A 55983-nucleotide genomic window follows, 5' to 3' on the forward strand; every position below is an offset into this window, starting at 1 on the left:
GACGGGCGTGAACGGCACCGCCAGTTGCAGCTTGGGGTAATACCGCCCCCCCGCCCGCTCATAGGCATTGGCCCAGTTGTGATCGAAAATATATTCGCCCTGACTGTTCCCCTTGGCATAAAGCGGCGCCACAGCGATCACCTGACCGTCCAGATACGCCGCCATATATCGCGGTTGCCACCCCGTGCCCGGCCCGACCGAGCCGCTCTGCTCAAGCGCGCGCAAGAAACGATAGGTGGTGAACGGGTCATCGGCGCGTCCGCCGTCCGTGGCCTCGGGGCAGGCGCAGGCATCCCAATCGCGCGCGCTGATTTGCGTCAGCGAGGTAAGCACCTGAATTTCTATGGTTTCATCGGTCATTTATCGGCCCCGCATCCCAAGCCCAGTATCTGGGGCGCGGGGCCTTGGGATCAAGACGGGATTTCCGCGCCGTAACCCTCAAAGGTGATATTCTGCGCGATCTGTCGCGCCTGTGCCTCCTGAGCAGCGGATCGGATCGTCCAGCACAGCACCGCCGCGCCGCGCCGTTTCAGGTCGCCAACGCGGGGGCGCGGCAGGTCTTCGGCCTCGTGGCTGATGAAACACGCGCGGGTCGCGTCGTAATCGCGGATCTCGCGCAGACGGTCACACAGGCGTGCGGGCAGCGGCGCCCAGTCTTCCGGGCGATAGGCCGACGTGGTCAGCCCGCGCGGCACATCGGGCCGCAGCGCCGCCATTTTCTGCACCGAATTCGGGTTGAACGACATCACCGCCACCGGCCCGCCATAGCCCTGCAAAGCATCGGCGGTGGCCTGTTCCAGACGGCCAACATTGGCCCCCATTGCGCCGTCCTGATCCTTGATCTCGATCAGCAGCGGCACGCGCCCTGCAACCTGCGCCAAAACGCGGTTCAGCGTCGGTATCGTATCGATGCCGCCCAGCAGTGCGATTTGCCCCAACTCGGCCGCGCTGCGGCGTTGCACCGGGCCGGTTTGCCCGGTCAGCCGCTTCAGATCATAGTCGTGAAACACCATCGCCTCCCCGTCCGAGGAAAGCTGCAGATCAATCTCGATCCCATATCCGGCGTCGATCGCCGCCTGAATGGCGGCGTGCGAGTTTTCGGGCCGACCCGCGGCGATGTCATGCAGCGCGCGGTGCGCCAAAGGGATCTTCAGAAAGGCCGGAGGAAGCGTGGTCATTTGATCTGAAAAATCGCTTCGATTTCCACCGCGACGCCCAGCGGCAGTGACGGCGCCGACACGGCCGAGCGCGAATGGCGGCCAATGTCGCCCAGTGCCTCGACCAGAAAATCCGAGGCGCCGTTGATCACCTTGGGCTGTTCGGTGAAATCCGGTGTCGAATTGACGAACCCGGTCAGCTTGACCACCCGCACCAGCCGGTCAATCTCGCCGCCGCAGGCCGCTTTCAGCTGCGCCAGCAGGCTGATCGCACAGGTTCTTGCCGCCGCTGCACCATCTTCGGTGGTCATGTCCGCGCCCAGCTTGCCGGTGATAAACCCACCCGGCCCATTCGAGATTTGCCCCGAAACGAATACCAGATCACCAACCTGCACGAAGGGCACGTAATTGGCGGCGGGCGCGGGTGCATCGGGTAAAGTGACGCCAAGCTGCGCCAAGCGGGTTTCAATCGGGCCGGTCATTGGTCGCTCCTGTCGGTTTGTACTGCGCGGACGCTAGCCGGGATTTTCCCGGATGCAAAGCCCGCGCAGCCACCTCTATTCGCGGAACGCCTTGGCGAAATAATCCGTGAACGGTTTGACCAGATACGCCAGCGGCGTGTGATCCGCTGTGCGAATATAGGCATCGACCGGCATTCCGGGGATCAGGATTGTGCCCTCTGGCAGGCGTTCGAACTGCGCATCGTCCAGAATGATTTCCGCTCGGTAAAACGACCGTTTGTTGGCGTCATCAGTGAAGGCATCCGCCGAGATTTTGGTCACATGCCCCTGAAGCTCGGGGGTGCGCCGCTGATCCAGCGCCGGGAACCGCAGGATGGCGCTTTGCCCCGGATAGACCTGATCGATGTGAATGGTATCGACCTGCGTGGCGATGATCAGCGGGCGGTCCTGCGGCACCAGATACAGAACCGGATCGGCGGGCCGAATGACCGAGCGCGGCGTGAAAAACTGCATGCCGTAAACGATGCCCGAAACAGGCGCGCGAATATCCAGCCGGTTCAGCCGTGACAGCAGGGCGCGGCGCTGCTCTGCCAGCTCCAACTCGCGGTATTGCAGGTCGCGCAGCCGTGTGATCGCCTCCTCCCGCCGCTGGGTGCTTAGCTTGAGGATCTCGATATCAATCTCGGTGATTCGCCCTGCGGCCTGCGCGGTTTGCGCCGTCAGCTCGCCGACCTGGCCGCTCAGCCGGGCCTGCTCACGTTGGAGGCTCAACACGCGCGAGGCTTGCGCCAAGCCGCGATCCAGCAATTTCTGTTGGCTATTCAATTCTTCAATAATCAGCGCCAGCTGCTTTTCCAGCGCCGTTTGCTGGGCGGTAATGCCGTCGATCTGGTTCTGGATCTGGCCACGCCGCTTGCCCAACTGCTCTGTCTCTTGCGCGACAGAGGCGGATCGCGCCTCAAGCAGGCGGGACTGCCCCTCCATCAGGCCACGCACATCGGGGACCCGGCTCGCGGCTTCGATCAGTATCGGATCGAACTCGGCCACCTCGCGCCCGTCACGCTCTGCCTCCAGCCGCCCACGGCGCGACATCAGCTCGAACAACTGGCCCTCGGTGATGGCCAGTTGCGAATTCAACTCGGTCGGATCAAGGCGGATCAGCAACTGATCCAACACAACCGTATCGCCCTCATCCACCAGGATTTCGGCGATCACGCCACCATCGGGGTGCTGCACGATCTGCCGGTTCTGATCGACTTCGATCCGCCCGCTGGTCACGATTGCGCCGGAAATATTGGTCAGGCTGGCCCAAGTGCCAAACCCGCCAACCAGCAAAAGCAGCGCCAGCCCCCCCAACACCAGGGATCCGCGCGCCGAAAAGGCCGTTTGCTTGCGGTCCGTCATCGTATGCTTCCCCGATCGCTGGATTTGTTGATCTGCTGATGGTTCTTCACAACCTCGCGCAGAACCTCGTCCTTGGGTCCGAAGGCCACGCGCACCCCGCCTTCCAGCATCAAAAGCAGGTCACATTCCTGAATCGCGGCCGGCCGGTGCGCCATGATCAGCACTGACTTTCCTTCTGATTTCAGCGTTCGGATCGCCACGTTCAGGGCTTGCGATCCCTCGTTGTCCAGGTTCGAGTTCGGCTCGTCCAACACCAGAATAACCGGGTCGGAATACATCGCACGCGCCAGACCGATCCGCTGAATCTGCCCGCCCGACAGCCGCCCCCCAGAGGCAGTGACGCGGGTGTCATAGCCATCGTTCAGCTTCAGGATCATTTCGTGCGCGTCGGCGCGCCGCGCCGCGGCCACCACCTTTTCGGCATCCGGCTGCGGTGAAAGGCGCGCAATGTTTTCCGCAATCGTGCCGTCGAACAGTTCAACCCGCTGCGGCAGATACCCGATCAGCTGGCCCAGAACCGTCGGGTCATATTGATCAAGCGTGGCCCCATCGAGGCGGATCTTGCCGCCGGCCGGGCGCCACAATCCGGTTAATGCGCGTGCCAGCGTTGATTTGCCCGCGCCCGAGGGGCCGATCACACCCACGGCTTCGCCCGGCTGCACGGTAAAGCTCAGCACCCGCAGGGACGCTTGCGATTCGCCGGGCGGCACGATGGTGGCCTGCTGAACCTCAAGAAGGGCACGCGGCATCGGCAAGGCCGTGCGCGGCTGTTCGGGCGGCACGGCGCTCAGCAATTCTGCCAGGCTTGACCAGCCTTTAATCGCGCGTTGCACGACCTGCCACTGTCCGATCAGACTTTCGATCGGAGCAAGCGCGCGCCCCATCAAAATCGACCCGGCGATCATCGCGCCCGCGGTCATCTCGCCGCGCAGAACAAGATAAGCCCCAAGTCCCAACATGGCCGATTGCAGGAATTGCCTGAACGTGCGCGTAAGTACCGAAAACCCCCGTCCCATATCAGAGGACGTAACAGATTGCTCCAGCGCCTCGGTGCGGCTGCGCTGCCAGCGGGCGAAGGTGGCATCCCGCATCCCCATTGCCTGCACGGCCTCCGCTTCGGACTGCAACTGCGAGGATATCATCTCGGCTGCGACCATGGCGTTGTTGGCCCCCGCGACAGAGACGCGCGTCAATACCTGATTGGCCACTGTGATCAGGACCAAAACCACCCCGCCAGAAATTGCCAGATACCCAAGCCATGGGTGAAAAATCATGATCCCGGCCAGAAACAGCGGGGTCCAGGGAATATCAAACATGGCGGTCAGCGCGGGCGAGCCAATCAGGCGCTGGACCGCCTCAAGATCGCGAAGCCCCGTTGCCGTGGCAGCATTGGGCTTGAGTGCGGATTGACGGATCACCGCATCAAAAACCCGCCGATCCAACCGCGACTGAAGCCGGGCGCCAATGCGCGACATGATCCGGGTCCGGGCGTAATCCAACAGGCCCATCATCACGAAAAGAAAGGCCACAAGCAGCGTCAGGCCCATCAGGGTTTCCAACGACCTGCTGCCCAGAACCCGGTCATAAACCTGAAGCATATACAGCGGCGCGGTCAGCATCAGCAAATTCACAAAAAGGCTGAACAGCGCCACGGCCCAGTACAACCCCCTGCTTTCGCGCCGCGCCGCGCGCAACTCCGCTTGTCCTGCTGCTGTTTTTATTTGTTTCATTCGCGCTATTCCGCCATCCGCCTGTTTCGAGCGTTCTATGTGTTTCGCTCGTAGGTTATTCAGTGTAAAATCAAAGTTGCCGGTTTCTGTCTCTAATCTGCCACAGACGGCATAGAAGCAGCACAGATGGGCTGGGATTGCGATTCACTTGAATTACATACACTTGAAAGTCCTAAATTTTGGTTGGCGCTTTGAATATTCAGCACATGAAACATCCTGTTCGCGCAAGTTGCAAGGTCGCGTTTCTGGCCGCAACAGTTTTACTGGCCGGCTGCACCGCGCCCGATCCGTCAGCGGTGTCCCGCGACGATGTCTTTGACCCATACGAACCCCAGAACCGCAAAACGCACGAGTTTAACCGCTCGCTCGACCGGGCGTTGGTGCGACCATTGGGCACAAGCTATGCGGCGGTGGTGCCGGGCGATATCCAGACCAGCGTCGGCAACTTTGCCGATAACCTGTCAGAGCCGGGCATGGCGGTGAACCACCTGCTTCAGGCCGACCTTAAAGGCATGGTTCACAACACCTATCGCTTTGTTGTCAACTCGACCCTCGGGTTGGGCGGCATGTTCGATGTGGCCGCCGATTTTGGCGTATACGCCGATGATACCGATTTCGGCGAAACACTGCATGCTTGGGGCGCACGCGAAGGCGCCTATGTGGAACTGCCGGTGTTTGGTCCCTCGACCGAGCGGGATACCGTTGGCAAGGTGGTCGATATCTTCACCAACCCGCTGTCCTATACCTTGCCCAAACCCGAGAAATATTACGGCACCGCTGCCAGCGTCGCCTCGAAAATCGGGGATCGCGGTCGCTATGCGGAAATGGTCGATTCCATTCTGTATGAAAGCGCCGACAGCTATGCCCAATCACGATTGATTTACCTGCAAAATCGTCGGTTCGATCTGGGCCGCGACCAAGAAGCAGACTATCTGGACCCCTATGCAAGCGCTTATGAGGACCCCTATGCAGAGTAACTTTTTCTCCCGCCGCAAGGTAATGTCATTGCTCAGCGCATCCGCGCTGGCCGCAGTCTTGCCAGCTCCGTCGTTCGCCCTGACCGAGGCTGGAGCGAAGAAGCTGATTGATGAACTGGTCGCCGCGATCAACAAGGTGATCGCCTCGGGCCGGTCCGAACAGCAGATGTACGGCGATTTCGAGAAGATTTTCGAACGCTATTCCGATGTGCCGACAATCGCCCGCTATGCATTGGGGGTCGATGCACGTCGTGCGTCCGCGGCCCAGATGCGCGAATTCACCAAGGCATTCCAGCGCTATATTTCGGTGAAATACGGCAAGCGGTTCCGCGAATTCATTGGCGGCAAGATCGTCGTCGATGCGGCGCGGCCGGTCAAAAGCTTCTATGAAGTCAAAACCACGGCGCACCTGCGCGGCGAAGCCCCGTTCGAGGTGACCTTCCTGGTCTCCGATCGCAGCGGCAAGGATCTGTTCTTCAACCTGTTCATCGAAGGCATCAACATGCTGCTGACCGAACGGACCGAGATCGGCGCCATGCTGGACCGTCGCAAGGGTGACATCGACGGCGTGATCACCGACCTGCGCGTCGCGGGCTGATCCGCGCAAACTGGTCGGCACGTGACCGGGGCAGCAGCCTCGGTTACGGCCCGGCCCAGTGTTTCACAGTGGCCTAGCGGTTTCCGCCGCCGCCCAAAAGATCCCGCAACATCTTCTCAATGCCGGTCTGCGTATCCCGTCGCTCGGGCTTTGCCTTGGCGACCGGTGCGGTTTTCTTCGGCGCTGACCCGTTGCGCAACATCGGCAATGGCGACGCGGGCACGCCTTCATGCACCCGCACCATGGTTTCATGCCAGATCTCGGCCGGCAGGCCCGAACCGGTGACACCACGCAGCGGGGTGTTGTCATCATACCCCATCCAGACCCCGGCGACATAATCGGCGGAAAACCCGATGAACCAGGCATCGCGCGCCGCTTGCGTCGTGCCGGTCTTGCCTGCCACTTCGCGGTCGTCCAGATTGGCGCGGGAACCGGTGCCGCGGGTGGTGACCTGATACATCATCCAGATCAGCTCTTGCGCCGCATCCTCGCGGATCACCCGCTCGCCGATCCCGCCGGTTGCGGTCATCACCGGTTCCGTATCGCCCTGCATGCGCAGTTCCACCAGACCGTAAGGCGTGACCGAGCTGCCACCGTTCAGGATACCGGCATAGGCGCCCGTCATTTCGATCAACGTGCTTTCCGACGCCCCCAGCGCCAGCGCCGGACCCAGCGCCAGATCTGACTGAATGCCAAACTCCGATGCCACTTTGCGCACCATATCCAGCCCGACCGACTGCGCCACCTTCACCGCCGGAATGTTCAACGAACTGCGCAGCGCCTCGGTCAGGGTGACGCGTCCATGGAATTTCTTGTCATAATTCTGCGGAGTCCACGGCCCCGATCCGGGGATGTTGATCGTGACCGGGCTGTCCTCGATCGTGTCGTTCGAGGAATAGCCCATTTCCAGCGCTGTCGCATAAACGAACGGCTTGAAGGCCGACCCGGTCTGCCGCAACGCCTGCGTCGCGCGGTTGAAGGCGCCCGCCACCTTGGTCTTGCGCCCGCCCACCATGCCGCGCACCGCGCCGTCGGCCGACATCACCACAATTGCCGCCTGCGCCTTGGACCCCTCCCTGACCTTTTCGTCAAAGATATAGGTCAGCGCGTCTTCGGCGGCTTTCTGAATGCGCGGGTCAAGCGTGGTCTTGATCACCACATCCGCCGCCGAATTGCGGGTGAAAAACTCCGGCCCCGATGACATGACCCAATCGGCGAAATATCCGCCCGCGCGCGCCTCGGCGGCTTCCGACAGCTCTGCCGGGTTGGCCAGCGCATCGCGCGCGAGGCTGTCCGACAGATACCCCTGGTCCTGCATCAACCCGATGACAACACCCGCCCGGTTCTGCGAACGTTCCAGATTGTTGGTCGGCGCAAGCGAGGTCGGCGCAGTCAACAGCCCGGCCAGCATCGCCCCCTCCGCCGCACTCAGCGCCGAGGCGGGCTTGCCAAAGAACCGCTGCGCTGCGGCCTCGGCCCCATAGGCGCCACCGCCCAGATAGGCCCGGTTCAGATAGATCGAAAGAATTTCGTCCTTGGTGTATTTCGCCTCCAGCGCCAGGGCAAAGGTCGCTTCCTTGATCTTGCGCCACAATGACCCGGTCCGGCAGTCAGCCTCGTAAGCGGTCTCGTTTTTCCAGATCTCAGGGTCGTAAACCACCCCAAGGCACAGCAGCTTGGCCGTCTGCTGCGTGATGGTTGACCCGCCATGCCCCGAAAGCGGCCCGCGGCCTTCGCGCAGGTTGATCCGTACCGCGCCCAGAATCCCGCGCGGCGACAGGCCGAAATGATGGTAAAACCGTTTGTCCTCGGTGGCGATCACCGCGTTCTTCAGATGGGGTGAAACGCTTTGCGCCGTGACAACGCCGCCAAACTGATCCCCGCGCCAGGCAAACACCTGACTGCTGCGGTCGGTCAGCGTAACCGATCCTTTGGCCCGACCGTCCAGCAAGGCATTGGCCTCGGGCAGGGTCATGTAAATATATCCGACCGACAGCGCCAGCAGTGCGAAAACGATGGCGCCGATCCGCCAGCTAAATCCCCAGATCAACCGGAAGATCCAGCGCACCACAGCCCTAAGCGCGGCCACAATCGGGTTGCGCGCGACCTTGCGCGGCGCCGCCCGGCGTTTGGCCGAAGCTTTGGCCGGTGTTTTGATCGGCGCCTTACTCGCGGTCTTGCTTGACGTTTTGGCCGAGGTCGGTTTTTTCTTCGCCGAATAGCGCCGATCAGCCACCAATGGCGGCTTTTTCCGACCTGAATCACTCATGCTTAACCCTGCCCGGCCTGCTGTTTTATGCAGCATACAGGGTGTTACGGTAAATGTTGAGGCTTTCCGCACCCCCACCTTGGGTTTTTATTGCGCTCAATAATTGGGCAAAATATGACGTTTGCACAACAATTACCCATTCCACCTAGGAAGGCGTCGCTTTTTTGGGCTGTCCGCTTCCCCTAACGCCTGACTCTCGTGTTTTGCTGCCTATGCAATCCGAGCGGGGCCACCCGCAGAATAACGACAAGGGGATCAAGGTGAAACTCATCATTGCAACGATCAAACCGTTCAAGCTGGAGGAGGTCCGCGAGGCGCTGACCGATATCGGCGTGCGCGGCATGATGGTGACCGAAATCAAAGGTTTCGGCTCGCAGTCGGGCCACACAGAGATTTATCGCGGTGCAGAATACGCGGTGAACTTCGTACCGAAAGTGAAACTCGAAATCGTGGTGAATGCCGCGATGGTTGATCAGGTCGTCGAGACCATCACCAACACAGCCCGCACCGGCAAGATCGGTGACGGCAAGATTTTTGTGCTCGACGTGGCACAGGCGGTACGCGTGCGCACCGGCGAAACCAATGATGACGCGCTGTAAGTCGCGGACGGGGGAAAAGAAATGCAAATGAATCGTGTAACGAAACTGGCTTTGGCCGCTGCTTTGATCGCAGTTCCAAGTCTGGGTCTGGCCCAAGAGGCCGATATGACCCCGCCGACAGGCGAAATCGGATACATCTTTACCACCTTCATGTTCCTTGTGACCGGTTTCCTGGTGATGTGGATGGGGGCTGGCTTCTCGATGCTCGAAGCGGGTCTGGTGCGCCAGAAAAACGTGACGATGCAGCTGACCAAGAACATCGCGCTCTTTGCGATCGCGGCGATCACCTACTACATCGTCGGCTATAACCTGATGTACCCGGGCGATGGCTGGTCGATTGACGGCATCCTTGGTGCCTTCTCGGCGGCCGAAATGGAAGCAGTCGGCGGAAGCCCCGACACCGACCTGACCTATGCGTCGGTTGGCTCGGACTTCTTCTTCCAGCTGATGTTCTGCGCGACCACCGCCTCGATCGTTTCGGGCACATTGGCCGAGCGGATCAAACTCTGGCCGTTCCTGGCCTTCACTGTCGTCCTGACCGCGCTGATCTACCCGATTCAGGCATCGTGGAAATGGGGCGGTGGCTTCCTGGATGCCGGCGGCTTCCTCGACTTCGCCGGTTCGACCGTTGTGCACTCGGTTGGTGGCTGGGCCGCTCTGGCAGGCGCGCTGATCCTCGGACCGCGTATCGGCAAATACAAAGAAGGCCGTGTTGTCCCGATGCCGGGTTCCAACCTGCCGCTTGCCACTCTGGGTACGTTCATCCTGTGGCTGGGTTGGTTCGGTTTCAATGGCGGCTCGCAGCTGTACATGGACACCGCAGGCAACGTTGCTGACATCAGCCGTATCTTCGCCAACACCAACACCGCAGCCGCCGGTGGCGCGATCGCCGCGCTGATCCTGACTCAGCTGCTGTACAAGAAGCCCGACCTGACCATGGTGCTGAACGGCGCATTGGCTGGTCTGGTGTCGATCACCGCCGAACCGCTGACCCCGAGCCTGGGTGCGGCAACGCTGATCGGTGCCGTTGGTGGCGTGATCATCGTCTTCGCTGTTCCCTTCCTGGACAAGCTGAAGATCGACGACGTTGTTGGCGCGATCCCGGTTCACCTGTTCTGCGGTATCTGGGGCACCATCGCTGTTGTCCTGACCAATGGCGACGCAAGCCTGGGCACGCAGCTGTACTCGATCATCGTTGTCGGTGTGTTCACCTTCATCGCTTCGGGGATCGTCTGGTACATCCTCAAGATGGTTATGGGTATCCGGGTTTCGGAAGAAGACGAGATCATGGGTCTCGACAAAGCCGAGCTGGGCATGGAAGCCTATCCCGAATTTTCCAAGGGCTGATTAACCTTCCTGATCGGTCTTTAGTACCTGCCCGGGCGTTCGCGCCCGGGCTTTTTTCGTGCGATCTTCACAGCACTTCAGTGCGCAACAAGGTGCGGTTCAGGCCGGGCGAAAGGCACCCGGAACGGTCAACGCCACGGCAGGTTTTCCGAGCGCTGGATGAACGGGCGCGCCGTGATGCAGATCAAAAGGGGGGCTGTTCTTTGGTGGTGCCAAGGGTCTGCCCGACACCTGACCCGAGCGCTTTGGCACTTCAGCGACTAATTGTGCTATGCGCCCAAGCCCGCGCCATCGCTAGACATAGATGCGCTCTTCCATCGGCGTCGTCTCGATCTTGTCCAGAAGATCAGCCAGCAGGGTCGCTTCGGCCCGGTTGGTTCTTGCGCTGGGGTTCCAGACCACATGCACATCGACATGGGGTGGTGCCTCGAACGGCGGCAGGCGCCACAGGCGCCCCATCTCGATATCCTCGCGCACGACATGGATGGGCAGCGGACCGATACCAAGCCCTGCGACGATCATCCGGCGCACCTCCTCCAGATTGGGCGAGGTCCCGACGATGCGCGCGTCCAATTGCGCCTCGGACCGCATCAAGGTGACGGCGCGCAGGGCATCGCTCATCTGGTCGGTGATAAAACTGACCGAGGATTGCCCCGCCAGATCTGCCATTTCGACCCCGGTTTTGCCAAACAGAGCGTGGGTCGGGCCACAGAAGAGCCCGAAATATTCGCGGAACAGACGGCGATACTCCAATCGCGGGCTTCGATCCTTCACCAGGCACACCGCGAACGAGACCCGGCGCGACGCGACGGCGGCCAAGGCGTCTTTGCTGGCCATGGCTTCGATCGACAGGGTCGCGCGCGGATGACGGGCGTGAAAATCCGACAGCGCGGTATCCAGCAGCGGACAGACAACGTGACTGGCCGTTGCGATACGCACAAGGCCCTGCACCTCGTTCTCGACGTTCCGCATGACCGTGCCAAGCCGCAAAATCGCGCCGTGGATGTCGATCGTCTCCTCATACAGCAGCTTCCCGGCATCGGTCAGGGCAAAACGGCCGGGTTTGCGCTCGACCAACTGCTTCCCCAAGCGATCCTCCAGCCGCTTCAGCGCGCTTGAAACGGTTGGCTGTTTCAGACTCAGGCGGTCGGCGGCATCGGTGATGGACTGCGAGGTCGCGATCACCAGAAACGTGCGCAAAAGGTTCCAGTCCAATTCGCGGGCAAGCCGCTCTGCCGGGGTTTCATGTCTCATGGGGCTATTGATAGCATCTATAGTTACAATATCAATTATCTATTGGATCAATGCGGCGAAGCGCTTCAAACTCCGGGAAATCGCAACCATCTGCCGTGAAGAGATTTGCCAAAATGAGCATCGAGGCCCGCGAAGCACGCCAACCATGGATATTGTTAGCACCGGCTTTGACGGCGATTTTCCTGCTTCTGATCGTGCCGCTGCTGTTTATCGTGGTCTATTCCTTCTGGCTAAGAAGCGCCGTGGGCGCCGATACGCCGGGGTTCTTTCTCGACAACTGGAAGGCCGCGCTGACGGATCGGTTTTACCGTGATATCTTGCTGAACACGCTGAAAATATCGGCGATCACCACGATCGCCTGTGCCCTGCTGGGATATCCGGCGGCCTATTTCATCGCCCGGTCCCAAGGTAACAAGATGATCCTGCTGATCATGCTGATGCTGCCGTTCTGGATCAGCTACATCATCCGCACGATGAGCTGGATCAACATTCTGGGCGTCTCCGGCGCGCTGAACTCGGTGCTCATGTCGCTGGGTATCGTCTCCGAACCGATCCAGATGCTTTATAATGAAACGACCGTGATTCTGGGCCTGACCCATTTTCTGCTGCCCTTCATGGTTCTGAATATCTTCGTCAGCCTTGATGGCATCGACACCAGCCTTGAAGACGCGGCGACGTCACTGGGTGCCACGCGCTGGCAGGCCTTCTTGCAGGTCACGCTGCCGCTGTCGCTGCCCGGACTCGCGGCGGGCGGCTTGCTCTGCTTCGTGCTGGGGGCGGGGACCTATATCACGCCGGTGGTGCTGGGCGGACCCCGCGACGCGATGTTCGCCAACCTCGTGTTCGAAGCGATCATCCGGCAACTGAACTGGCCGCTGGGCTCTGCTCTGTCACTGCTGCTCTTGATGGTGCTGGGCGTTCTTGTCGCGATCTACAATCGGTATCTGGGCATGGCCCAACTTGCGAAGGGGCTGGGATGATGCGCACTCGTTTGAACCTCGGATGGGGCGCCATCCGCCTTTATACGATCCTTGTCTACATGTTCATGTTCCTGCCGATCGCGGTGGTTGTGCTCTTGTCGTTCAACGCCAACCAGTTCGGCAGTTTCCCGATGACCGGGCTGTCAACGCGCTGGTTCGAAACCCTGTGGCAGAACGAAACGATCATGCGCGCGTTTCGCACCTCTATCGTGCTGGGCCTGTTGACGGCGGTCATATCCACCACGTTGGGGGTGCTCGCAAGCCTCGCGCTGGTCCGATACAGCGTGCCGGGCCGCAACCTGATCACCACGCTTCTGATCGCGCCGATCCTCGTGCCCGAGGTCGTCTTGGCCGTGGCACTTCTGCTGTTCCTGAACTTCCTGCAAATTGGCAAAAGCTTCACCTTGCTGCTGATGGGGCATGTGATCTTCACCCTGCCGTTCGTCATCCTTGTGGTGCAGGCCCGTCTGGTCAGCATCAAACGCGATGTCGAGGAAGCAGCCCTCAGCCTTGGCGCTTCGCCGCGCCAGACCTTCATGAGCGTGACCCTGCCGCTTTTGATGCCAGCGGTCGCCGCAGGGGGGCTGTTTGCCTTCACCATCAGCTTCGACGACATCACTGGCACGCTGTTCTGGAAACCGGGCGGCATCGAAACCGTCCCGACACAGATCTTCTCGATGCTGCGCAATTCAATCTCGCCCGAGATCAACGCCCTTGGCACAGTCATCATCGCGCTGACGGTCGGGCTGCCATTGCTGGGCCTCGCGCTTGCCAGACGCATGAATAAAACAAGCGGCGGATGAACCGCCCGACCCCCTAAAACAACCAACCTGGAGACCACTGAAATGGACGACACAACACGTTATGAGCGCTTGCGCGACCGTTTTCAAAATGGCGATATCAGCCGCCGCAAATTCTTTGGACTGCTTGGCGCCGCCGGTGCGGCCTATGGCTTGCAAACCCCCTTTGCCAAATACGCCAATGCACAAACCGCCTCGCAGGTCCGCTTTGACGGCTGGGGCGGCATCGTGTCCGAGGCGTTCCGCAAACACGCATTCGATCCCTACACCGCCAAGACCGGCGTCAAGGTTGTCGATGGCACCTTTCCGGGCGGCGACGAATATCTTGCGCTGGTCCGCGCCAGCAAAGAGGGCGAATATAACATCGCGCACCTCTCGGGCGTGTTCGACTATGCCCGCTATCACAGCTTTGGCCTGGCCAGCGAACTGAACCTCGACAACATCCCGAACATGAAGCTGGTCATGCCCGCCCTGACCAACGCGTTTTCCTCGGTGACGCCCGGCAGCCTCAGCGCGGTTCCCTACGATTACGGCACCACGGGCCTTGCCTATAACCGCAAGTACATCTCGGACGAAGAGATGAAAGAGAAGGGCGCAAAGATCCTGATCGACGCCGCCTATAAGGGCAAGATCGGCGGTTGGAGCGATTGGCGCACCCGGATCTGGTACGGCGCGCTGCAAACCGATCAGGACCCCAACAACATCACCGATATCGAAGCGGTCTGGAACGCCGTGCGCGCGCACCGTGATCTGGCGCTGAAATACTGGGCCTCGGGTGCCGAGCTGATGAGCCTTCTGGCCGAGGAAGAAATCTATGTGACCGAAGCCTGGTCGGGCCGTATCTATGCCTTGCAGGAACAGGGCCACGACATCGGCTATTACGATCCGCCGAACGGTTTTGGCTGGCAGGAGTGCTTGTTCGTGCTCAAAGGCAGCCCGATGGCCGCGTGCGAAGAGCTTCTGAACTTCATGCTTGATCCGGTCACCTCGATCGCCGTGGCCGAAGGGCAGAACTATCCGCCCGCACTCGACCCAAGCAAGGTTGATCTGGGCACCAAGATCCCGACGCTGCCCGCCTTCGATGCGACCGGCACCCTGTCGGGTCTGACCTTTGCCAATCCGGGCTATTGGAACGGCAACGAGGCGAAATGGTCCGAAACCTTCAGCCGCGTTCAGCGCGGATACTAAGCCCCAAATTCCCGACCCTGCGACCTGCGTGGGGTCGGGAAACCAGTTTCATACCCGCCAGTTTCACACCCGGAGGTGAGCCGCCGTGAGCGCAGTATCCCTAACTAATATCGTCAAGCAGTTCGGCACGTTCACCGCCGTTCACCGCATGTCGCTCGACATTGCGCAGGGCAGCTTCGTGACCCTTCTGGGGCCGTCGGGTTGCGGCAAAACGACGACGCTGCGCATGATCGCGGGGTTGCTGGACGCGACCGAAGGCGAGATCGCGATCAACGGCAAGCGCATGAACGATGTGCCGATCCACAAGCGCAATCTCGGGCTGGTGTTCCAGAACTACGCGCTGTTTCCCCACAAGACCGTGGCCGAAAATATTGCCTTCGGCCTGAACTACCGCAACGTCTCCAAGGAAGAAACGCAGCGCAAGGTGGCCGACGCGCTTGAGCTGGTGCAGCTTCCAGACTTGGGCGCGCGATACCCCAAGGAACTGTCCGGTGGGCAGCAGCAGCGCATCGCCCTTGCCCGCGCCATTGTCATCGAACCTGACGTGCTGTTGCTTGATGAACCGCTGTCAGCGCTTGATGCCAATCTGCGCGAAGACATGCGGGTCGAACTGAAGCGCATCCAGCAGCGGATCGGCGTCACGACGGTTTTCGTGACCCATGATCAGACCGAAGCCTTGGCAATGTCCGACCAGATCATCGTGATGTCCAAGGGGCGGGTCGAACAGGTTGGCTCGCCCGAAGAGGTCTACAACAGCCCCGCCTCGGAATTCGTGGCGCAGTTTCTGGGCGCCTCGAACATCCTTTCGGGCACCTCGCTTGGTATTCAGGGCGACGAACTCGGCCTTCAGATCATCGATTTCCCCCGACTTGTCATTCCTCGCAGCCGCGCCCCCCAGATTACCGGGGTGGGTCCTGCCAAACTGGTGATCCGTGCCGAAAAACTTCACCTTGTCCCCAAGACCGCCCCCGCCGACGATCGGCTTGCGGTCGCGGCCACGGTCGAAAACGTGGACTATCAGGGGCAATCCGCCCGATACTTCCTGCGGGTCGGAAACCACGCGTTGCAGGCGATCAACATGATCGAGGACCATCCCTTTGAAACCGGCGCCCAGGTCTCTCTGCGGTTCCGGGCAAAAGACTGTTCGGCGCTTCCAGGAGGCACATCACATGACGCGCAATAGCCATCTTTTCTATCAGACCCGCGCACGCCGCCCGATGCTGGCCGAGGCCAAGGGCGTCTATATGTGGGACGTCGACGGCACGCGCTATCTGGACGGATCGTCCGGCGCAATGGTCAGCAACATCGGCCACTCCGACCCCCGCGTGATCGAAGCCATGCGGCGCCAGATGGATAAATCCACCTTCGGCTACCGGCTGCACTTCGAATCGGAACCGGGCGAAAAACTGGCCGAAAAAGTCGCCAGCCTGTCGCCTGAGGGCATGGAGAAAGTGTTCTTCGTCTCTGGCGGGTCCGAGGCCGTTGAAAGCGCCATCAAGCTCGCGCGGCAATATGCGGTGACGGTCGGTCAGCCATCCCGCTGGAAGGTGATTTCGCGCAGCCCCAGCTATCACGGATCGACCTTGGGCGCGCTTGCACTGACCGGCTATGCGCCGCTGACCGACCCGTTCCTGCCGATGATGCAGGCAATGCCGAAAATCCCCGCCCCCCGTGCCTATCTTGACGGGCTGGACCTGAACGATCCGGCCACTGGCCTGCACTATGCGGCCATGCTCGAGGCGAAAATCCTTGAGGAAGGCGCCGACAGCGTTCTGGCCTTCATTCACGAACCTGTCGGGGGCGCCTCGACCGGCGCATTGGTGCCACCTGCGGGATACATGAAGGCCGTGCGCGATATCTGCGACCGCCACGGCGTGATCCTGATCCATGACGAGGTCATGTCGGGCGGTGGCCGGACCGGGAAATTCATGGGGGCCGAACATTGGGATGTCGCACCTGATATCATTGCGATCTCCAAAGGGTTCGGGGCGGGCTATACGCCCCTCGGTGCGATGATTGCCCACGAGCGTTTTGTCGAACCCGTTCTGGATGCGGGCGGGTTCATGCACGGCCATACCTATGCCGGCAACCCGCTGGCCTGTGCCGCCGGTCTTGCCGTGCTTGATGTGGTCGAAACGGATGGCTTGATGCAGAACGCCGCACGGATTGGCGCTTTGCTGAAATCCCGGCTTCAGGATCTGATGCAGCGGTTCCCGTTCATCGGTGACGTGCGCGGCGAAGGGCTGCTTCTGGCGTTCGAACTGGTCTCGGACCGTCAGACGATGACACCCTTGCCCAAAGCCCTGTCCGCCTATCTCGAACTGGTCGAACTGGCCTATGCTCAGGGGCTTATCATCTATTCGCGCCGCACGCGCGACGGGATAGAGGGCGACCATTTCCTTGTCTGCCCGCCGATGATCGCAACCGAAGACCATGTCGAAGAGATCATCGACAAGCTCACCATTGCTCTGGATCAGTTCGCAGCCAAGGCCGGACCCGCGCTGGCGCGCTGAGCGTAAGAAAGAAGAACCATGTCAAAGATCATCATTTCCTGTGCCATCACGGGCTCGATCCACACGCCGTCAATGTCGCCGCACCTGCCCGTGACCGGGCCGCAGATTGCTGAACAGGCGATCGAGGCCGCTCAGGCCGGGGCCGCAATCCTGCACCTGCACGCCCGCGACCCGAACAACGGCAAACCCTCGTCCGAGGTCGAGGATTACATGGCGTTCCTTCCCACGATCAAGGCGGGTACCGATGCGATTGTGAACCTGACAACGGGCGGCAGCGCCGTCATGTCGATGGAACAACGTCTGGCGGGGCCGTTGGTGGCCAAACCGGAAATGTGCTCGCTGAACATGGGGACGATGAACTTTGCGCTCTATCCGATGTTGGGCAATCGCACCGAGTGGTTGCACGACTGGGAAGAGCCGTTCTTGCGCAACTCCGATGACCTCGTGTTCAAGAATACCCCGCGCGATATCACCGAGGTTCTAAGGCTGATGGGGCAGGAACGCGGCGCGAAGTTCGAGTTTGAATGCTACGATCTCGGGCATCTTTATATGCTGCGCCATTTCGTTGATCGCGGCTTGATCGACGCGCCGATTTTCATCCAGTTCGTTATGGGCGTGCTGGGTGGGGTCGCCGCAGAACCCGAACACCTGACCCATCTGAAACGGACTGCGGACAAGCTGTTCGGCGACAGCTATACCTTCTCGGTTCTGGCTGCCGGGCGTCACCAGATGGCGATGGCCGCCATGGGGGCGGGCATGGGCGGGCATGTGCGCGTCGGGCTCGAGGACAACCTCTATATCGCCCGTGGACGGCTGGCACAGTCGAATGCGCAACAGGTCGAAAAGATACGTGGTATCGTCGAGGCACTGGGCCGCGAGGTCGCGACACCCGACGAGGCGCGCGCGATGCTTGGCCTTAAGGGGCAGGCCGGAGTAGCGTTCTGACCATGACCCAGATTGAATTCAGACAGGCCGAACTTGACGACGCGACCCGACTGAACGCGGCGTTGCGGCGTTTGTCCGAAACCATGGGCGATAGCCATCTGGCAAGCGGCACCGATCTGGCCCGCGCCGCCTTCGGTCCCGTGCCCGCGTTTTATGCCGTACTGGCCGAGGTCGACGGCGCCTTGGTCGGCGTGGCGGTCTATTCGCCGTTCTATTCCACCATCCGGGCGGCGGCCGGTGCCTATGTCTCGGACCTTTGGGTGGATGACACAATGCGCGGTCAGGGGCTTGGGCCGCGCCTTTTGGCGGCGGTTCGGGACCGGGCAAAGGTGCAATGGGACGCGGGTTTCCTGCGGCTGGCGGTCTACGAGGACAATCCGCGCGCCGTGGCATTCTACACCAGACTCGGTTTTGCACCGATGCCAGGAGATATCTACATGACCCTTGAGGGCAAGGCGCTTGGCGCCGTGGGAGCACAGCAATGAAAGCCATTTTCGACGACCGTCAGTGGGCGCACGACCCCAAAAGCTTCATGGAAAACGGGCAGGCTTTGCCGAACCCCGAACAGCCCAAGCGGATCGAGGTGCTCAGCGCAGGGGCCAAGGCCGCAGGCTGTGATTTTCACGCCCCACCCGATCACGGGATCGGACCAATCGCGGCGATCCATTCGCCCGAATACCTGACGTTCCTGTCGACGATCCACACAAGGTGGAGCCGGATGAAGGGCGCGTCAGACGAGGTGATCCCGAACATCCACCCGGACCGGCGCACTGCAAGCTATCCGCGCTCGGCCGCCGGTCAGGCAGGGTTCCATCAGGCCGATACCGCCTGTCCCATCGCCGCCGGAACATGGGAGGCGGCGTATTGGTCTGCGCAAACCGCGCTGGGCGGCGTTGACGCGATCCTCGCGGGTGCGCGCGCGGTCTATTCTCTGTGCCGCCCGCCGGGCCACCACGCCTTTGGCGATCTCGCAGGTGGGTTTTGCTTCCTCAACAACGCCGCCATCGCGGCAGAAGCGCTGCTGAAAGCCGGGCGCAGACCCGCGATTCTGGACATCGACGTGCATCACGGCAACGGTACACAAGGCATATTCTATGGTCGCCGCGATGTCCTGACAGTGTCGATGCACGCCGACCCGATCCGGTTTTACCCGTTCTTCTGGGGCCACGCGGATGAACGCGGCGAGGGCGAAGGGCTGGGCTATAACCTGAACCTGCCAATGCCGCGCGGCACCACCGATGCCGAGTACCTCGAGGTGCTGAAATCCGCGCTTGGCCGTATCGAGATGTTCGGCGCCGATGTCGTGGTGGTGGCCCTCGGGCTGGACGGCCACGAGAACGACCCGTTTCAGGGTTTCAAGATCACGACCCCCGGCTTTGCCCGTATCGCGCAGGCGATTGCCGAAATGGGGCTGCCGTCGATCATCGTTCAGGAAGGCGGATATCTCTCCGACGATCTTGGCGCGAACCTCACCAGCTTCCTGACGGGGTATCAGCCCAAATGACTGTGAAAAGGGATATATTGGTTATTGGCGGCGGCATTGCCGGGATTGGCGCGGCGGCTCGGATGTCCCCGGACGCCAAAGTGACAGTGTTGGAGGCCGAACCCGCCATCGGCCACCACTCGACCGGACGGTCCGCCGCGATCTTCATCCGAAACTATGGTAACGCGGCCTTGCGGGCGCTGAATGCGGCGTCGGTCGGGGTGTTCATCGAACCCGACGGCATCGCCGACAGCAGCCTTCTGTCACCGCGCGGCGAGATGCTGATCGCGAACGAAAACGAACTGGGTGCGTTCGAGGCCTATCTTGAAGGGGGCGAAGGGCTTGAACGGCTGACCGCCGCGCAGGCGACCGAACTGGTCCCGATCTTGCGGCAGGACGCAATCGCCGGGGCGGCCATCGAATGGGATGCGCAAGATATCGACGTCGACCGGTTGCTTCAGGGATTTGCCAGAATGCTTCGGTCCCAGGGCGGCCAGATCGTGACAGACGCGCGCGTCACATCAATCACCCGCAAGGACGGCGGATGGTGCGTCACGACGAACAAGGAAGACTATTTCGCGCCGGTTCTGGTCAATGCGGCCGGCGCCTGGGGCGACCATATCGCGACGATGGCGGGGGTGGCCCCGGTCGGGTTGCGCGCGCTGCGCCGCTCAGCGGCCCTGATCCCGGCGCCGACCGGATACGACATCAATCGCTGGCCGCTGTTCGCCAGCGCGTCCGAGCAATGGTACGCAAAACCCGAAGCCGGGAAGCTGATGATCTCGCCCGCTGACGAGGACGAGGTCGAACCGCATGATGTCTGGGCCGATGATATGGTCCTTGCCGAAGGGCTTGACCGCTTTGAACAGGCCGTCACGATGCCCATCACCCGCGTCGAGCATTCATGGGCCGGTCTGCGCAGCTTTGTCGCCGACCGGACGCCTGTCGTGGGGTTTGCCCCCGATGCCGACGGGTTTTTCTGGCTGGTGGGCCAAGGCGGTTACGGTATTCAAACGGCGCCTGCCTTGTCGCAACTGGCCGCTGATCTTTCTCTGGGGCGCAGATCGCCCTTGCCCGGCGCGGTTATCGACGCGCTTGGCGCCTCCAGACCATCACTCAACCCTCAAAGGAACTGAAAAATGAGCAGTATCAAACGTATCGAACCGGGCGCCCGCATGAGCCAGGCCGTTGTCCACGGAGGCCTGATTTGGCTGGCCGGACAGGTTGGAACCGCCGGGGCGGATGTCACGACGCAAACCAAAGATGCGCTGGCACATGTTGATCGGCTTCTGGCCGAGGCGGGATCCGACAAGTCGAAGATCCTGCAAACGACCATCTGGATGGCATCAATGTCGGATTTTGCCGAAATGAATGCGGTCTGGGATCAGTGGGTCGATCCAGCCAACCCACCAGCGCGCGCAACCGGCGAGGCCAAGCTCGCGACACCCGAATACAAGGTCGAAGTCATCGTGGTTGCCGCGGCCTGATTTCGCAAAGGCGCAGGGCCGACGATGACGGCCCTGCGCATCGATGTCGTCGGCTTGCGGCACATCGGTTGGGGGCCAAGCATCTGCGGTGGCCGCCCGCCCCGGCTTTATGCCGCAGCACCGTCCTTCTTGCGTCGTGGGGGCGCTGCCCCCGTCGCCTGACGGCGACTCCCCCGGAGTATTTTTCTCAGAAAGAAACAGGAGGGCAGCGGCTGATTTGATCGGGTCAGGCGGGGGCGCGTTGTGGGGCGCCGGTGGCCATGTTGGTGCCGATATAGGGCTGTTGCGCCGCTTTCCACGCGGCAAAGCCGCCTTCCATATGGGCGATCTGGGTGATGCCTGCCTCGATCGCGGCGCGGCAGACCCGTTCGGACCGCACGCCAGAGCCGCAATGGAACACGATCCGCTTGTCGCTTTGGCCCGGCAGTTTGCCAGCCTTGAAAAACGACAACGGCATCAGCAGCGCGCCTTCGATATGTTCGAACATGTATTCCTGTGGGGTGCGCACGTCGATCAGGACGATTTCGTCGCGCGCAAAGGCATCAGCGGTTTCGGCGACGGTCCAGGTTTCGAATGTGGCGGTGCCGATGGTTTCGGTTTTCATGGGAGCTCTCTCTCTGGTCAGGGGCGCGTGGCGCGAGTGTCGTCATATATCGTAACCGTGATGTAATGAGTTCAAAGCCTCTTTGCACCGGGTGGCCATGAATTCGGTGAAAAGTTGCACTTTCGGGTCGCGGAACCGGCGGCTGGGCGACAGGCTGACCAGTTGCGTCGCCAGTGGCGGCGTCGCCGTGGCCACCGGGATCAGCGTGCCCGCGCGCAGGTGGTCCGCGACCTCGAACAGCGGTTTCATCACGATCCCGGCCCCGTCCAGTGCCCAGCCGGTCAGCACATCGCCGTCGTCGGATTCAAACGGGCCGGTGATTTCGAACCGCTTCGGTCCCTGCGGCGTTTGCAGGGTCCACTGAAATTCGCGCGCGCCGGGGAACCGCAGGTTCAGGCAATCGTGCCCGTCCCGGATCAGCGCTGTGCCATCCACCGGCATCCCGCGTCGCGCGACATAGGCCGGGGCGGCACACAGCAGGCGCGGGCAGTCGGCGATCACCCGGATTTTCAGGTCACTGTCTGCCAGTGGGCCAAGGTGAAACGCCAGATCCAACCCCTCGCCGGTCACATCAATGCTGCGGTCAGACAGGCGCAGGCGGATGTCGATCTCAGGATAGGCCGCCTTGAACGCGGGCACGGCGGGCGCGATAAAGCGGCGGCCCACGCCCAGCGGTGCCGCCACAAACAGCGTGCCGCGCGGTGATTGGCTGACGTTCATCACCGCGGCTTCGGCCTGTTCGATCGCCTCAAGGATATGGCAGGCGCCATCGTAAAACAGCCGCCCGTGTTCCGTCGGGTTCAATGCCCGCGTGGTCCGATTGAACAAACGCACCCCAAGCCGCTTTTCCAGCTCGGCAATCCGTGCCGACGCCACCGCGGGCGAGGTCCGCTGATCGCGTGCCGCAGCACTCATGCTGCCCAATTCATAGACGCGCAGGAACATCCTCAGGGTGTTCACATAGGCCATTATCAACAATTCCTTGAAACTCTTGCCGCTATTTGAAGAGTTAACAAAGATGCAGCCCAACGGATAGCCTGCGTGCACCCATCAACAGGAGTGACCCGATGTACGATTGGACCGCGATAGGCGAATGGATCGAGTTCGCCGTCCGCTGGCTGCATGTGATCACCGCGATCGCCTGGATCGGGTCATCGTTCTATTTCATCGCGCTGGACCTTGGCCTGCACCGCGACCGCAACCTGGCTTCTGGCGCGGATGGCGAGGAATGGCAGGTGCACGGCGGTGGATTTTATCACATCCAGAAATACCTGATCGCCCCCGATCAAATGCCCGGCGACCTGATCTGGTTCAAATGGGAAAGCTACTCCACCTGGCTCAGCGGCTTTGCCCTGCTGGCGCTGGTCTATTACCTTGGGGCTGAATTCTACCTTGTTGATCCCGCGGTGATGGAGCTGGCAAACTGGCAGGCGATCGTGATCTCGCTTGCTTCGCTGGGGTTTGGCTGGCTGGCCTATGACCTGATCTGCAAATCCAAATTCGGCGACAACAACACCCGGCTGATGCTGCTGCTTTACGTTATCCTTGTCGGCATGGCGTATTTCTATACCTCGGTCTTCTCTGGCCGCGCGGCTCTGCTGCACCTTGGCGCTTTCACCGCGACGATCATGTCCGCCAACGTGTTCTTCATCATCATGCCGAACCAGCGCATTGTCGTGGCCGACCTGCAAGCGGGCCGGGTGCCCGACGCGAAATACGGCAAGATCGCCAAACAGCGCAGCACCCATAACAACTATCTGACGCTGCCGGTCATCTTCATGATGCTGTCCAACCACTATCCGCTGGCCTTCGCCAGCGAGATGAACTGGCTGATTGCCTCGCTGATCTTCCTGATGGGGGTCACGATTCGGCACTATTTCAACACGCGCCACGCCCGCAAAGGCAACCCGATCTGGACATGGGCCGCCACCGCGCTGCTGTTTGTGCTGGTGATGTGGCTGTCCACCGCGCCGATGTTCCGCACTGACGAACCAGAAGAGGCCCGCGGTGCCGAACTGCGCTTCGCCCAGGCCGAAGGCTTTGCCGAGGTGCACGATATCGTGCTGGGCCGCTGCTCCATGTGCCACGCGGCCGAACCGGGCTGGGAGGGCATGCACTGGCCCCCCAAGGGCGTGCGGCTGGAAACCGAGGCGCAGATCGCCCGCCACGCCCGCCAGATTTACCTGCAAGCCGGGCTGACCCACGCCATGCCCCCCGCCAACCTGTCGTTTATCGAACCGGCCGAACGGGCGCAGATCGTGGCATGGTACCGCGCCGCGATGGCGGACTGAGCACCGCAAATAGGGGTCGAAGCGCCACCGCTTTGCGGATAAGCAAGCCGGATGAACACAGAACCCACCTTCGATATCTTCCTTGTCACCGCTCCGGGGCTCGAACAGGCGCTCTGCCAAGAGGCGCAGGAAAAAGGCTTTGCCGCCCCCACGCCTGAGGTCGGCGGCGTCACCGTTCAGGGCGGCTGGCCCGAGGTCTGGCGCGCCCATCTGGAACTGCGCGGCGCGGCCCGCATTCTGGCGCGCATCGGCTCTTTCCGTGTCATGCATCTTGCCCAGCTTGATAAGCGCGCCCGCAAATTTCCCTGGGCCGACGTGCTGCGCAAGGATGTCCCGGTCAAGGTCGAGGTCACGTGCAAAGCCTCTCGGATCTATCATGCCGGCGCCGCGACGCAGCGGATCGAAACCGCAATCCGCGAATCCCTTGGCGCGCCGATCGCGGCAGATGCCGAAGTGCGGCTCAAGGTGCGCATCGCCGATGACCTGTGCACCATCAGCGTCGATTGCTCGGGCGACTCACTGCATAAGCGCGGCCATAAAGAGGCAATCGGCAAAGCGCCGATGCGTGAAAATCTGGCCGCTCTGTTCCTGCGCCAATGCGGCTATACCGGCACCGAACCCGTGGTCGATCCGATGTGCGGGTCCGGCACCTTCGTGATCGAAGCGGCCGAGATTGCCGCCGGTCTCAACCCCGGTCGCTCGCGGCATTTCGCGTTCGAACAGCTCGCCAGCTTCGACGATACCGCATGGCAGGCGATGCGCGGCGCGCAGGCCCCGGTGGTGCCGACCGCGCGCTTCTACGGGTCTGACCGCGATGCCGGCGCGATCCGCATGAGCCGCGCCAACGCCGAACGCGCCGGCGTGTCCGAGTTCACCGATTTTCAGTGCCATTCGGTCAGCGATCTGAAGCGCCCCGATGGCCCGCCCGGTCTGGTCATCGTCAACCCGCCCTACGGCGCCCGCATCGGTGATCGCAAACTGCTCTACTCCGTCTATGGCGCGCTGGGCAAAACCCTGCTGGCCGGGTTTCGCGGTTGGCGCGTCGGCATGGTCACCAGCGACGCCGCTCTTGCCAAAGCCTCCGGTCTGCCCTTCGTGCCGCCCGGCCCGCCCGTGGCCCATGGCGGTTTGCGAGTGACACTGTTTCAGACCGGCCCACTGTCCTAACAGCGGCCTTTTGCCGATACGTTTATGCATCGGATGTGCATGCTGTGTGCATGTCTTGTGCATGCTGCCGTTTCGGCGCGGCGCGGCTGTGCCACCCTTGGTCTGATCCGCAGATTCTGACGTGGTCGAATCGGATGAGCCTGTGCTAGGTCTGGGGGCATGTCCCAGCTAAACCCCAATATAAGCGATACGCGCCCGGTGATCCGTCAACTTGACGAGGGCGCAATCAACCGTATCGCAGCGGGCGAGGTGGTTGAACGCCCCGCCTCGGCGGTGAAAGAGCTGGTCGAGAATGCTATTGACGCCGGCGCACAACATATTGAGGTTGTCATCGCGGACGGCGGCAAGACCTTGATCCGCGTGCGCGATGATGGCTGCGGGATCGCCGCCGATGAGCTGCCGCTGGCCCTGTCGCGCCATGCCACCTCCAAGATCGACGGTTCCGACCTTCTGAACATCCACAGCTTCGGCTTTCGCGGCGAAGCCCTGCCCAGCCTCGGCGCGGTTGGCCGTCTGGTGATCACCAGCCGTATCGCCGGGGAAGATGCCGCGCAAATTACTGTTTCTGCTGGGAAAATATCCCCCATCCGTCCCGCAGCTCTCAGCGGCGGCACGGTGGTCGAGCTGCGCGATTTGTTCTTTGCCACCCCCGCGCGACTGAAATTCCTACGCACAGACCGCGCCGAAACCCAAGCCGTAACCGACGTGATCAAACGCCTGGCGATGGCCGAACCTTTCGTTGGTTTCACCCTGCGCGACGTCTCCAGCGGCGGCGAAGGCCGCGTCAGTTTTCGTGCCGATGCGGAAACCGGTGATCTGTTCGATGCTCTGCACGGTCGTCTTGCACGTGTCCTTGGCGCGGAATTCGCTGAAAACGCACTGAAAATTGACGCCGAGCGCGAAGGGTTCCACCTGACCGGATACGCGGCATTGCCGACTTATTCACGCGGATCTGCCGTGACGCAGTTCCTGTTTGTGAATGGCCGACCGGTCAAGGACAAGCTGTTGATCGGGGCGCTGAAAGGCGCGTATTTCGATTTTCTCAGCCGCGACCGCCACCCGGCAGCGGCGTTGTTTGTCGACTGCGACCCGCATCTGGTGGACGTGAACGTGCACCCGGCGAAATCCGAGGTGCGCTTCCGCGATCCCGGCGTCGTGCGCGGGTTGATCGTGTCCGCGTTGCGCCACGGGCTGGCCGAAGCGGGGCATCGCGCCTCGACCACCGTGGCGGGGGCGACGCTGGGTGCCTTCCGGCCCGAAGCCATGCCGACAGGCCCGGCACGGGTATATCAGATGGACCGGCCCTCGCAGGGCGCGCTGCAAAGCGCATATCAGGCGCAGGCGCCGGGCTTTGCCGAGTTTGGCGCACAGATGAGCGCGCGGGTTGAGGTGGTCGAGCCGACGGAAGATGGCCCGCCCGCCGAGGCGCTGCCGCTAGGTGCGGCACGCGCGCAGGTGCACGAGAATTACATTGTGGCGCAAACCGAAACCGGCATGGTCATTGTCGATCAGCACGCGGCGCACGAGCGGCTGGTGTATGAAAAGCTCAAGCATCAGATGGCGGAAAATGGCGTGGCAGCGCAAGCGCTGTTGATCCCCGAGATTGTCGAGTTGTCCGAGGGCGATAGCGCGCGATTGCTGGAGGTTGCCGATGATTTGGCCCGGCTGGGGCTGGTGATCGAGCCGTTTGGGGGCGGGGCAGTCGCAGTACGCGAAACCCCTGCCATTCTGGGTGAAGTCAACGCGCGCGCGATGGTTCTGGATATTCTGGACGAGCTGGCCGATCAGGGCGACAGCCAGACCGTGCAGGCGCGGATCGAGGCGATCCTGAGCCGGGTCGCATGCCATGGCTCGATCCGCTCGGGCCGCCGGATGCGGGCCGAAGAGATGAACGCTCTGCTGCGCGAGATGGAGGCAACACCGCATTCCGGGCAGTGCAACCATGGGCGCCCGACCTATGTCGAGCTGAAGCTGAGCGATATTGAACGGTTGTTTGGCCGCACATGATTACCATTGGTGGACAGAACTACTCCTTCGATGATCCGCGGGTTTTGGCGGCGTTGGCCGGGTGTGCGGTGATCGCGCTGATCCTGATCCTGTTGGTCCTGTCGCTTAGAGCGGCGGGGCGCTCGGCGCGGATGGCGGCGCCTTTGGCGCAGCAGATGGGGATGCTTGGGCAGCGGGTGCAAAGCCTGAATGACGGGCAGCAGCAGCTGGCAGGCGGGCTGACGCATGTGGCCGAAGCCCAATCAGCGTCGCAGGCGAATATGCTGCAACTGATGGAACAGCGCTTGGCGCATGTGACCCAGCAGATGAACGAGAACCTGCACGGCAGCGCCCGGCGCACCGCGCACAGCCTTGGCGAGTTGCAGCAGCGGCTGCAATCCATCGACAAGGCGCAGGAAAATATCACCAAGCTGTCAGGCGACGTTCTGTCATTGCAGGATATCCTGTCGAACAAGCAGACCCGCGGCGCATTTGGGGAAATTCAGCTGAAAGATATTGTATCCAAGGCGATGCCCTCGGACAGCTATACGTGGCAGGCGACGCTGAGCAACGGCAAGCGCGCCGATTGTTTGATCCACCTGCCGAACCCGCCGGGGCCGATCGTGATCGACAGTAAATTCCCGCTGGAAGCCTATGAGGCGCTGCGCCGGGCCGAGACGCCGGAACAGCTGACGCGCGCCGCGCAGCAGCTGCGCCAGTCGGTGCGTGGGCATATCCGCGCGATTTCCGAGAAATACATTCTGGACGGCGAGACGGCGGATGGCGCGCTGATGTTCCTGCCCTCCGAGGCGGTCTATGCCGAGTTGCACGCGAACTTCCCCGAGCTGGTACGCGAAGGCTTCGCGGCGCGGGTCTGGATCGTGTCGCCGACCACCTGCATGGCGACGCTGAACACGATGCGCGCGATCCTGAAGGATGCGCGGATGCGCGAGCAGGCGGGTGCGATCCGGCGCGAACTGGGGCTGTTGTTCGGCGATGTCGAGCGCTTGGGCGTGCGGGTGGAAAATCTGGACCGGCATTTCGGGCAGGCCGCCAAGGACATTGCCGAGATCAAGATCAGCTCGGACAAGGCGGGCCGTCGGGCACGGCGGTTGGACAATTTCGACTTCGAAGAGCTGGCACCGGAACCAGAGGCGGCGGTGGTGCCGCTGGTCCAGCCCAAGCCTGACGCGCCCTAGGGTATTTGCCCCAGATCAAGGACGCGGACCCTGTGCTCAGACATGGTAATGTAAATCATGCGCAGACAGAGGACCCTTCCATGCTTGAGATTAGTATCGACAAAGTTGCCAACGTGATCCTGATGGCACGCGAACTAGGGCGTGCCGAGGGCGAATTGCGCGCCTTCATAGATCGTCTTTCTGAAGAAGAGCTGATTGATCTGGTGGCGTTGATGTGGGTCGGGCGCGGCAGTTTCGAACCTGAGGAATGGGAAGACGCCAAAGCCACAGCCGCCAATGAGGCCACGACGCCTACGGCGGACTATCTGATCGGCACCCCGCGTTTGTCCGACTACCTTGAAAACGGGTTGGACGCGTTGGGTTTGTCTGCGATCGACGAAGAAGACGAGCTGATACGCGGCGGCTGAGCGCGTTTTTCGCTGAATTTTGACATGGCGCGGTCGTCTCAGAGGGGGTCTTTGCAGATATTTCCCGGCACAAGGGGTGCACGTGGTTGGTGAGTAATGGTGATCAGCGCGGGGGGTATTCTTTGCGGCGCTGGCCCAAATGGCCTGTTTTTTAAGGGCGAAACCGCTCACGCAGATGTGTCGTGCAAAAATGCGCGGAGCCGGTCAATTTTCGCACAATTTTCAAAGGGTTGCTTTGCTTGAAAGCGCCCGGTTCAGGGTCCATTTGCTGTTTCAGATCGAACGACGATCGAACACAACAACATGAAATCCTGAAAGGATATACAATGAAACTCGCACTTACAGCCCTGGGCACCGCTTTGGTTCTGGCCACTTCCGCAACCGCTGGCGGCCTGTATACGAACGACACCGTGATGACGCGCAACGTTCCTGCCGCGCACATTCTGAACGGTCGTGACCAGATCGATGTGAACAACGGCACCTTCACCGTGACCATCGGCAAGCAGGTGATTGTGGACGAAAAAGACTATCTGACCCCTGCCGAGATTGCCCGGGACGATGACGACACCACGCGTGTTTACGTCTTCAAAAGTGCAGCGGCCGACACTGCTCTGACCGGTGCCAATATCCGCTAAACCGGTGCGGGCCTGATAAGGGCCTTCCCCCTACAGCGCCCGCCTGCAAAGGCGGACGCTGCAATAACCCTAAATCAGGGGTTCAGGTGGTCAACGATGGCCAGATGCTGTGCAAGACTGCCGATTTCGCGCATCCAATCAGACACAAGCGCCGGATCGGACGGGGCCGCAGATACGCCGGGCGCGATCTGGCCGGACAAAACAGCCTCGATTGCCAGCGACACCGGGACCGAGACAAGGCGCGCCATTGCCGTTCCGTGTTCGTCCCCCCAAGCATCCATCACATAGGTTTTGTGCCAGACATCCGCGCCGTTCTTGCGCGCGGCAAGATCAACGCAGAGCACAACGCGGTCCGGTTCGCCCGCGTCATAGGCGTTCTCAGCCCAGAACTGATCGGACATGTCTTTCAGCCGCGCGTCGCCCTCGGCGCCTTTGAGCGTTTCGATTTCCTTGAACACGTCGCCCCACGCCTGCGTCCAGCCCTTCAGGCGCAGGGTGCCGCGCACGAAATTCCGCACAGGCCAGTCTGGTTCAAAGCCATATTCTGCCATGAACGGCAGCGAGTCGCGGTTGGGATAGACCTCGAATGTTTCCGCATCCGGCAACGGGGCGGTATAGCTGCTGATCGCGTCCCAAGGGCGGTCAACGTTCAGTTCCTTGAAGTCGCTGAGCGAGCGCGAGGGCGAACGCAGCGCCTTGAGCACGCCCAGAGGCGACCAGCTGAATTTATACCGGAACGGGTTGGAGATTTTCGGCACTCCACCGCAGTATGACAGGAACGACAGCTCGTTTGACGGGTCAAACGCAGCCGAGGCGCGATAATCCGCCATCAGCGCATGGGCCATCAGGTGGTCGATGCCGGGATCAAGCCCGACTTCATTGACAAAGCTCAGCCCTTTTTCGCGGGCGGCATCATCCAGCGCGCGCATTTCGGGGGCGATATACGAAGACGAGACGAAATGCGCACCGTGTTCCAGGCAAAGCGTGGCGAGCGGCACATGCCACTCAGCGGGCAACATCGACACAACCACATCGCCGGGGGCCAGAGCTGCGGACAGCGCGTCGACATCAAAGGTGCGAATGTCGGTGGTCAGATCGCCCAGTGCGCTAATCGCTTTGTCGGTGGTCCGATTCCAGACGGTGACGGGGACGCCGACCTGCAAGAGGCGACGCAAGCCAGGGATGGCCGAAAGGCCGGTGCCGCACCAATGGACTGTCATTACAGGTCTCCGTTCATTTGTATTTCAGTTTGGCTGCGACAATGGCAATCATGGCCGAAACAGAGGCGATGTTCGCGACGATGATCGGCCAGTCGGTGATCATCACGCCATAGATCAGCCACAGGGTAACCGTCAGCAGGAACAGTAGGTTGGCCGTTAGAGACAGAGATTTCGTGTCGCGCGTCCGCCAGACCTGAATGGCTTGCGGCAGCCAGCAGATGGTGCCGAGAATGGCCGCAAAATAGCCGATGTAAAGCGCCATGGATCAGACCTTTGCCAGATGATGGTGATAGCTCGCAAATGCCCGCCCCCAGACGCCCGAGTTCAGGTCAGTCAGGCCGAGCAGGGAGGGCAGCAATTGCTGGGCATAATCCTGCGAGCTTTCAATCGGTAACATCGAGGGCAGGTTGTCGATCGCGGTCACGTCCAGTACCGGCGCGTCGTGCACACGCAGGGCGGGCGCGTTCCACGTGGTGGTGCGGTCATAGACTTTGATCGGGGAAAAGTCGCTGGTGGGATCGCAGGCGATATCGCCGATCACCGACAGTTTACGCGGGGCGGTTTTGGCGTCAGCTGGGACAAAAACCGGGGTGCCGGGGCGCGCGAGAATGCAGTTCAGGAAGACCTCGTGCTGCAACACTTCAGGAAACGGCCCGCCGCTGACGGTTTCGGCCATATCCCATTTGGTGACGTGCATCCCCATCGCTTCGCACAGGTCCGAGGCCCCGGTGCCGACCCGGCCCAAAGCGCCGATTACGATGGCGCGGGGCCGGTCGGGGCCGATCGCATTCAGCTCGTTGTGCAGCTCGTGCACCAGTGCGTCGCGCCCGTCATAGACGCCGACCGGGCCGCAGATCTCGCCGCGCTGCTGTGCCGCCCAGCATTTCAGCGACACCGCCGCCCCGGCGAACCCCGCCCAATACCCGAAGGCCGCGACACGCCGACCGTTTTCTTCGACCAGATATTCAAGGTCATAGAGTGTACCGCCCCCGGTCTTGAACCGTTTCAGCAGCTCTTGGCCTGCGGGCTGCCCTTTGTAGGCGTGACCGAACATGATGTGGCGGTGCGGCAGGGGCGTGCCATCTTCGGGAAGCTCTTTGAGGCCGAAGATGATCGCATCGGCGGGGGCGTCGGGCCAGGTGTTTTCCGGCGCGATTTCGGCCCCGGCAGCTGCATATCCCGCGATCGGGATGGCGCGCACGTGGCTTTGCTCAACGGTGACGCGAATGCCCGCCCTGATCAGCGCGGCGGTGCCCTCGGGGGTCAGGCCGACGCGCTCTTCGTTCGATCGTTGTTCGGCGCGAACCCAAAGATGTGTCATGCGAAAAGCCTTTTCAGTAAGCCGCCCGTCATGCGGGCCTGTCAAAGATGGGTTTGGGCGTATTGCCGGTCGGGGTGATCAAGATGTGGCACGGCGTTGAACTGCGTCAGGGCCAGATCATCGCCCACCTTGTGCAGACGATGGACCGAGGTGTTCATGATGGCAATGCAACTGCGCGCGAAGGCGGGAATTTCCAGCCCCATCACATGGCGCATCACCATGCCGATCAACCCACCCGAGGTGACGACCAGCGCCGGGCCGCGCCCCTGGCTGATCTCGGTGATGATCGAGGCCACGCGGGATTCAAAATCGCGGAAGGATTCGGGCGGATGCGCGATCTCTCCGGCCTGCCATTTGGCCAGCAGCATCGGCATATAGGCGACAAAGCCTTCGCGATTTTCCGGCAAGGGGGTGCCTTGTTGGTCCTTCAGCAGGTTGGCGAGGGTAAAGAACTCCATCTCGTTCAGCCGGTCGTCACGGGTTAGCGTGCCATGCGCCTGCGTTCCCATCGCCTGAGCCGTTTCCACATGCCGGACCAGCGTGCCGGAATACACCCGTTCAAAATGCTCTCCGGTCGCGGTCAGGTGTTCCCCCAGCCAGCGTGCCTGGATCTCTCCCAGCGGGCTGAGCTTGTCATAACTGATCTCGTCCTGTGCGCTGGTATTGGCCTGACCGTGGCGGATAAGCGTGATCGTAGACATCGGAATCCCCGGAATTGTTCTGCGCCAAGGGTTAGGCAAAGCCACGCAAAGGTGCAACGGGCTGCATCGGCTTGCGGGGCTCTGACGCAGGGGAATGCCTGCGGCTTGCGCAGGGCGTCGGCGTGGTGTTGGGTGGGGCATCACATAGAAGGAGCGCCATCATGCAGGTCAACGCCGACAGGTTTCTAAGCGATTTGCATGCGCTGCGGCAATTCGGGGCCGCGGGGCAGGGCAAGGGTGTGATCCGCCCGGCCTTTAGCGAGGCTGATATAGCCGCGCGGCTCTGGCTGGCCGAAAGGATGAAGGACGCGGGGCTGGTGCCGCAGTTCGATCCGGTCGGGTCATTGTTCGGGCTTGCGGAAGGCCAGTCACTGCTGATGGGCTCGCACAGCGACACCCAGCCCGAAGGCGGTTGGCTGGATGGGGCGTTGGGCGTGATCGCCGCGCTGGAGATTGCCCGCGCATCGGCCGAGGCGGGCGGGCCTGCGGTGTCGGTTGTCAGTTTCCAGGATGAAGAGGGCCGGTTTGGCGTGACCACCGGGTCAACGATCTGGTCCGGCGGGCTGGCGCTGGAGCGGGCAGACGAGCTGCAGGACCGCGAGGGCACGAGCTTTGCCGAGGCCCGCGCCAGCATGGCGCATCTGGCGCAGGGCTTTGTCGATCCCAAACGCTTCAGTGGCTTTATCGAGTGCCATATCGAACAGGGGCCGTGGCTGGATGAGGCGGGCGAAGCGGTGGCGGTGGTGACCGACATCGTTGGTATCCGTGACATGCGGATCACCTTTGAGGGCGAGCAGAACCACGCGGGCACCACGCCGATGCACCGCCGCCGCGATGCGTTTCAGGCGCTGTCGGCGTTCAATACACGGATCAATCAACGGCTGCGAAACGTGGTCACGCCGCAGACGGTCTGGACCATTGGCCATGTCGCTTTGCACCCCGATGCGCATTCGATCGTGCCGGGGCGGGCCACGTTTTCAATGCAATGGCGCGATGGCGACAGGGATCGGCTGAAGCGGATGGAAAGCATCATTCGCGATACGGCTGCGGAAGTGGCCGAGGAACTGAGCATGGGGTTGTCCTATTCCCAGATGCTGGGGCTTGATCCGGTGCTGATGGATCCGCATTTTCAAACCGCGCTGTCGGGTGCCGCCGAGGCCGCAGCGCCGGGGCGCTGGCGGCAGATGCAATCGGGGGCGTTGCATGATGCCGCCAACGTGGCGCGCCTGATGCCTGCGGCCATGCTGTTCGTGCCGTCGATCAACGGAATCAGCCATGCCTATGAAGAAGACACAGACGAGCGTGACCTGGTGACCGGGCTTGAGGTGCTGGCCGGGGCTGTGGCGCGGATCGGCTAGCCGATCAGAATGACCGAGACATCGCCAGCGGCCTGACGCAGGGCGTGAACGGCGGTCAGCTCGGGGTCGTCGATCCAGGCCAGCGCGTGCTCTTTGTCGGGGAAGGACAGGATCACGGCCATGTCGGGCAGGGGCAGCTTGCCTTCCAGCGCGGTGGGTTGCGGTGCGGCCGACAGGACGGCACCGCCATGTTTGGCCAGCGCAGCGCCCGCCTTTTCGCGGTATGCGGCCAGCGCGGTCATGTCGGTCAGGTGCATGTGGACATAAGCATAAATCATCTGGGCTCTCCTTGTTTGGGCCTGCGGGTTGATATGTGCGTCTGGGACGTGCGGAAAACGCGTGATATTGCATCTGTCATATGCGAAATTGCATGTCATGGGTATGGAATGGGACGATCTTCGCACGGTTATGGTGCTGGTGCGGCAGGGCACCTTGGCGGCGGCGGCCGCGCAGTTGGGGGTGAGCTATACAACCGTGGCGCGGCGAATTGCGCGAGCCGAGACGCGGATGGGCACCCGGCTGTTTGATCGTCTGCCGGACGGGTATCGCGCGACCAAGGCTGCTTTGGTCGTCGCAGAGCGGGCCGGGCGGATGCAGCAGGAGGCCGAGACGCTTGACCGCGAACTGACGCAGTTTGATGACGACCTGACAGGGCCGCTGGTGATCACCTCGCCGCAGCTTTTGATCGGGTCGCATCTGGGCGAGGTGATCGAGACATTTTTGACCCGTCATCCGGGCATCGACCTGACGGTTAAGGCCACTAACGACCTGTTGAACCTGAACCGGCGCGAGGCGGATCTGGCCATCCGCATCCAGCGCGACCCGCACGACACGCTGATCGGCCAGCGGTTGACGGGTCAGAAGACGGCGGCCTTTGCCGCCCCGGCGCTGGCGCAGAGAATTGCGCAGGACCCGGCGCAACCGCTGGACTGGATCGGATTTACCTTTTGGGATGGGCCGCCACGGGACTCGCTTGTTGCGTACCCCAAGGGGCGGATACGGATGCGGTTTGACGACATGGTCGCGGTGGTCGGGGCGGCGCAGGCGGGGCTGGGCGTAGCGCGGATGCCGATGTTTCTGGGGCGGTACGCTGGGCTGACGATGGTACCGGTGATGGAGCCGCAGCCCTATGCCGACATCTGGGCGCTGTCGCATCGCGATATTGCACCAACCGCGCGGGTACGTGCCTTTCGTGAGGTGCTGATCCCATTTTTCCGCACGCGGGCCGGGGATTTTGTTGGTTGAACTTCAGGCAAGAGCAACGCGAAAATAGCCGCGTTTGAGAGCCGAGTTGCGCAAGCGATCCGCAGCCTCGGACGCGTGGCGCAGGTTCGCGAAAATGTCGATCCGGGTGGCGCCCTTGCTGCCACTAACGCCCCACTCGCGCAGCACCGAGATTTCGTCGAACAGATTATAGGCAATTTCCACCCGGTAGTAGCGCGGGCGGCAAGATCTGGGTGTGGCGCGGTAAAGCAGGCAGGTGGTCATGGATTGAGTTTAGGGCGCAGCGAATCGGCGTGCAAGCAATAGGTGAGTCGGGGGCAGGCGCCTCCGGCGGGGATATTTGGAAAATATGAATGCGGGCTCAGGCCCAGCTTACGTCGCCCAAAAAGATATAGCCCGCGCCATAGATCGTTTTGATCAGCCGGGGGTTTTTCGGATCTTCGCGCAATTTGGTGCGCAGGCGCGAAATGCGGACATCCATAGCCCGATCAAAGCTTTCGCCTGCCGCCCCGCCCAGCGTTTCCTGCATCATCGCGCGGGAAATCAGTCGTTTGGGGCGTTCCAGAAACAAGCGCAGCACTTCGCCTTCGGCATGGGAAAACGGCGTTTGTTCACCGGTGGCGTTTTCCAGGACATAGCTGTCAAAATGCGCGGTCCAGCCGTTGAAATACGCGGTGTTTCCGGCTTGCTGCACGGCTTTGTCCCGCCGTAGACGGGCGCGGATCCGGGCGACGACCTCGGCTGGATCGAAGGGTTTGATGATATAGTCATCCGCGCCCAGCTCCAGCCCGGTCACGCGGTCCTGCACTTGGGCACGGCCTGAGATGATGATGACCGTGGCGCCCTGTTCCAGCGCCAACCGGTGCACCAGTGTCAGCCCGTCCCGATCCGGTAACGACAGATCGACCAGACACACATCGGGCGCGGCAGTTTTAAGTGCTGCCTCGAATTCGGTCGCGCGGCCAAAGCTCATCGTGCGAAAGCCTGCTTCTTCCAGCGCATCGGCCAGCATCGTGCGGATCGCGGGCTCGTCATCAAGGATCGTAACTAGTGGAGCGGTGGTCATGGGGCGGGGCCTTCCTGATGCAAAAACGCGGCCAGTTGCGAGGCGGTAAAGGGTTTGCGCAACACCGGAACGCGGGCCCTAGCAGTTTGATGCAGTGGATGATTAGGCGGCAGCGACGTCATAAGCAGAATTGGAGGGTGACCAATGGGCATGCAGTCCAGAAGATTCAAACCGGTATCGTCGCCCAATAGCGAGATGTCGGACAGGATCTGGGCGATGCCCGGCACTTCTTGCAGCAACACCAGCGCCTCTTCGGTGCTGGCGGCCTCGATCACGGAATGGCCAAGCCCGGTCAGCATCTCGCGTACGCCCTCGCGCAGGTCGGGGCTGTCTTCGACCAGAAGCACCAGCCCGGGCGCAGCCCGTGCGGGCGCCGGGCGCAGCGGTAGCAGAAGGCTGACCTGCCCGCCGGTTTCGGTATTGGCAAGGTGCATCCGCCCGCCTGCCAGCGTGGTCATGTCATACACCATGGACAGGCCCAGCCCCGACCCTTCGCCGCCCTTGGTGGTAAAGAATGGCTCCAACGCGTGATGCAGCGCGGGTTCTGAAAAGCCGGGGCCGGTGTCGGTGACAGTGAACTCTGCCCAGAGATTCTGCACCGCCTTGACGGTCAGGGTGATGCGGCCGGTCCCGTCACAGGCATGACGGGCATTCAGGATCAGGTTCAACAGGCTGTCTTGCAACATGCCAGCGTCAAAAAGCAGCGATTCCTCTTGCAGCAGGTTGTTGATTTGCAGGGCGATACCGTCATCCAGCGCCGGGGCCGCGAGAATTTCGAGATCATCCAGAAATAAGGCCATATCCGCCGGCGCCGGGTGCCATCCGCGCGCGCCGGTGATGTCGGCGATCCGGTTCAACAGCGACCCGCCACGATGCGCGGCGGACAGGGTGGCGTTGATCATATCCGCCGCCCCTTGCGGCAGGTCCATTTTTTGAAGCCGCGACTGACTGCCAAGAATGATCGTCAGAAGGTTGGAAAAATCATGCGCCATCCCGCTGGTCAACTGCGCGGCCATTTCACGGCGGCGGGTCTGTTGCAAAGCGGTACGAGCCTGAGTTTCTTCGGTCACGTCCATCGACAGGATATAAACCCCACCCATCGTGCCCGTCGCGTCGCGGTCCGGCGTGAACGCGGTGCGGATCCGGCGCGAGCTTTGCTGATGGCTGAATTCAAATACCGACGGCGTTCCCTCAAACGCCTGATCCAGATGTGGGCGGATGGCGGAATAGGCATCCTGCCCAAGCGCGTCACGGATATGCAGCCCCAGGATGTGAGAGGGCCGACCAGGCATCACCGATGATAGCCGCAGATTGGAGAAGGTATAATGCCGGTCCAGCCCGACATGGGCGATATGAGCAGGCATCATTTCGGTGGTCAGGCGGGTGCGCGCCTCGGTGTCGGTCAGTTGGCGCTTGGCTTCTTCCAGCGCGGTGATTGTCGCTTCTAGTTGGCGGTTGGTGGCGGCCAGCTCTTCTGCATAGGACAGCACTTTGTCGGTCAACTCTTCGGACCGGGCGCGCAGCAGCTCTTCTTGCCGCTTGGTGCGGGTGATGTCGGTATAGACCGTGACCCAACCGCCCTGAGGCAAGGGCGACCCTTCGACTGATATTATCCGCCCGTTGGCACGGGTGCGTTCCATATAGTGTGGCGCGAAGGTGCGAGCTTGTGCAACGCGCCGGGCCACGGCGGCCTCGATATCGGTGACCGGGCCATATTCGCCGCGCTCGACCAGATACCGGATACAGTCGGCGAAATCAGTGCCGGGGATGATCAGGTGGTCCGGCAGATCAAAAATCTCGCGGAAGGGGCGATTGCACACGACCAGTTTCAGGTCGCTGTCATAAATCGACAGCGCCTGCTGAATGAGGTTCAGCCCGGCCATGGTCATGGCCGTTGTATCTTGGTGCGATATGGGCATGCCCGCTCCTTTCCGGTCATGGCTAGCACCGCTGAGGCGGGGCGCAAAGGGGGCTGTGGCGCCTGTTACAATTCGTAAGAATTGGGAAATGATCAGGAAAAAGTTGACGGCGAATGTGAAAAGCGCACCCTTGCACGAGGGAGAATCGCCGTGCAGGCGGTCGCGGCCTGACAAAAGCAGGCAAATGGGAGGAAGAAAATTTGGCACAGTCGTCACAGGCGACCGGTGGACTCACGTCCATTCCGGCGCTTTTGCAGCGGAACGCCACCGAATTCGCGAACAGATCCGCGTATCGGGAGAAAGAGTTTGGTATCTGGCAGAGCTGGACATGGGCCCAGACTGCGCAGGAGATCGACAGTCTTGCACTGGGTCTGATCAATCTTGGCGTAAACGAAGGCGATTTCATCGCCGTTATCGGGCGCAATCGGCCCCATCTGTATTGGTCGATGGTGGCCGCGCAATCCGTGGGCGCGATCCCGGTGCCGCTGTATCAGGACGCCTCTGCAGAAGAGATGGCCTATGTTCTGGATCATTGTGGCGCACGGTTCGTGATCGCCGAGGATCAGGAGCAGGTGGACAAGGTGATCGAGGTGCAGCAGGGGCTGCATCAGTTCGAACACATGATCTATCTCGACCCGCGCGGGATGCGGAAATATGATCATTCGCAACTGCACGAATTCAGCCATGTGCAAGAGCAAGGCCACGCTGCGCGTGACGAGCTGACCCACGAGTTGAAGGCCCGTCGCGGCAAGTTGGACTATGCCAGCGTTTGCGTGATGCTTTATACTTCGGGCACGACCGGCAAGCCCAAGGGCGTTGTTTTGTCGAACCGCAACGTGATTGAAAGCGCCAAGAATTCTGTCGAGTTTGACCACCTGAAACCTGACGAAGAGCTTCTGGCCTATCTGCCCATGGCTTGGGTCGGTGACTTTATCTTCTCGCTCGGGCAGGCGTATTGGGCGGGGTTCTGCGTAAATTGCCCCGAAAGCCCGGAAACATTGGCGGTCGATCTGCGAGAGATCGGGCCAACTTGTTATTTTGCGCCGCCGCGCGTGTTTGAAACCCAGTTGACCAACGTGATGATCCGCATGGAAGATGCCACGCGGATGAAAAAGCGGATGTTCGATTACTTCATGGCGCACGCCAAGAAGGTTGGTCCGGACATTCTGGACGGCAAGCCCGTGGGCGGATTGGATCGGCTGAAATATGCGTTGGGCAATCTGTTCATCTATGGTCCGCTGAAGAACACGCTGGGCCTGACGCGCGTGCGCGTGGGCTATACGGCGGGCGAGGCGATCGGGCCGGAAATCTTTGATTTCTATCGCTCTTTGGGTATCAACCTGAAGCAGCTTTATGGTCAAACCGAGGCGACAGTGTTCATCACCGCGCAGCCCGATGGCGAGGTGCGTTCGGATACCGTGGGTGTGCCCGCGCCGGGTGTTGAGCTGAAGATTGGCGACAATGGCGAAGTGTATTACCGCAGCCCCGGTGTGTTCGAGTACTATTATAAGAACCCTGAAAGCACGGCTGACACCAAGGATGCCGAAGGCTGGGTGGCCACGGGGGATGCCGGGTTTATCGAGCCGGGCTCGGGGCATCTGCGGATTATCGACCGCGCCAAGGACGTCGGCAAGATGGCCGATGGCAGCCTGTTCGCGCCGAAATACGTTGAAAACAAGCTGAAGTTCTATCCGAATATTCTGGAAGCCGTGGTCTTTGGCAACAATCGCGACAAGTGCGTGGCCTTCATCAATATCGACCTGAGTGCCGTGGGCAACTGGGCCGAACGCAACAACATCGCCTACTCTTCGTATCAGGAATTGGCAGGTCATCCCAAGGTGTTGGACGCCGTTCGCTTACATGTGGAAGAGGTGAACCGGTCGGTTGCGGAAGACGAAATGCTGTCGGGGTGTCAGGTGCATCGCTTCCTGATCCTGCACAAGGAACTGGATGCGGATGATGGCGAAATGACCCGAACCCGCAAGGTGCGCCGCCGGATTGTTGAAGACAAATTCGCTGATCTGATCGGTGGGCTTTACGATGGGTCGGACGAGATCTTTACCAAGACCGAAGTGACCTATGAAGACGGTCGCAAGGGCCATATCAGCGCGACGCTGAAGCTGATGGATGCGGCCGTGGTGCCGGTGACGACACATAAGGTGGCAGCGGAATGAACCAGATAAGTGACGAAGGTTATATCACCGCAGACGGTCGCAAGATCGGCGCAGTGATGATGGAGATGAAGAATATTACCCTGCGTTTTGGTGGGGTTAAGGCAATCACCGATATCAGCTTTGACATTCGCCAAGGCGAGATCCGCGCGATCATCGGGCCGAATGGCGCGGGGAAATCCTCGATGTTGAACGTGATTTCCGGCTTCTATATCCCGCAGGAGGGGGAAGTTTGGTTCCACGGCAAGAAACGTGCACCGATGCGCCCGTTTCAGGTGGCGCAGCAGGGGATTGCGCGGACGTTCCAGAACATCGCCTTGTTCGAAGGGATGTCGGTTCTGGACAACGTTATGACCGGTCGCCTGACCCATATGAAATCCGGGATGCTGTCGCAGGCGATCTGGAAAGGTAAGGCCGAGCGGGAAGAGGTTGCGAACCGGGAAGTTGTTGAAAAGGTTATCGACTTTCTGGAAATTCAGGCCATTCGCAAGACCCCGGTGGCGCGTTTGCCTTACGGCTTGAAGAAGCGGGTCGAACTGGCGCGGGCGCTGGCAGCCGAGCCGAAGCTGCTGCTTCTGGACGAGCCAATGGCGGGAATGAACGTCGAGGAGAAAGAGGACATGAGCCGCTTTATCCTTGATGTGAATGACGAATTTGGCACCACGATCGCCCTGATCGAACACGATATGGGGGTGGTGATGGACCTGTCCGACCGCGTTGTGGTGATGGATTACGGCAAGAAAATTGGCGATGGCACCCCCGACGAGGTGCGCAACAATCAGAACGTGATCGACGCCTATCTGGGGGTGGCCCATGACTGATTTGACGATTTTCGCGATGCACAACGCATACACACTTCATGCACATCTTATGCAGACGCGCCACGCGGCTGCACCGTGCCGATCCGACCTTTACCAAGGGAGCGCGACCGATGCCTGATCAACTGCTATTTGGAATGGAAGTCTTCCTGAACGGCCTGATGGCGGGCGTCCTGTACGCGCTGGTCGCGCTGGGGTTCGTGCTGATTTACAAGGCGTCGGGTGTCTTCAACTATGCTCAGGGCGTGATGGCGCTGTTCGCGGCGCTGACGCTGGTCGGGATCATGGAGGGGCAGGTGCCCTTTGCCCATCTGATCAACGCCACGCTCGGCACCGAGATCCACCACTTTGGCTGGCATCTGCCGGGCATCGTGGCAATTCTGCTGACGATGGGGGTTATGGTTCTGCTGGCCTGGGCCGTGAACCATTTCGTGATGCGCCATCTGGTCAACCAGGAACCGATCATTCTGTTCATGGCGACCATCGGCTTGGCCTATTTCATGGAAGGCTTCGGCGACCTGATGTGGGGCAGTGACATCAAGAAACTGGATGTGGGCCTGCCGCAGGGCATGAGCACGGTGATCGACGAGGTCACCTATGGCTGGTTCGGATACGGGTTCTTCATCGACAATCTGGATATTGTGGCGACGGTGATTGCCGCGCTTCTGGTGGTCGCGCTGACGATCTTCAGCCAATACAGCAAACAGGGCCGTGCCCTGCGGGCGGTGGCCGACGACCATCAGGCGGCGCTGAGCGTCGGGATTTCGCTGAAGTTCATCTGGGTTCTGGTCTGGTCGATTGCGGGCTTTGTCGCGCTGGTGGCTGGCATCATGTGGGGCACCAAATCCGGGGTTCAGTTCAGCCTGTCGCTGATCGCGCTGAAGGCGCTGCCGGTGCTGATGCTGGGCGGCTTCACCTCGATCCCTGGTGCCATCGTGGGCGGGCTGATCATCGGGGTTGGCGAGAAGCTGTTTGAATTCATCGTCGGCCCGATGGTGGGCGGCGCGACCGAAAACTGGTTCGCCTATGTTCTGGCGCTGCTGTTCCTTGTCTTCCGGCCTCAGGGTCTGTTTGGCGAAAAAATCATCGAGAGGGTGTAATTATGAAAACCTGTTCGATTACCTGTGTTGTCGGCTGGGCCGCGTTCTGGACCTTTGGGGCGCTCGCGTTGACCAGTGATCCGGCGCAGACCGCGCAGCTGATGCTGGCGAGCCTGCTGGCGGTTGGCGGCTTCATGCTGGGGATCTCCAGCTATCTGAAAATCAGCCGGGAGGTCTGCTGATGTTTTATCGTGAATCGGGGGACTTCAAGACCTCCTATGTCGAAGACAACCAGACCTTTCCGATCAAGTTCGATCGGTATCGGTATTACTTTGTCCTGCTGGTCGCCTTTTTGTTGGTGCCGGTTCTGATCAACGATTACTGGGTCAACGCGGTGTTCATGCCGTTCCTGATCTATGCGATTGCGGCAATCGGGCTGAACATTCTGGTCGGATATTGCGGTCAGGTCAGTCTGGGGACCGGCGGTTTCATGGCGGTGGGGGCGTATGCCTGTTACAAGCTGATGACCGCGTTTCCCGAGGTCAGCATTTTCATCCATGTGCTTCTGGCGGGCGGGATCACTGCCTTTGTCGGGGTGATGTTTGGTTTGCCGTCGCTGCGGATCAAGGGGTTCTATCTGGCGGTGGCCACGCTGGCGGCGCAGTTCTTTCTGGTGTGGTTGTTCAACCGGGTGCCGTGGTTCTACAACTACTCGGCGTCGGGTCAGATCAGCGCGCCCGAGCGCACGGTGTTTGGCGTGCCGGTCACCGGGGCCAGCACTGACGCCTGGGCATCATATATGTTCTGTCTGGTTTTCGTGACGATCAGCGCGATCCTTGCACGCAACCTGACCCGTGGGTCGGTGGGGCGTAAATGGATGGCGATCCGGGATATGGACATCGCGGCCGAGATCATCGGCGTGGATCCATTGCGTGCCAAGTTGAGCGCCTTTGCTGTCAGCTCGTTCTTCATCGGGGTTTCGGGGGCGTTGTTCTTCGCGGTCTATCTGGGCGCTGTGGAAGTGGGCGAGGCCTTTGGCATCACCAAGTCGTTCCTGGTGCTGTTCATGGTGATTATTGGCGGTTTGGGATCGATCTTCGGATCGTTCGCGGGGGCCGCGTTTCTGGTGCTTCTGCCGGTGCTGTTGAAAAACGTGCTGGTGGGGATGCTGGGCTGGCCGACCGATCTGGCGGCGCATCTGGAGTTCATGATTGTCGGCGCGCTGATCATCACGTTCCTGATCGCGGAACCGCATGGATTGGCGCAGCTGTGGCGCGTCGCCAAAGAGAAACTACGGCTTTGGCCTTTCCCGCATTAAGGGGCGGGCCCAAGCAACATGCCAGGGCAGATTGCCCCGGCATCTAAACGATCGGATACGACCTAAGGGAGGAACTTTACCGATGAAACTGAAACTGATTACTGCCGCTGTGGCCGCCGTCATGGCTGCTGGACCGGCGCTGGCGGACCTGACTTTTCCGTCGCTGAGCTATCGCACCGGGCCATATGCCGCGAACGGTATTCCCTTTGCGGATGGCTATGCTGACTATTTCACGCTGCTGAACGAGCGTGATGGTGGCATCGGCGGCGTGAAAACCGAGCTGCTGGAATGCGAGACCGGCTATAACACCGAAAAGGGTGTTGAATGCTATGAGTCGACCAAAGGCGCGGGCTCACTGGTGTATCAGCCGCTGTCCACTGGCATTACCTATCAGTTGATCCCCAAAGCCACGGCAGATGGTGTTCCGGTTCACTCGATGGGCTATGGCCGGACGTCGGCAAAAAATGGTGCTGTGTTCCACAACATCTTCAACTACCCGGCCAACTACTGGGATGCCGCTTCGATCGCGATCAAGCACCTGCTGGATGAGAATGGTGGCGACCTGAAGGGCAAGAAGATTGCTCTGGTCTATCACAACTCGGCATACGGCAAAGAGCCGATCCGCACGCTGGAAGAGCTGTCGAAAAAGCACGGTTATGAGCTGCGCCTGCTGGCGGTGGATCACCCCGGCCAGGAGCAGAAATCGCAGTGGCTGCAAATCCGCCGCGAGCGTCCGGATTATGTGATCATGTGGGGCTGGGGCGTGATGAACCAGGTCGCCATTCAGGAAGCTGTGAACATCCGCTTCCCGATGGAAAATTTCATCGGCATCTGGTGGTCCGGTTCTGAAAACGACGTGCTGCCCGCAGGTGAAGGCGCGGATGGCTACAAATCGCTGACGTTCCACAATGTTGGCAAGGATTTCCCGCTGTTCGGCGATATCCAGAAGTACGTTGTGGACGCGGGCAAAGCGGCCGGCGCAGGCGATCAGATCGGCACCGTGCTGTATAACCGTGGTCTCTATGCTGCGATGTTGGCTGCTGAAGCCGCCAAAACCGCTCAGGCTATTCACGGCGTGAAAGACATCACCCCCGCAATGATGCGTGATGGCATGGAAGCGCTGGAAATGACCGAAGCGAAAATGGCCGGGCTTGGCCTGCCTGGGTTCGGACCAGAATTCAGCGTGTCGTGCGAAAACCATGGCGGTAACGGCTTTGGCGCCGTCGTTCAGTGGGATGCGAAAGCCCACAAGTGGGGCCTGATCACCGACTTCTTCCAGTCGGATCAGGACGTGCTCGGGCCGCTGGTCGCCGAAGATTCGTCTGCATTCGCGGCGGAGAACGGCATCACGGCGGGCTGCAACTAAGCCTTTTGCCCCGGCCGCGCAGGACGTGGCCGGGGCACCCCTGAACGATTATCAGAAAGTGGATGCAAATGCTGGACGCAGGACACACCGAAGAGGCCCTTCTTGAGGTCAACAACATCGAGGTGATCTATAACCATGTGATCCTGGTGCTGAAGGGTGTCAGCCTGAAGGTGCCCAAGGGTGGGATCACGGCCTTGTTGGGTGGCAACGGTGCAGGCAAGACCACCACGTTGAAAGCCATTTCCAACCTGCTGCGTTCCGAGCGTGGCGAGGTAACGAAGGGCACAATCATGTATCGCGGCGAGCGCGTGCAGGATCTGGCGCCCGTCGATATGGTGACCAAGGGCGTGATCCAGGTGATGGAAGGCCGTCACTGTTTTGAACACCTGACCGTCGAGGAAAACCTGCTGACCGGCGCGTATACGCGCAAGGACGGCAAGGGGGCAGTCGATGCCGATCTTGAGATGGTCTATCAATATTTCCCGCGCCTGAAAGAGCGCCGCCGGTCGCAGGCGGGCTATACCTCGGGTGGGGAGCAGCAGATGGTGGCGATTGGCCGGGCGATCATGTCGCGGCCCGAAACGATCCTGCTGGACGAGCCGAGCATGGGGCTGGCGCCGCAGCTGGTTGAGGAAATCTTCAACATCGTGAAGAACCTGAACGAGAAGGAAGGGGCGACCTTCCTGCTGGCCGAGCAAAACACCAACGTCGCACTGCGCTTTGCGCACTACGGTTATATCTTGGAATCGGGGCGCGTTGTGATGGACGGCCCGGCCAAGGAATTGCGCGAGAACCCGGACGTGAAGGAATTCTATCTGGGCATGTCCGATGAAGGTCGCAAGAGTTTTCGCGAGGTCCGCTCTTATCGCCGCCGCAAGCGTTGGCTGAGCTGATCGCCTGACAGAGATCGGGGCGGGCCGTCGGCCTGCCCATTCCTGACCGCCTGAAATCGGGACGAGTTAATGCTTGTGCCCGGCCCGGAGATAGACCCATGAGCCAGTTTTTTGATGATCTTGAAACCCGGAGCGCCGATGAGCGCGCCAATGCGTTGTCCACGGCATTGCCGCAGCAAATTGCGCGGGCGCAGGGACTGAGCGGGTACGGCGACAGTCTGGCGGGTGTGGATGCCAAGGCAATTACAACGGTCGCGGCGCTGGCCGCTTTGCCGGTTTTGCGCAAGTCTGACCTGAGCCGCGCGCAGGCTGCTGCGGCGCCGTTTGGCGGTCTGACAACGCGGACTGCCAGTGGGTTTTCGCATATTTTCCAGTCCCCTGGCCCGATTTATGAACCCGGCATGACCACCGAGGATTGGTGGCGTGCGGGCCGGTTCTTGAATGCCTGTGGTATTGGCAAGGGCGACATTGTGCAGAACTGCTTCAGCTATCATCTGACGCCGGCGGGGATGATTTTTGAAAGCGGCGCGCGTGCGGTTGGGGCAGCCGTGCTGCCCGCCGGCACCGGGCAGACCGAGCTTCAGGTGCGGGCGGCGTATGATGTGGGCGTGACGGCATATGCCGGGACGCCGGATTATCTGAAGGTCATTCTGGACAAGGCCGACGAGATGGGGCTGCGCCTTGGGATCACCAAGGCGGCGGTGGGCGGTGGGGCGTTGTTCCCGTCGCTGCGGCAGGAATATGCCGATCGCGGGATTGCGTGCCTGCAAAGCTATGCCACCGCCGATCTGGGCAGCATTGCCTATGAATCCGAGGCGATGGAGGGGATGATTGTCGACGAGGACGTGATCGTCGAGATCGTCACGCCGGGCACCGGCGATCCCGTGGCCCCCGGTCAGGTGGGCGAAGTCGTGGTGACGACGCTGAACCCGGATTACCCGCTGATCCGCTTTGCCACGGGTGATTTGAGCGCCGTTCTGGAAGGTGTAAGCCCTTGTGGTCGCACGAATATGCGCATCAAGGGTTGGATGGGTCGGGCTGACCAGACCACCAAGATCAAGGGCATGTTCGTGCGCCCTGAACAGGTGGCGACGCTGGTTGCCAAGCATCCCGAGATCGTCAAGGCGCGTGTTATTGCCAGCCGTCAGGGTGAAATGGACGCGATGACGGTGCTGATCGAGGCGACAGGTGGCGACGCTGACAGCTTTGCGCGCTCGGTCGTGGACGTGCTGAAGATGAAGGGCAAGATCGAGATCGTGGCCCCCGGCACGCTGCCCAATGACGGAAAAGTAATAGAGGATCAGCGCAGTTACGACTAATCTGTCGGCAAACCTGAGGAGGGATTGCAGTGACAGGATTTCGGAATGCGCTGATCGGCGGGATGCTGAGTGTCTGGGCGGGTGCGCTTGGGGCTGAGGATTTCGCGCTTGTTCTGAGCAATCGTAATTACGACCGTGCGCCGACGGCGCGCGACGCCGCTGAGGCGGCTGGGTTTGTCCGCGCGCTGGAGGCGGCAGGGTTTACCGTGATCAGCGGAGAAAACTGGACCAGCGGCACGATGCGCGAGGCGGCGGGCCGGGTGCAGGCGGCGTTGGAAAACGGCAGCGCCGAGCGGTTGATTTTCGTACTTTCGGGACATTTTGCGGCGGGGCCGGGCGATGGATGGTTGCTGGGCCGCGAGGCGCGCGCGATTTCTGCGCTGACGGCGGGCGACGCGGGGCTGTCGCTGGCGGCGATGATGCAGATGGCGGCGCAGCGCCCAGGGCAGGCGGTGGTGATGCTGGTGCCCGGAGGCGGCGGGCTGCCGCTGGGGTTCGGGCTGCAAACCGGAGCGGGCGCACCGGAGGTGCCGCAGGGTGTGACCCTGCTGGAGGGCGATGCCGGCTCGTTGCAACGGGTGTTGCGCGATACGATTTTGCAGGAGAGCGACCGGCCGATGGCGGCGCTGCGCGAGGATGCGCCGCGCGGTGTGACGGTGCGGGGATTTCTGCCGCAGGACCGGGCGTTTCTGTCTGCCAAACAGGCAGGCGGGGCGGCGACGCCACAGGTTGAGGTGGGCGAGTTCGCGTACTGGAGTGCGGTGCGTGACATCGGCAGCGCGGAGGCGATTGAAACTTATTTGACGCGCTACCCCTCGGGCCGGTTTGCGGGCGAGGCGCAGCGGATGCTGGCGGAATTGCGCGAAGCGCCGTTGCGCCGGGCCGAAGAGACCGAGGCGGCGCTGGCGCTGTCGCGCGATGCGCGGCGTGAAATTCAGCGCAATCTGTCGCTGCTGGGGTTTGATCCGCGCGGCATCGACGGGGTGTTCGGGCGCGGATCGCGCGCGGCGATCGCGGCGTTTCAACGCGCGGGCGGTGAGCAGGAGACCGGGTTCCTGACAACCGATCAGATCCGCAGGTTGCAGCGCGAGGCTGATCGTCGTGCGGCAGAGCTTGAGGAAGAGGCGCGGCAACGCCGGGTCGAGGAAGAGCGGCGCGACCGGGCCTATTGGTCCTCGACCGGGAATTCGGAGGACGAGCAGGGGCTTCGGGCTTATCTGAGCCGGTATCCGGATGGGCTGTATGCCGATGTGGCGCGCGCGCGGTTGGATGCGATTGAAGAACAGCGCCGCCGCACGTTGGCGACAGAGATGCGGCAGGACTGGGATCGCACCCGGCAGGCCGACACGGTAGAGGCATATCAGGAATTCCTGCGCCGGTATCCGCGCAGCGAGCTGGCAGAGTCCGCCCGCGCCCGGATCGACGAGCTGCAGGGCGAGGACCGCAACAGGGGGCAGATCGAGGCGGATAAGGCCGAGGAATCACGCGTGGCGAACAACCCGATTGCGCGGCTGGTGATCGAGCAAAAGCTGGCGACGATCGGATTTGATCCCGGCCCGGTGGACGGCACGTTTTCCAGGGAAACCCGCCGCGCGATACGGCAGTTTCAGCGCACGTCCAGCCTGCCGGTGACGGGTTTTGTATCGCAAACGACGATGGTGCGATTGCTGGCCGCCGGGCGCGGCGGCTAGCAGTCGAAGTTAGCGGATATAGATATAGGTGCCAGGGGCGGGGGCCAGCGGCACCAATCCTTTGTCAGGCGCGCCCATCTGTGGCGGGACAACGGTGGGTTGACTGCTCTGGGTTGCTTTTAGCCATGTGTTCCACTCGGTCCACCACGATCCATCCTTGGACTCGTGTTTCGCGAGCCAGCTGTCGGGATCGGTGTAAAACGCGCCCGCGTCGCGCTGACCGATGCGGTAGTGGCGATGGGCGTGGCCCGGTTCACTGACAATGCCGCCATTGTGCCCGCCGCTGGTCAGCACAAAGGTCAGGTCGCTATCGGTGAACAGCGCAGTTTTGTAGACTGAATGCCAAGGGGCAATGTGGTCTTTCTCGGTGCCGACGACGAAAAGCGGGGCTTTGATATCCTTGAGCGCGATCACGCGACCGTCGACGGCGAAGCGACCGGCGGTCAGGCGGTTTTCCATGAACAGGCCGCGCAGATACTGCGAGTGCATCTTGTAGGGCATGCGGGTCGAATCGGCATTCCAGACGGATATGTCTGCTTCCACCTCTTCGAGCCCCATAAGATAGCGGTGAACGGCGCGGGTCCAAATCAGATCTTCAGAGCGCAGGGCCTGAAACGTCCCGGCCATCTGACGGTGATCCAGATAGCCCTGATCCCACATCATGTCCTCAAGGAAGGCGACCTGTGATTCGTCGAGGAAGAGCATCAGTTCGCCCGCTTCGGTGAAATCGACCTGCGTGGCCAGCAGCGTGACCGAGCCGAAACGCTCGTCGCCATCGCGGGCCATGGTGGCGGCGGTGATCGACAGGATGGTGCCGCCGAGACAATAGCCGCAGGCGTGGATTTTCTTGTCCGGCATCACATCCGATACGGCATTGACCGCCGCCATGACGCCCTGCAGGCGGTAATCATCAAGCGTGAAGTCGCTCATGTCAGCGCTGGGGTTGATCCAAGAGATCGCAAATACCGTGAAGCCCTGCCCAACCAGATAGTTGATCATCGAGTTATGCGGGCTGAGGTCGAGAATGTAGTATTTCATGATCCAGGCGGGGACGATCAGGATCGGTTCGGAGTGGACGGTTTCAGTTTGCGGGCTGTATTGGATCAGCTCGAGAAGCTCGTTGCGATAGATGACCTGACCGGGTGTGCAGGCCAGATCTTCGCCGACTTTGAACTGTGTGGAGGGGGCGGTCGGTTCTGCGAGAAGCGTATCCTTGATGTCGTTGAACAGGTTTTTCATCCCCGCCTTGTAGGACATGCCGTGCGTTTCGCGGGCCTTTTCAAGGATCTCGGGGTTGAGCAGGGCAGAGTTGGAGGGCGACATGATATCCAGCAACTGCCGGACCATGAAATCCACGCGGTCGGTGCTGTGTTTCTGCGCGCCGGGAATGCAGCAGGTCGCATGATCCCACCAGTCCTGAGTCGCCAGAAAGGTCTGCTGTAGCAGGTTATAGGGCGGTTTGCCCCAAGTGGGGTGGGCATAGCGGTGATCTTCGGGTTTGGGCTTGAAGGGCGGTTCGGTGCCTTCCTGAAATTGCTGCGCCGCATAGGTCGCGAGTTTGAATGCGCTTTTGCCTGCTTGCTCGACCAGTTCCATCTGCCGCCCCGGAGCGGTGCTGAGATGCGCCATCCAATCGAACCAGGCGTTGGCCGCGGCATAGGGCGACATGCCTTGCGTGACCCGTGCCATGCCCGCGCGCAAAGAGCGATCCATCGTCTCATAGGGATGGACCGGCATCTGGGGCGCAGACGGGGTTTGATCTGACCATGGCGCGGGTGTCACCGCAGGCAGAGTGTTGCGGCTGGGTTTTACGGAAGATGCGTTCATGTCATTCCTCATCCGATATCGCGGCGGGGCCGAGGGCCGGACCCAACTGATTCACCAAAGCATGGCACATTCGACGACGCGCCAACTTGATATCGGTCAGTTAGACGGGGGCGCGTAACAAAAAAAAGACCGTCCCTTTTTCAAGGAACGGTCTTTAAGCATGCTCGGTGCTGGTCTTAGCCTTGACGGGCTTTGAACCGGCGCTGCGTCTTGTTGATCACGTAAACGCGGCCTTTGCGGCGCACGACACGGCAATCGCGGTGACGCTGCTTGAGCGAGCGGAGTGAGTTACGAACCTTCATGGTCGGTCTCCTATGTCGCGGCGCGGGCCTTGCGCCAGTTAGCAGGTCGCCCCGGAATGGGGCAGTGAAATCATGGTGGGCACTACAAGGTTCGAACTTGTGACCCCTTCGATGTCAACGAAGTGCTCTACCGCTGAGCTAAGCGCCCATGATACCGACGAAACACTTAGCCCCTTAATAACAAGGGGCGCGGAAATCCGCGCCGGTTCGGTGGTCTATAAAAGGAGTCGTGCAGGGGATCAAGGGCTTTTGGTAACAAGAATTTTCGGGCTATGATATTTCTACGCAGGAGATGTCATGCCTAAAGTCGCTTATCAACTGATTCACCCTGAACAACGCCTGACAAGTGTGGTTTTTGCCTCTCCGCATAGCGGACGCGAGTATCCCCGAAGCTTTATGCGCAAGACGGTTCTGGATGACCGAACCATCCGATCATCGGAAGATGCCTTTGTGGATCAGCTTTTTGAAGCGGCGACGCAGTATGGCGCGCCGTTTCTGAAGGCTGGGGCGCCGCGCGCCTTTATTGATTTGAACCGGGCGGCGGATGAGCTGGACCCCGCGCTGATCGAGGGGGTGCGGGCCGGATCGCATAACCCGCGCATTGCCTCGGGGTTGGGGGTTGTGCCGCGCGTAGTGGCCAACGGGCGCGTTATTTATTGTGGTAAGATGCCGCTGAGCGAGGCGCACAGCAGAATCAACGGATACTGGCGGCCATATCACGGAGCCTTGCAGAAGCTGCTGGACGAATCGCACGCGCTGTTCGGCGAGGCGATTCTGGTCGATTGCCATTCAATGCCGCACGAGGCGATGGACGGGATTGCGCGGGCGGGCCTGCGCCGCCCCGAGGTGGTTCTGGGCGACAGGTTCGGGGCGTCGGCCTCGGGCGTTATCATGGACCGGGTCGAGGCAGCCTTTGTGGCGGCGGGTCTGGTAGTGTCGCGCAATTCGCCTTTTGCCGGGGCCTATACGACGCAGCATTATGGTCGCCCGTCGCGGCGCCAGCATGCGATTCAGATCGAGATTGACCGTTCATTGTATATGAATGAGCAGCAGATCCGGCCAAACAACAACTTCCACGCCTTACGGGCGGTGCTGAATGGGGTGATCGCCGAGATCGCGGATATTGGCGCGCGCAAACAGCGGCTGGCAGCGGAATAAAGCAGGGTTAACGCAGCGCGCGGCCTTTTAGGATTGCCTTGTCGCCGAATTTGCGCCGGATTTCATCGGTTGCGCGTTCGGCGCGGCCGCGGGTGGCGGCGCCGGGGTCAAGCAGGTCGCCGGATAGTCCGGCCTCGGATTCGGGGTGCAGACCAGACAGGCCAACGCCGATCAGCCGATATGGCCCGGCACCGGGCACCTGATCAAACAGGGCGCGGGCATTGCGATAGATATCATCGGTCAGTTGGGTAGCGGCATGCAGGCTGTGGCGGCGGGTCAGACTGCGGTGATCCGACAGTTTCAGCTTGAGCGTCACGACGCGCCCGGCGGTGGCGGTGGCCTTGGCCCGGTCCGCCACTTTCTGCGACAGGCGCCAGATATGACCATCCAGAATGTCGGCATCGCCGGTGTCTTCGGAAAACGTGGTCTCGTTCGAGATGGATTTCACCGGCTCACGCGAGGACACCCGGCGGGCATCCTGCCCGCGCGCCAGATGCCAGAGCCGTTCGCCCATGGAGCCGAAACGCGCGTGCAGATCAGCCCGGTCCCAGCGCAGCAGGTCGGCGAAGGTTCTGATCCCGACCTTGTCGAGCGCGGCCTGCGTCGCCTGACCAACGCCCCAGATCATCCGCACCGGTTTGTCCTGCAGGAAGGCTGCGGTTTCGGCCTGTCCGATCACGGAAAATCCCTTGGGTTTGTTCAGGTCCGACGCGACCTTGGCGAGGAATTTGTTGTGGCTGAGGCCGACAGAGCCGGTGATGCCCAGTTCGGTCTGCATCCGCCGCACAAGGCGGGCCATCATCACCGCGGGTGGTGCGCCGTGCAGGCGTTGGGTGCCGGTCAGGTCAAGGAATGCCTCGTCGAGCGACAGGGGCTGAATGGCGGGGGTCAGTTCGTCCATCATGCTGCGGATCGCGCGCGAGACCTCGACATAGACCTGCATGCGTGGCTTGATCACAACCGCATCGGGGCACAGTTTGAGCGCCTGAAACATGGGCATGGCCGAGCGGACGCCGCGAATGCGGGCCACATAACAGGCGGTCGAGACCACGCCACGGTGACCACCGCCGATAATTACCGGCTTGTCGGCCAGTTCGGGATTGTCGCGCTTTTCCACCGATGCATAGAATGCATCACAATCCATATGTGCGATACACAGGGCAAAGAGTTCGGGATGGGCAACGATGCGCGGGCTGCGACAGGCCGGGCAACGGGTGCCGGTTTCAAAGGGGGTCAGGCAGTCTTTGCACAGGGCGGGCATGGCACACGTTTCGGTGATCGGGCATGATGGATGCAGGTGGATACACTACATGAATGAGATGCAACAGGATACCGAATTTCGGGGCGCCAAGCTGGCATTGTTTCTGGGCGCCAAGCTGGCGGTGATAATGCGCGATGATCGTCCGGGTTTGCCATGGCCGGGGTATCTGGATCTGCCCGGCGGCGGGCGCGAGGGACGCGAAACCCCGCAGGACTGTGCGCTGCGCGAGACCCGAGAAGAGTTGGGGCTGAACGTGCGCCCCGAGGAAGTGGTCTGGGGGCAGCGGTTCCGGCATGAGCAGGATGGGGCGGTGTGGTTTTTCGCGGCGCATCTGCCCGAGGCGCGCGTGCAGGACGTTCGGTTTGGCGACGAGGGCCAGTATTGGGCGCTGATGGCCGCCGAGGAATACCTGATTCACCCGCGCGGCATTCCGCATTTCAAGGCGCGGTTGCGGCTTTATCTGGAAAATTGAGCCGGTTCAGGTGTTGGGCTTTTTGGCCTGCGGGCTGTTCATTTCCGCGAGAACCGCCTGAGCGGCGGCTTTGGGATCTGTCGCTTGCCAGATCGGGCGGCCGACAACGATATGATCCGATCCATCGGCAATGGCCTGTGCCGGGGTGGCCACGCGTTTCTGGTCGCCTTTGTCGGCGCCTGCGGGGCGCACGCCGGGGGTGACAATCAGGCGACCGGTCGATTCTGGCAGGGCGCGGATCAGCGCGGCTTCTTGCGGCGAAGCGATAACGCCATCGGCGCCGGCCTCGAACGCGCGGGCGGCGCGCTCGATCACCAGATCCTGAACATCCCCGGCCTTGATCAGCCCGGCATCCAGGTCGGCGCGGTCAAGCGAGGTGAGGATGGTGACAGCGAGGATTTGCAGATCCTTGCCCGAGGCGCCCTCTTTGGCGGCGCGGACCACATGCGGATCGCCGTGGACGGTGAGGAAATCCAGATCGTATTGGGCGATCCCGCGCACGGCGTTTTCAACGGTGGCGCCGATGTCGAAGAATTTCATGTCGAGGAAGATGCGTTTGCCGTGCTCTTGTTTGAGCTCGTTGGCCAACGCCAGCCCGCCACCGGTCAGCATGCCCAGCCCGATTTTGTAGAACGACACGGCGTCGCCCAGCGTTTCTGCGAGTTTCAGCCCGGCAAGGGCATCGGGAACGTCGAGGGCAACGATCAGGCGGTCATCGGACATGGAAAGGGCGCTCCTGTTTAGGCTGCGCCCTTTTCGCGGGAGTCCGGTGCCCCGTCAAGCGTTGGCAGGGACCCCCAGTGGCCAGACGCCCGGTGCAAAGGACAGCGAGCCGCGTCCGGCGCGATATTCGGGCATCCGCGCGATCTGACGCAATGCTTCGGTGATCAGGGCGAGTTTGCTGTTGTTGTTGCAGTTGTTGCCGCTGTTGCGAACGGCGCAATCCACCTGAACCTGACCCGTGGGTGTTTGGAAGGCCACATGACCAAGCGTGTTGATCTGATGCGAGTCGGCGCGCATGTCCGAGACTTCGATCTGGGTGATATACATGACGGTTTGCCTCTTGCTGTCTCGATCTTATGGGTCTGAGGTTAAAATGTGGTTGCGGTGAAAATGCGGCTGCTTTGCTGACAAATTGTGGCAGTTGGTGGCCGCGGGGGCTTGAACGTTCGGGACCGAATATCCACCTTGGGTATGAGGCCCGGACAGGGGTGTGCCGAAATCGGGCACCCGATTGACAGGGCGCTTTTTGAAAAGGAGAGAGCCATGGACTTGAACAAGTTCACGGAGCGGTCGCGCGGTTTTATTCAGGCTGCACAGACGATTGCCATGCGGGAAAGCAACCAGCGGATGCTGCCCGAACATATTTTGAAAGCGTTGATGGATGATGCCGAGGGGCTGGCCAGCAATCTGATCAAGCGATCAGGGGGCGAGCCTGCGCGTGTGGCCGAGGCGGTCGATGCCGCCGTTGCCAAGCTGCCGAAAGTGACCGGCGACGCGGGGCAGGTTTATCTGGACAATCTGAGCGCCAAGATTTTGGGTGAGGCAGAGGATATTGCCAAGAAGGCGGGCGACAGTTTTGTCCCGGTCGAGCGGGTGCTGATGGCGCTGGCGCTGGTGAAGTCCAAGGCCAAGGATGCGCTGGATGCGGGCGGCGTGACACCGCAGAAGCTGAACGAGGCAATCAACGACATTCGCAAGGGTCGCACGGCTGACAGCGCCAGCGCCGAGGAAGGTTATGACGCGCTGAAGAAATATGCGCGCGATCTGACCGAGGCGGCCGAGCAGGGCAAGATCGACCCGATCATCGGACGCGACGAGGAAATTCGCCGCTCGATGCAGGTGTTGAGCCGCCGGACCAAGAACAACCCGGTTCTGATTGGTGAGCCGGGCGTGGGTAAAACCGCGATTGCCGAAGGTCTGGCGCTGCGGATCGTGAATGGCGATGTGCCTGAAAGCCTGCGCAACAAGCGGTTGATGGCGCTGGATATGGGCGCGCTGATTGCCGGTGCAAAGTATCGTGGTGAGTTTGAGGAGCGTCTGAAGGCGATCCTGAA

Annotated in this window: 56 protein-coding genes and 1 tRNA gene (2 of these 57 only partly in view); 34 read left to right on the forward strand and 23 right to left on the reverse strand. The window is 61.3% G+C overall.

Going from position 1 to position 55983, the window contains the following annotated elements:
• From BSF79_RS14770 to BSF79_RS14790, 5 genes are all read right to left on the reverse strand, one after another.
• Window positions 1-360, reverse strand: the 5' end (the start) of a protein-coding gene (locus BSF79_RS14770; RefSeq protein WP_090270601.1) for a GNAT family N-acetyltransferase. It extends 828 nt beyond the left edge of the window; 360 of the gene's 1188 nt are visible here — the first part of the coding sequence; it begins with the start codon at window positions 358-360; its stop codon lies off the left edge, out of view.
• A 50-nt stretch (window positions 361-410) separates the two neighbouring features.
• Window positions 411-1178, reverse strand: coding sequence for a glycerophosphodiester phosphodiesterase family protein (locus tag BSF79_RS14775; RefSeq protein WP_090270602.1), 768 nt, complete (start codon window positions 1176-1178; stop codon window positions 411-413).
• A complete protein-coding gene (locus tag BSF79_RS14780; RefSeq protein ID WP_090270603.1) occupies window positions 1175-1639 on the reverse strand; it encodes a RidA family protein in 465 nt (154 codons plus the stop codon). Before BSF79_RS14780 ends, BSF79_RS14775 begins: the two co-directional genes overlap by 4 nt.
• 75 nt (window positions 1640-1714) lie before the next feature.
• Complete coding sequence (locus BSF79_RS14785) at window positions 1715-3022, reverse strand: HlyD family type I secretion periplasmic adaptor subunit (RefSeq protein ID WP_090270604.1); 1308 nt, start codon at window positions 3020-3022, stop codon at window positions 1715-1717.
• The gene (locus BSF79_RS14790) at window positions 3019-4752 is read right to left on the reverse strand and encodes a type I secretion system permease/ATPase (RefSeq protein ID WP_090270605.1); all 1734 of its coding nucleotides are present in this window, start codon (window positions 4750-4752) and stop codon (window positions 3019-3021) included. The genes BSF79_RS14785 and BSF79_RS14790 overlap by 4 nt, the downstream gene beginning before the upstream one ends.
• A gap of 206 nt (window positions 4753-4958) precedes the next feature.
• On the opposite strand from BSF79_RS14790, the gene BSF79_RS14795 reads away from it, so the two are divergent.
• Together BSF79_RS14795 and BSF79_RS14800 are read left to right on the forward strand one after the other, a co-directional pair.
• The gene (locus BSF79_RS14795; protein ID WP_245776417.1) at window positions 4959-5729 is read left to right on the forward strand and encodes an MlaA family lipoprotein; all 771 of its coding nucleotides are present in this window, start codon (window positions 4959-4961) and stop codon (window positions 5727-5729) included.
• Complete coding sequence (locus tag BSF79_RS14800) at window positions 5719-6327, forward strand: MlaC/ttg2D family ABC transporter substrate-binding protein (RefSeq protein WP_090270606.1); 609 nt, start codon at window positions 5719-5721, stop codon at window positions 6325-6327. Before BSF79_RS14795 ends, BSF79_RS14800 begins: the two co-directional genes overlap by 11 nt.
• A 73-nt stretch (window positions 6328-6400) precedes the next feature.
• Here the strand turns inward: BSF79_RS14800 and BSF79_RS14805 are convergent, their stop codons facing one another.
• Window positions 6401-8596, reverse strand: a complete 2196-nt coding sequence (locus BSF79_RS14805) for a transglycosylase domain-containing protein (protein WP_090270607.1) — start codon at window positions 8594-8596, stop codon at window positions 6401-6403.
• Window positions 8597-8856: 260 nt separating this feature from the next.
• Between BSF79_RS14805 and BSF79_RS14810 the strand changes: the two genes are divergently transcribed.
• Window positions 8857-9195, forward strand: coding sequence for a P-II family nitrogen regulator (locus BSF79_RS14810; RefSeq protein ID WP_090270656.1), 339 nt, complete (start codon window positions 8857-8859; stop codon window positions 9193-9195).
• A 27-nt stretch (window positions 9196-9222) separates the two neighbouring features.
• Window positions 9223-10542, forward strand: coding sequence for an ammonium transporter (locus BSF79_RS14815; protein WP_090270657.1), 1320 nt, complete (start codon window positions 9223-9225; stop codon window positions 10540-10542).
• 294 nt (window positions 10543-10836) lie between these two features.
• On the opposite strand, the gene BSF79_RS14820 is transcribed toward BSF79_RS14815, so the two are convergent.
• The gene (locus tag BSF79_RS14820) at window positions 10837-11796 is read right to left on the reverse strand and encodes a LysR family transcriptional regulator (protein ID WP_090270608.1); all 960 of its coding nucleotides are present in this window, start codon (window positions 11794-11796) and stop codon (window positions 10837-10839) included.
• A gap of 95 nt (window positions 11797-11891) precedes the next feature.
• Between BSF79_RS14820 and BSF79_RS14825 the strand changes: the two genes are divergently transcribed.
• The 10 genes from BSF79_RS14825 (at window position 11892) to BSF79_RS14870 (ending at window position 21192) form a co-directional block, all read left to right on the forward strand.
• The gene (locus BSF79_RS14825; RefSeq protein WP_245776418.1) at window positions 11892-12776 is read left to right on the forward strand and encodes an ABC transporter permease; all 885 of its coding nucleotides are present in this window, start codon (window positions 11892-11894) and stop codon (window positions 12774-12776) included.
• Entirely contained in the window at window positions 12776-13579 is an 804-nt protein-coding gene (locus BSF79_RS14830) for an ABC transporter permease (protein ID WP_090270658.1), read from the forward strand. Before BSF79_RS14825 ends, BSF79_RS14830 begins: the two co-directional genes overlap by 1 nt.
• A gap of 42 nt (window positions 13580-13621) precedes the next feature.
• Window positions 13622-14764 carry an extracellular solute-binding protein gene (locus BSF79_RS14835; RefSeq protein ID WP_090270610.1) on the forward strand — a complete coding sequence of 381 codons (1143 nt, stop codon included), beginning with the start codon at window positions 13622-13624 and terminating at the stop codon, window positions 14762-14764.
• An 85-nt stretch (window positions 14765-14849) separates the two neighbouring features.
• Window positions 14850-15947: an ABC transporter ATP-binding protein gene (locus BSF79_RS14840; protein WP_090270611.1), complete on the forward strand. Its 1098-nt coding sequence runs from the start codon at window positions 14850-14852 to the stop codon at window positions 15945-15947.
• Window positions 15934-17277 (forward strand): aminotransferase family protein, encoded by a 1344-nt coding sequence (locus BSF79_RS14845; protein WP_090270612.1) that lies wholly within the window; start codon window positions 15934-15936, stop codon window positions 17275-17277. Before BSF79_RS14840 ends, BSF79_RS14845 begins: the two co-directional genes overlap by 14 nt.
• A gap of 18 nt (window positions 17278-17295) precedes the next feature.
• A complete protein-coding gene (gene kce, locus BSF79_RS14850) occupies window positions 17296-18222 on the forward strand; it encodes a 3,5-dioxohexanoate:acetyl-CoA acetone transferase (protein WP_090270613.1) in 927 nt (308 codons plus the stop codon).
• A 2-nt stretch (window positions 18223-18224) separates the two neighbouring features.
• Window positions 18225-18707, forward strand: a complete 483-nt coding sequence (locus tag BSF79_RS14855; RefSeq protein ID WP_090270614.1) for a GNAT family N-acetyltransferase — start codon at window positions 18225-18227, stop codon at window positions 18705-18707.
• Window positions 18704-19726, forward strand: coding sequence for a histone deacetylase family protein (locus tag BSF79_RS14860; RefSeq protein ID WP_090270615.1), 1023 nt, complete (start codon window positions 18704-18706; stop codon window positions 19724-19726). Before BSF79_RS14855 ends, BSF79_RS14860 begins: the two co-directional genes overlap by 4 nt.
• On the forward strand, window positions 19723-20841 hold the full coding sequence (locus tag BSF79_RS14865) for an NAD(P)/FAD-dependent oxidoreductase (RefSeq protein WP_090270616.1): 1119 nt from the start codon (window positions 19723-19725) through the stop codon (window positions 20839-20841). Before BSF79_RS14860 ends, BSF79_RS14865 begins: the two co-directional genes overlap by 4 nt.
• Window positions 20842-20844: 3 nt before the next feature.
• Window positions 20845-21192, forward strand: a complete 348-nt coding sequence (locus BSF79_RS14870) for a RidA family protein (protein ID WP_090270617.1) — start codon at window positions 20845-20847, stop codon at window positions 21190-21192.
• A gap of 226 nt (window positions 21193-21418) precedes the next feature.
• Here BSF79_RS14870 and BSF79_RS14875 read toward each other — a convergent pair whose 3' ends face one another.
• Both BSF79_RS14875 and BSF79_RS14880 read right to left on the reverse strand, forming a co-directional pair.
• Complete coding sequence (locus BSF79_RS14875; protein ID WP_090270618.1) at window positions 21419-21796, reverse strand: rhodanese-like domain-containing protein; 378 nt, start codon at window positions 21794-21796, stop codon at window positions 21419-21421.
• Window positions 21797-21838: 42 nt separating this feature from the next.
• Window positions 21839-22765 carry a LysR family transcriptional regulator gene (locus BSF79_RS14880; RefSeq protein WP_090270619.1) on the reverse strand — a complete coding sequence of 309 codons (927 nt, stop codon included), beginning with the start codon at window positions 22763-22765 and terminating at the stop codon, window positions 21839-21841.
• A gap of 98 nt (window positions 22766-22863) precedes the next feature.
• Here BSF79_RS14880 and BSF79_RS14885 point away from each other — a divergent pair, with 98 nt between their 5' ends.
• The 6 genes from BSF79_RS14885 (at window position 22864) to BSF79_RS14910 (ending at window position 29481) form a co-directional block, all read left to right on the forward strand.
• Window positions 22864-24087 (forward strand): urate hydroxylase PuuD, encoded by a 1224-nt coding sequence (locus tag BSF79_RS14885; RefSeq protein WP_090270620.1) that lies wholly within the window; start codon window positions 22864-22866, stop codon window positions 24085-24087.
• 51 nt (window positions 24088-24138) lie between these two features.
• A complete protein-coding gene (locus tag BSF79_RS14890; protein WP_090270621.1) occupies window positions 24139-25254 on the forward strand; it encodes a THUMP domain-containing class I SAM-dependent RNA methyltransferase in 1116 nt (371 codons plus the stop codon).
• A 159-nt stretch (window positions 25255-25413) separates the two neighbouring features.
• Entirely contained in the window at window positions 25414-27261 is a 1848-nt protein-coding gene (gene mutL, locus BSF79_RS14895; RefSeq protein ID WP_090270622.1) for a DNA mismatch repair endonuclease MutL, read from the forward strand.
• On the forward strand, window positions 27258-28439 hold the full coding sequence (locus BSF79_RS14900) for a DNA recombination protein RmuC (RefSeq protein WP_090270623.1): 1182 nt from the start codon (window positions 27258-27260) through the stop codon (window positions 28437-28439). The genes mutL and BSF79_RS14900 overlap by 4 nt, the downstream gene beginning before the upstream one ends.
• A gap of 80 nt (window positions 28440-28519) precedes the next feature.
• Window positions 28520-28846 carry a DUF3775 domain-containing protein gene (locus tag BSF79_RS14905; RefSeq protein WP_090270624.1) on the forward strand — a complete coding sequence of 109 codons (327 nt, stop codon included), beginning with the start codon at window positions 28520-28522 and terminating at the stop codon, window positions 28844-28846.
• 326 nt (window positions 28847-29172) lie between these two features.
• Window positions 29173-29481, forward strand: a complete 309-nt coding sequence (locus BSF79_RS14910; protein WP_139246454.1) for a hypothetical protein — start codon at window positions 29173-29175, stop codon at window positions 29479-29481.
• A 74-nt stretch (window positions 29482-29555) separates the two neighbouring features.
• Here BSF79_RS14910 and BSF79_RS14915 read toward each other — a convergent pair whose 3' ends face one another.
• The 4 genes from BSF79_RS14915 to BSF79_RS14930 are packed head-to-tail and all read right to left on the reverse strand — an operon-like array spanning window position 29556 to window position 32723.
• Window positions 29556-30701: a saccharopine dehydrogenase family protein gene (locus BSF79_RS14915; protein WP_090270626.1), complete on the reverse strand. Its 1146-nt coding sequence runs from the start codon at window positions 30699-30701 to the stop codon at window positions 29556-29558.
• A 13-nt stretch (window positions 30702-30714) separates the two neighbouring features.
• Window positions 30715-30963, reverse strand: a complete 249-nt coding sequence (locus BSF79_RS14920) for a SemiSWEET family sugar transporter (RefSeq protein ID WP_090270627.1) — start codon at window positions 30961-30963, stop codon at window positions 30715-30717.
• Between the two features lie 3 nt (window positions 30964-30966).
• Window positions 30967-32022: a saccharopine dehydrogenase gene (locus tag BSF79_RS14925; RefSeq protein ID WP_090270628.1), complete on the reverse strand. Its 1056-nt coding sequence runs from the start codon at window positions 32020-32022 to the stop codon at window positions 30967-30969.
• A 41-nt stretch (window positions 32023-32063) separates the two neighbouring features.
• Entirely contained in the window at window positions 32064-32723 is a 660-nt protein-coding gene (locus BSF79_RS14930) for a histidine phosphatase family protein (protein WP_090270629.1), read from the reverse strand.
• A gap of 161 nt (window positions 32724-32884) precedes the next feature.
• Here BSF79_RS14930 and BSF79_RS14935 point away from each other — a divergent pair, with 161 nt between their 5' ends.
• On the forward strand, window positions 32885-34081 hold the full coding sequence (locus BSF79_RS14935) for a hydantoinase/carbamoylase family amidase (RefSeq protein ID WP_175545341.1): 1197 nt from the start codon (window positions 32885-32887) through the stop codon (window positions 34079-34081).
• Here BSF79_RS14935 and BSF79_RS14940 read toward each other — a convergent pair.
• Window positions 34078-34359: a DUF1330 domain-containing protein gene (locus BSF79_RS14940; protein ID WP_090270630.1), complete on the reverse strand. Its 282-nt coding sequence runs from the start codon at window positions 34357-34359 to the stop codon at window positions 34078-34080. The two genes, BSF79_RS14935 and BSF79_RS14940, sit on opposite strands and share 4 nt — an antisense overlap.
• 97 nt (window positions 34360-34456) lie before the next feature.
• Between BSF79_RS14940 and BSF79_RS14945 the strand changes: the two genes are divergently transcribed.
• Window positions 34457-35326, forward strand: coding sequence for a LysR family transcriptional regulator (locus BSF79_RS14945; protein WP_245776419.1), 870 nt, complete (start codon window positions 34457-34459; stop codon window positions 35324-35326).
• Between the two features lie 3 nt (window positions 35327-35329).
• On the opposite strand, the gene BSF79_RS14950 is transcribed toward BSF79_RS14945, so the two are convergent.
• From BSF79_RS14950 to BSF79_RS14960, 3 genes are all read right to left on the reverse strand, one after another.
• Window positions 35330-35569 (reverse strand): WGR domain-containing protein, encoded by a 240-nt coding sequence (locus BSF79_RS14950; RefSeq protein WP_090270632.1) that lies wholly within the window; start codon window positions 35567-35569, stop codon window positions 35330-35332.
• A 97-nt stretch (window positions 35570-35666) separates the two neighbouring features.
• Window positions 35667-36371, reverse strand: a complete 705-nt coding sequence (locus BSF79_RS14955; RefSeq protein ID WP_090270633.1) for a response regulator transcription factor — start codon at window positions 36369-36371, stop codon at window positions 35667-35669.
• On the reverse strand, window positions 36368-38290 hold the full coding sequence (locus BSF79_RS14960; protein ID WP_090270634.1) for a PAS-domain containing protein: 1923 nt from the start codon (window positions 38288-38290) through the stop codon (window positions 36368-36370). Before BSF79_RS14960 ends, BSF79_RS14955 begins: the two co-directional genes overlap by 4 nt.
• A gap of 200 nt (window positions 38291-38490) precedes the next feature.
• On the opposite strand from BSF79_RS14960, the gene BSF79_RS14965 reads away from it, so the two are divergent.
• The 9 genes from BSF79_RS14965 (at window position 38491) to BSF79_RS15005 (ending at window position 48906) form a co-directional block, all read left to right on the forward strand.
• Entirely contained in the window at window positions 38491-40464 is a 1974-nt protein-coding gene (locus BSF79_RS14965) for an AMP-binding protein (RefSeq protein ID WP_090270635.1), read from the forward strand.
• Window positions 40461-41282 (forward strand): ABC transporter ATP-binding protein, encoded by an 822-nt coding sequence (locus BSF79_RS14970; protein WP_090270636.1) that lies wholly within the window; start codon window positions 40461-40463, stop codon window positions 41280-41282. The genes BSF79_RS14965 and BSF79_RS14970 overlap by 4 nt, the downstream gene beginning before the upstream one ends.
• A gap of 110 nt (window positions 41283-41392) precedes the next feature.
• Window positions 41393-42379 (forward strand): branched-chain amino acid ABC transporter permease, encoded by a 987-nt coding sequence (locus tag BSF79_RS14975; RefSeq protein ID WP_090270637.1) that lies wholly within the window; start codon window positions 41393-41395, stop codon window positions 42377-42379.
• A gap of 2 nt (window positions 42380-42381) precedes the next feature.
• On the forward strand, window positions 42382-42561 hold the full coding sequence (locus BSF79_RS14980; RefSeq protein ID WP_090270638.1) for a hypothetical protein: 180 nt from the start codon (window positions 42382-42384) through the stop codon (window positions 42559-42561).
• On the forward strand, window positions 42561-43637 hold the full coding sequence (locus BSF79_RS14985) for a branched-chain amino acid ABC transporter permease (RefSeq protein WP_090270639.1): 1077 nt from the start codon (window positions 42561-42563) through the stop codon (window positions 43635-43637). Before BSF79_RS14980 ends, BSF79_RS14985 begins: the two co-directional genes overlap by 1 nt.
• A gap of 82 nt (window positions 43638-43719) precedes the next feature.
• Window positions 43720-45003: an ABC transporter substrate-binding protein gene (locus BSF79_RS14990; RefSeq protein ID WP_090270640.1), complete on the forward strand. Its 1284-nt coding sequence runs from the start codon at window positions 43720-43722 to the stop codon at window positions 45001-45003.
• 68 nt (window positions 45004-45071) lie between these two features.
• Window positions 45072-45896 carry an ABC transporter ATP-binding protein gene (locus BSF79_RS14995; RefSeq protein WP_090270641.1) on the forward strand — a complete coding sequence of 275 codons (825 nt, stop codon included), beginning with the start codon at window positions 45072-45074 and terminating at the stop codon, window positions 45894-45896.
• A 98-nt stretch (window positions 45897-45994) separates the two neighbouring features.
• Window positions 45995-47215 (forward strand): phenylacetate--CoA ligase family protein, encoded by a 1221-nt coding sequence (locus BSF79_RS15000; protein WP_090270642.1) that lies wholly within the window; start codon window positions 45995-45997, stop codon window positions 47213-47215.
• A gap of 29 nt (window positions 47216-47244) precedes the next feature.
• Window positions 47245-48906, forward strand: coding sequence for a peptidoglycan-binding protein (locus BSF79_RS15005; RefSeq protein WP_139246455.1), 1662 nt, complete (start codon window positions 47245-47247; stop codon window positions 48904-48906).
• A gap of 9 nt (window positions 48907-48915) precedes the next feature.
• Here BSF79_RS15005 and BSF79_RS15010 read toward each other — a convergent pair whose 3' ends face one another.
• The 3 genes from BSF79_RS15010 to BSF79_RS15020 all read right to left on the reverse strand — a co-directional run bounded on the left by BSF79_RS15010 (window position 48916) and on the right by BSF79_RS15020 (window position 51183).
• A complete protein-coding gene (locus BSF79_RS15010; protein WP_245776420.1) occupies window positions 48916-50733 on the reverse strand; it encodes a PHA/PHB synthase family protein in 1818 nt (605 codons plus the stop codon).
• 176 nt (window positions 50734-50909) lie between these two features.
• Entirely contained in the window at window positions 50910-51035 is a 126-nt protein-coding gene (ykgO, locus tag BSF79_RS15015; protein WP_010141322.1) for a type B 50S ribosomal protein L36, read from the reverse strand.
• Window positions 51036-51108: 73 nt separating this feature from the next.
• A tRNA-Val gene (locus BSF79_RS15020) sits at window positions 51109-51183 on the reverse strand.
• Between the two features lie 149 nt (window positions 51184-51332).
• Here BSF79_RS15020 and BSF79_RS15025 point away from each other — a divergent pair.
• Complete coding sequence (locus BSF79_RS15025; RefSeq protein ID WP_090270645.1) at window positions 51333-52193, forward strand: N-formylglutamate amidohydrolase; 861 nt, start codon at window positions 51333-51335, stop codon at window positions 52191-52193.
• Between the two features lie 7 nt (window positions 52194-52200).
• Here BSF79_RS15025 and BSF79_RS15030 read toward each other — a convergent pair whose 3' ends face one another.
• Window positions 52201-53454: a DNA polymerase IV gene (locus tag BSF79_RS15030; protein ID WP_090270646.1), complete on the reverse strand. Its 1254-nt coding sequence runs from the start codon at window positions 53452-53454 to the stop codon at window positions 52201-52203.
• Between the two features lie 49 nt (window positions 53455-53503).
• Here BSF79_RS15030 and BSF79_RS15035 point away from each other — a divergent pair, with 49 nt between their 5' ends.
• Window positions 53504-53926, forward strand: coding sequence for an NUDIX hydrolase (locus BSF79_RS15035; protein WP_245776421.1), 423 nt, complete (start codon window positions 53504-53506; stop codon window positions 53924-53926).
• Window positions 53927-53932: 6 nt separating this feature from the next.
• Here the strand turns inward: BSF79_RS15035 and pyrF are convergent, their stop codons facing one another.
• Both pyrF and BSF79_RS15045 read right to left on the reverse strand, forming a co-directional pair.
• Window positions 53933-54649 (reverse strand): orotidine-5'-phosphate decarboxylase, encoded by a 717-nt coding sequence (gene pyrF / locus BSF79_RS15040; protein WP_090270647.1) that lies wholly within the window; start codon window positions 54647-54649, stop codon window positions 53933-53935.
• A 54-nt stretch (window positions 54650-54703) separates the two neighbouring features.
• Window positions 54704-54976 carry a hypothetical protein gene (locus tag BSF79_RS15045; RefSeq protein ID WP_090270648.1) on the reverse strand — a complete coding sequence of 91 codons (273 nt, stop codon included), beginning with the start codon at window positions 54974-54976 and terminating at the stop codon, window positions 54704-54706.
• A gap of 216 nt (window positions 54977-55192) precedes the next feature.
• On the opposite strand from BSF79_RS15045, the gene clpB reads away from it, so the two are divergent.
• On the forward strand, window positions 55193-55983 hold the 5' portion of the coding sequence (gene clpB / locus BSF79_RS15050) for an ATP-dependent chaperone ClpB (protein ID WP_090270649.1). The gene runs 1828 nt beyond the window's last position; 791 of the gene's 2619 nt are visible here — the first part of the coding sequence; the start codon lies at window positions 55193-55195; its stop codon lies beyond the right edge, outside the window.

This window comes from Thalassovita taeanensis, from assembly GCF_900110775.1.
GTDB lineage: Bacteria > Pseudomonadota > Alphaproteobacteria > Rhodobacterales > Rhodobacteraceae > Litorimicrobium > Litorimicrobium taeanense.

Excerpts from the sequence above, each read along its gene's own strand:
- BSF79_RS14945 (WP_245776419.1), top strand. The coding sequence starts at position 34,457 with ATGGGTATGGAATGGGACGATCTTCGCACGGTTATGGTGCTGGTGCGG.
- BSF79_RS14830 (WP_090270658.1), top strand. The coding sequence starts at position 12,776 with ATGCGCACTCGTTTGAACCTCGGATGGGGCGCCATCCGCCTTTATACG.
- ykgO (WP_010141322.1), bottom strand. The coding sequence starts at position 51,035 with ATGAAGGTTCGTAACTCACTCCGCTCGCTCAAGCAGCGTCACCGCGAT.
- BSF79_RS14875 (WP_090270618.1), bottom strand. The coding sequence starts at position 21,796 with ATGAAAACCGAAACCATCGGCACCGCCACATTCGAAACCTGGACCGTC.
- kce (WP_090270613.1), top strand. The coding sequence starts at position 17,296 with ATGTCAAAGATCATCATTTCCTGTGCCATCACGGGCTCGATCCACACG.
- BSF79_RS14865 (WP_090270616.1), top strand. The coding sequence starts at position 19,723 with ATGACTGTGAAAAGGGATATATTGGTTATTGGCGGCGGCATTGCCGGG.
- BSF79_RS14815 (WP_090270657.1), top strand. The coding sequence starts at position 9,223 with ATGAATCGTGTAACGAAACTGGCTTTGGCCGCTGCTTTGATCGCAGTT.
- BSF79_RS14970 (WP_090270636.1), top strand. The coding sequence starts at position 40,461 with ATGAACCAGATAAGTGACGAAGGTTATATCACCGCAGACGGTCGCAAG.
- BSF79_RS14855 (WP_090270614.1), top strand. The coding sequence starts at position 18,225 with ATGACCCAGATTGAATTCAGACAGGCCGAACTTGACGACGCGACCCGA.
- BSF79_RS14775 (WP_090270602.1), bottom strand. The coding sequence starts at position 1,178 with ATGACCACGCTTCCTCCGGCCTTTCTGAAGATCCCTTTGGCGCACCGC.
- BSF79_RS14955 (WP_090270633.1), bottom strand. The coding sequence starts at position 36,371 with ATGACCACCGCTCCACTAGTTACGATCCTTGATGACGAGCCCGCGATC.
- BSF79_RS14885 (WP_090270620.1), top strand. The coding sequence starts at position 22,864 with ATGTACGATTGGACCGCGATAGGCGAATGGATCGAGTTCGCCGTCCGC.
- pyrF (WP_090270647.1), bottom strand. The coding sequence starts at position 54,649 with ATGTCCGATGACCGCCTGATCGTTGCCCTCGACGTTCCCGATGCCCTT.
- BSF79_RS15035 (WP_245776421.1), top strand. The coding sequence starts at position 53,504 with ATGAATGAGATGCAACAGGATACCGAATTTCGGGGCGCCAAGCTGGCA.
- BSF79_RS14990 (WP_090270640.1), top strand. The coding sequence starts at position 43,720 with ATGAAACTGAAACTGATTACTGCCGCTGTGGCCGCCGTCATGGCTGCT.
- BSF79_RS14950 (WP_090270632.1), bottom strand. The coding sequence starts at position 35,569 with ATGACCACCTGCCTGCTTTACCGCGCCACACCCAGATCTTGCCGCCCG.
- BSF79_RS14890 (WP_090270621.1), top strand. The coding sequence starts at position 24,139 with ATGAACACAGAACCCACCTTCGATATCTTCCTTGTCACCGCTCCGGGG.
- BSF79_RS14835 (WP_090270610.1), top strand. The coding sequence starts at position 13,622 with ATGGACGACACAACACGTTATGAGCGCTTGCGCGACCGTTTTCAAAAT.
- BSF79_RS14845 (WP_090270612.1), top strand. The coding sequence starts at position 15,934 with ATGACGCGCAATAGCCATCTTTTCTATCAGACCCGCGCACGCCGCCCG.
- BSF79_RS14985 (WP_090270639.1), top strand. The coding sequence starts at position 42,561 with ATGTTTTATCGTGAATCGGGGGACTTCAAGACCTCCTATGTCGAAGAC.
- BSF79_RS14860 (WP_090270615.1), top strand. The coding sequence starts at position 18,704 with ATGAAAGCCATTTTCGACGACCGTCAGTGGGCGCACGACCCCAAAAGC.
- BSF79_RS14820 (WP_090270608.1), bottom strand. The coding sequence starts at position 11,796 with ATGAGACATGAAACCCCGGCAGAGCGGCTTGCCCGCGAATTGGACTGG.
- BSF79_RS15010 (WP_245776420.1), bottom strand. The coding sequence starts at position 50,733 with ATGAACGCATCTTCCGTAAAACCCAGCCGCAACACTCTGCCTGCGGTG.
- BSF79_RS14805 (WP_090270607.1), bottom strand. The coding sequence starts at position 8,596 with ATGAGTGATTCAGGTCGGAAAAAGCCGCCATTGGTGGCTGATCGGCGC.
- BSF79_RS14975 (WP_090270637.1), top strand. The coding sequence starts at position 41,393 with ATGCCTGATCAACTGCTATTTGGAATGGAAGTCTTCCTGAACGGCCTG.
- BSF79_RS14790 (WP_090270605.1), bottom strand. The coding sequence starts at position 4,752 with ATGAAACAAATAAAAACAGCAGCAGGACAAGCGGAGTTGCGCGCGGCG.
- BSF79_RS14995 (WP_090270641.1), top strand. The coding sequence starts at position 45,072 with ATGCTGGACGCAGGACACACCGAAGAGGCCCTTCTTGAGGTCAACAAC.
- BSF79_RS14960 (WP_090270634.1), bottom strand. The coding sequence starts at position 38,290 with ATGCCCATATCGCACCAAGATACAACGGCCATGACCATGGCCGGGCTG.
- BSF79_RS14915 (WP_090270626.1), bottom strand. The coding sequence starts at position 30,701 with ATGACAGTCCATTGGTGCGGCACCGGCCTTTCGGCCATCCCTGGCTTG.
- BSF79_RS14880 (WP_090270619.1), bottom strand. The coding sequence starts at position 22,765 with ATGGCCTATGTGAACACCCTGAGGATGTTCCTGCGCGTCTATGAATTG.
- BSF79_RS14800 (WP_090270606.1), top strand. The coding sequence starts at position 5,719 with ATGCAGAGTAACTTTTTCTCCCGCCGCAAGGTAATGTCATTGCTCAGC.
- BSF79_RS14925 (WP_090270628.1), bottom strand. The coding sequence starts at position 32,022 with ATGACACATCTTTGGGTTCGCGCCGAACAACGATCGAACGAAGAGCGC.
- BSF79_RS14910 (WP_139246454.1), top strand. The coding sequence starts at position 29,173 with ATGAAACTCGCACTTACAGCCCTGGGCACCGCTTTGGTTCTGGCCACT.
- BSF79_RS14940 (WP_090270630.1), bottom strand. The coding sequence starts at position 34,359 with ATGATTTATGCTTATGTCCACATGCACCTGACCGACATGACCGCGCTG.
- BSF79_RS15045 (WP_090270648.1), bottom strand. The coding sequence starts at position 54,976 with ATGTATATCACCCAGATCGAAGTCTCGGACATGCGCGCCGACTCGCAT.
- BSF79_RS14900 (WP_090270623.1), top strand. The coding sequence starts at position 27,258 with ATGATTACCATTGGTGGACAGAACTACTCCTTCGATGATCCGCGGGTT.
- BSF79_RS14935 (WP_175545341.1), top strand. The coding sequence starts at position 32,885 with ATGCAGGTCAACGCCGACAGGTTTCTAAGCGATTTGCATGCGCTGCGG.
- BSF79_RS14920 (WP_090270627.1), bottom strand. The coding sequence starts at position 30,963 with ATGGCGCTTTACATCGGCTATTTTGCGGCCATTCTCGGCACCATCTGC.
- BSF79_RS14905 (WP_090270624.1), top strand. The coding sequence starts at position 28,520 with ATGCTTGAGATTAGTATCGACAAAGTTGCCAACGTGATCCTGATGGCA.
- BSF79_RS14795 (WP_245776417.1), top strand. The coding sequence starts at position 4,959 with ATGAAACATCCTGTTCGCGCAAGTTGCAAGGTCGCGTTTCTGGCCGCA.
- BSF79_RS14980 (WP_090270638.1), top strand. The coding sequence starts at position 42,382 with ATGAAAACCTGTTCGATTACCTGTGTTGTCGGCTGGGCCGCGTTCTGG.
- BSF79_RS14870 (WP_090270617.1), top strand. The coding sequence starts at position 20,845 with ATGAGCAGTATCAAACGTATCGAACCGGGCGCCCGCATGAGCCAGGCC.
- BSF79_RS14780 (WP_090270603.1), bottom strand. The coding sequence starts at position 1,639 with ATGACCGGCCCGATTGAAACCCGCTTGGCGCAGCTTGGCGTCACTTTA.
- BSF79_RS15030 (WP_090270646.1), bottom strand. The coding sequence starts at position 53,454 with ATGCCCGCCCTGTGCAAAGACTGCCTGACCCCCTTTGAAACCGGCACC.
- mutL (WP_090270622.1), top strand. The coding sequence starts at position 25,414 with ATGTCCCAGCTAAACCCCAATATAAGCGATACGCGCCCGGTGATCCGT.
- BSF79_RS15000 (WP_090270642.1), top strand. The coding sequence starts at position 45,995 with ATGAGCCAGTTTTTTGATGATCTTGAAACCCGGAGCGCCGATGAGCGC.
- BSF79_RS15025 (WP_090270645.1), top strand. The coding sequence starts at position 51,333 with ATGCCTAAAGTCGCTTATCAACTGATTCACCCTGAACAACGCCTGACA.
- BSF79_RS14930 (WP_090270629.1), bottom strand. The coding sequence starts at position 32,723 with ATGTCTACGATCACGCTTATCCGCCACGGTCAGGCCAATACCAGCGCA.
- BSF79_RS14785 (WP_090270604.1), bottom strand. The coding sequence starts at position 3,022 with ATGACGGACCGCAAGCAAACGGCCTTTTCGGCGCGCGGATCCCTGGTG.